We start from the raw sequence: 57,671 nt of genomic DNA on the forward strand, positions 1-57,671 counted from the left end.
CTTAATGCATAGGACAGGGGGCCCTCACCCGGAACCAGCTCCAACCCTTTACGCTCAAGCTTTCTGATAAACCTATAATAAGCTTTATCGAACACATCCAGCTTGGTTACTGGTCGATGAGTTAACAACAGCCAACCGGCAAGGATCAGTATGACACTACCAGCGGTGGTCCCTAGAAGTATTGCAATACGCTGTGGCGTTACCTCACCCAGTAGATCTTTGAAAAGCTGATTTTGGCTGTTCTCATTGAACGACACGACATTCTTAAACCATAAGTAATCAACATAATCCGCCATTAAGCGCATCTTCTCCAATAGCGCGATGTTTCTGACGTTGAGGCCCGAGAAAGGTGAATCCAACAGCGATTCCTCATCAAGACTGTCCTGCAATGACCCCATCTCTATGCGGTGCGGCGCTACCGCAGCGGTAGGATCGACTCTTACCCAGCCACGCCCCTGCACCCAATATTCTGCCCAGGCATGGGCGTCATATTGATGTACCAGCAGATAATTGCCAATTGGGTGCGGCTTTCCACCTTGATAGCCACCCACCATGCGCGCAGGGATGCCAACGGAGCGCATTAAATATACGTACGCTCCGGCATAATGGGCACAGAAGCCGCGCTGTGTCGAAAACAGAAAATCGTCGATAGAGTTTGCGCCCAACCTTGTGGGTTTCAGTGTGTAGACAAAATTCTCTTTAAAAAACCACTGCAGGATTGTCGAGGAGAGTTGGTCAGGGTCACGTCCAAGCTGATGATACACTTGCTTTGCAAATTCCTTGGCTTGCTGATTACCCTGGGGCGGCAGAGCTGTATAGTGAATGTAAGACGAGTGAGTTAGCCCTTGCGCTTCGTAATCGAAATTCTGATAGGTTTCCACCGAATACGAGACAGGGTAATCGATAGACTCGGCAGCATTGTTCATCAAGCTGTTTGCACTGAAATGCTTAATGCCTGTAATTTTGGCCCAGGCAGAAGCAAACAACCAGTGCTGGCCTGTTGGCTCCATGTACACTTTGTAGTGAAGCGGATCGCCTCTAACATTGAGCTTAGTCGGATCAAATGGCCGCTGATAGCTGTCATCAAACGCAAACCAGGTGCGCCCATCGAACCGATCAAACACTACCGCGCGCCAGTAGCGATCCTTGGGCGCAGGTATCTCGCCTTCGAATTCCACTCTGAACGCAAGCTTGGTTGACTGCGACAACTCTGCAACATCACCCGGTGTCATCCTATCACTTAGGCCGGTGCGGTTCGTTGTTGCCTGCATTCCAAGATCCCAAATGGGCCCAATTCGGGGGAACAGAAAGAACAAAACCAACATTAAAGGCATAGCCTGAAGCACGCTGACCAGTGCAGTTTTGACGGGTTTCCAAATGGCGATGGTGCGATCAGTTTGGTTAAGCGCAACCAGCGCGGCAGTAATCAGGATAAGAACCAGAAACACATAAATAGAAGTATACAGAGATTTGGAGAACAAAAACTCAGTGGCCAGCACGAAATATGACAGTATCACGATAAGAAATGCATCCCGCTTGGTGTACATCTCCAGCTGCTTAAACAAGTACGCTGTAATCAGCAAACCGACCCCTGCATCAGGGCCGAAAATAGTACCATGATGAAAAATGACGCTGAGAAATCCAGTGGATACAAGCAGCAGACGAATCCAGCGCGGCGGAAAACGCATGCGCTCGCGGAACACCTGTATACGCCAACCAAGCACTATAATGAATACGCCCAACATCCACGTGGGCACGCGCCCAATATGGGGTAAAACCGAAAACACCACACATGCCAGCAACAGAACGAAGGCCGTTCTGGGCATAGGAAACGTATGTCTGATTTTTTTATCGGCCATGATGATAGCTCGCCAGCAATTCCAGACACTGTTGCTCGTGCTGTTTTCCTGTTGATGGCTCTACCCTGTGGCCCGGCAAATTGACACCGTAAGGTTCATTCCCATTTGCCAAATGCACAACCCAGAAACAGATATACGATAGTTTCAATTCAAAATCGGAAGTAGGTGCATCATGCCAGTCCAGCCAAAGGGTCTTACTTTCATAACCGTGAAACTGCTTGCTATAGAGAGTGTTACGGCGGGCATAGGCCTTCCAGTCCACTGTTTTCAGTGAATCTGAAGTGTTATAGGCCCGCAAGCTGTCAAAATCCTCATGCCCATCAGGCGTTATCACGTTGCCCTGCTCTCGATTAACGGTCGGATTTTTTGGCAGTTCACATTCGATGGGCTTGGGATAAACCAGTGTCGACATATCCAAATCGACCCAGGTCCAAGCTCGACACAAACCAAACGGATACAGGGTATGGAGTTTTAATCGCCCGGGACGGTAACGCCCTCGCTTGCTGGTGCGCAGCAACATCGCCACGGGCGTCTCCTGTTCGGCTATCAAATTATGAGGATCACTTTTGTAACCGTGCCACTCACAGTAGATGGAGTGATGATCTTTGTGTTTTGTTTTCGATAGATGAATAACGAACTTGGCTTCGGCACCTGCGAACGCGGGCTCGGTGTGGCCCGCGCTAATGGCTAATCCTGAAAGATTGGAGAACGTCTGCAGGATACTAACCACAAACAGGCTACCGAGAAAGAAGCTGAAATTCAGTATGAGGGAGTTTTCGTAATTCACGCCAGCCAAGAACAGCAACAGTGTCGTAAACAGATAACCTATCCCCATCCACGAAGGGAGAATAAATATTTTTTTCTGATTCAATACGATCCGGTTTTGCGGCGGCAAGCGTCGATCCAGCCAGGCTTGCCAGCGGCTGCGGATTAGGCGGCGGACAGACAGTATATTACCGGCTCGGGATGACATCGACCTGCTTCAACACGGTATCCACCAGTCGCTGCCCCTCGTGGCCTGTAATATCACGGGATCCAGCCAGACGGTGCTCGGCAACAGAAGGCAGGATAGCCTGAACATCTTCTGGAATCACATGTTCGCGCCCCGCAACGAACGCATAGGCTTGTGCGCTTTTTACCAGTGCCATGCCGGCTCTGGGAGAAAGACCGAAGCTGAACTGATTGGACTGTCGAGTAAACGCTAAAATACGTTGAACGTAATCTAACAGCGCATCAGATACGAAGACCTTCGTCACCTGATCCTGAAGTTCAGCTAGCTTCTCTCCATTGGTTGACGGTGTGAGCTTCTCTAAATCCTGGCGCGGATTAAACCCTTTCAACAGTTTCCGTTCTACGGTTGGATCTGGATACCCTAAGCTTATCCGCATCAGAAAACGATCCAATTGGGATTCAGGTAATGGATAGGTTCCCATCTGCGTGGTTGGATTCTGAGTGGCAATGACAAAGAACGGTTGTGGTAAGGGGTAAGTGGCACCATCAATCGTCACTTGCCTCTCTTCCATGGCTTCCAAAAGTGCACCTTGGGTTTTTGGCGTGGCGCGATTGATCTCATCTGCTAGCAACACTTGTGAAAAGATCGGGCCGCTTCGAAACTCAAACGTTGCACTGGTTTGATTGAAGATGGAGGTGCCGAGGATATCGGCTGGCAGCAAATCGCTAGTAAATTGAATTCTTTGATATTCAAGGCCCAGCACACGTGCCAAAGCGTGAGACAAGGTGGTTTTTCCCATGCCGGGCAAGTCTTCTACTAGCAGATGGCCTTTGGCCAACAGGCAGGCCAGCGCTAACTTGACCTGTTCCTCCTTGCCAAGCAGGATATTTGATAACGCCTTGATCAAGGGTGATGCAGAATTAGACACGGGTTCTCCCTGATAACCATCCAAATAAAAAGGCTACTGAACGTAACCGCTTAGGTTACAGTTTAGCAGCCTTATCGGATCCAGCCTGTGATCAAATCCTAAGACAGCTTAGTCAGCCCCCGGTTCAAATCCGCCTTGATATCGTCTATATGCTCAAGACCCACTGCCACGCGAATCAGGTTCTCGGTAATGCCTGCTTCCGCTTTCGCTTCATCTGACAGCCGACCGTGGGTAGTTGTGGCAGGATGGGTGATCGTGGATTTTGCATCGCCAAGATTGCCAGTGATCGACAGAAAACGAGTTGCATCAATCACACTCCAGGCCTCTTTACGCCCACCTTTAACCCGGAACGACAACACCCCGCCAAATGCGGATTGCTGTGCCCTGGCCAGCAAATGCTGAGGATGAGTGGGAAGTCCGGTATAGAACACTTTCTCTACCGCTGGTTGCTGCTCCAACCAGTCAGCCAAACGCAACGCGCTGGCAGAATGGGCCTGCATACGCAGGCTCAGGGTTTCGAGGCCCTTGAGAAAAACCCAGGCATTGAAGGGGCTCATGGTGGGCCCGGCGCTGCGCAGGAAGCCAAACACCTCTTCCATTAACTCAGAACGACCACAAACCGCTCCACCAATACAGCGACCCTGCCCGTCCAAAAACTTGGTGGCAGAATGCAAGGCGATATCTGCACCCATCTCCAATGGGCGTTGCAATGCTGGCGTACAGAAACAATTGTCCACTACCAGTAAAGCATCATGTTTATGGGCAAGTTCCGCCATTTTAGCGATATCGGCCACTTCACACAGTGGATTGGATGGCGTTTCCAGAAAGAACATACGAGTGTTCGTTGTGATAGCCGCTTGCCACTGGGTGATATCGGTCAGGGATACAAATGTGGTTTTGACCCCAAACTTCTTCAGGTATTTCTCGAACAGAACATTGGTGGTACCGAAGACACTGCGGGAGCAGATCACTTCATCGCCTGATTGGAGCAAAGCCATGGCGGTAGCAAGTATGGCGGCCATTCCAGACGAAGTCGCCACGCAACGTTCTGCGCCCTCCATCGCCGCCAGGCGTTGCTCAAAAGCACGAACGGTAGGGTTGGTGAAACGCGAATAGATATTGCCGGGTTCTTGACCCGAGAAACGTGCGGCCGCCTGCTCAGCGCTCTTAAACACATAGCTGGATGTGGTAAAAATCGGCTCACCATGGGCACCCTCATCCGTACGCAGCTGGCCGGTTCGCAATGCCAGCGTTTCTAAATGCAGGGATGAAAGGTCATCAAGTTGATCCATGGTGAGAAGTTCCTACCTTTACCTAGTTAGTGTTATGAAGATCAATGCTTTCGCTATTAACCATCAGTTTGGCTACTTTCTGGTTCTTGGCATCATCATTACGGCTGGCTTCCAAACGCTCAAGATAACCCGAATTGATATCTCCAGTAATGTACTGGCCATCAAATACAGAGCAGTCGAAATTCACGATATCAGGATTACCCTCACGTGATGCTGCCACCAAATCTTCCAGATCCTGATACACCAGCCAATCGGCACCGATCAGTTCCTGAATTTCCTTAACAGTACGCCCGTGAGCAATCAGCTCCTTGGCAGCAGGCATGTCGATGCCGTAAACATTCGGGAAGCAAACCGGCGGCGCAGCAGAAGCGAAATACACATTTCTGGCACCTGCATCTCTGGCCATTTGTATGATCTGGTTGCAGGTAGTGCCCCGCACGATGGAATCGTCTACCAGCAGCACGTTTTTGCCCTGAAACTCAAGCCCGATTGCATTTAGTTTCTGGCGCACAGACTTCTTGCGCTCGTTCTGACCGGGCATGATAAAGGTGCGCCCGATGTAACGGTTTTTGATAAAACCTTCCCGAAACTTAACACCCAAGTTGTAAGCCAACTGCAACGCAGAGGTACGGCTGGTGTCAGGGATAGGAATGACTACGTCGATGTCGTGATCCGGCCATACGCGCTTGATTTTATCAGCCAGCTTTTCACCCATTCGCAAACGGGACTTGTAAACTGATATCCCGTCCATGATGGAATCAGGGCGAGCCAGATATACATGCTCAAAAATGCAGGGGCGATATTCTGCACCCGGCGCGCACTGGCGAGTGAAGAGTCGACCTTCCATATTAATGTAAACCGCCTCGCCTGGGGCAACATCGCGCACCAGCTCGAAACCCATTGCCTGTAATGCCACACTTTCTGAGGCAATCATGTATTCCATGCCTTCAGGCGTTTCGCGCTCGCCGAAGCAGATTGGGCGAATGCCGTGGGGATCGCGAAATGCAACAATGCCGTAACCGGTGATCATGGCTACAACTGCATAGGCACCCTTGCAACGTTGATGCACTGCTTCTACCGCAGTGAAGATATCTTCTTCGGTAGGCACCAGTTTGCCTAAGCGCTGTAACTCGTGCGCCAGAATGTTCAGCAACACCTCAGAATCAGAATTGGTGTTGATATGGCGAAGATCCGTTTTATATAGATCCTCACCGATTTCAGCAGCGTTAGTCAGGTTACCGTTGTGGGCAAGGGTGATCCCATAGGGGCTGTTTACGTAAAATGGCTGCGCCTCAGCGGAACTGGATGACCCCGCTGTTGGGTAGCGCACATGCCCTATTCCCATGTTGCCCATTAAACGGCGCATATGACGGGAGCGGAACACATCCCTCACCATGCCGTTATCCTTTCTGAGGTAAAGCTTGTCCTGATCACAGGTCACTATACCGGCGGCATCCTGGCCTCTGTGTTGCAAAACAGTCAGAGCATCATAGAGAGTCTGATTAACATTGGAGCGGCCAACAATGCCGACAATTCCGCACATTCGCTTATACCTCGATACGTCGTGTGCTTGGATCTACCTATAATAGCCCAAATAGATTGCTCTATTCAGAGCCGATGTTCATGATCTTTGTCCAGATGAGTTGCCCGGTATCGGTGGTCCACTGCTCCACTTTCATGAAATGTGGAATCATAACCGACTGTTTCCACCAAGGATCGGCGGGCATCTGGGTCATACGAGAAAGAACCGACAGGGCAATCACCACCAGCAGGCAGCCCCGCGCCAAACCAAAACCACTGCCCAGTACTCGATCAGTGCCGGATAAGCCGGTGGCTTTGACGACTTCTTTAACCAGGTGTTTAATCAGCGCGCCTACGATCATGGTGAGGATGAACAGGGCCACGAACGCCAGAGGCTGACGGGCAGACGGAGGATCGACCCAATCGGCCAGCACAATGGCCAACGGCACGCTGAACAGCCTGGCGATAACAAACGCCGCGATCCAGGTCACCAGTGATAGGGCTTCCAGAGAGAATCCGCGGTGCAAACTGAGGGCCATTGAAAGGCCTATGCTGCCGAGAATGACATAATCAGCAATGCTCATTACAGGGGATTACCTGGACAACAGTGAGAGTTCTGGGAAAGGGCGCATTCTAACAGAGCTAATTCCAAAAAACTAATGTCTGTACATCAAGGAATATACTTTAAAATCAGCGTCTTAACCTGATAATCACGCTCCAGGGCAATTTTTTGCTGATCCAATCGGTATTTTCGAATTTCAGGGCCCACATAAACCTTATAGAGCGCACCGACTTTCTTGCTATAGGCCTTGTAATCAGCCGCTATTAACTTGTCGCGAAGGCCATCGGCGTTGGCTTTACTGGAAAAGGCACCGACCTGAATAATCCAGGCATCTGCCAGCTCCAAAGGATCCTGGGGGGCCGCACGAATGGCTTGGTCGGCTGCTTTTTCTTGCTCAATATAGTCTTCTACTGTGGCTTGTGATGAGCTGGCCTGTGCTGCAGCAACTGCATCCTGCTGTACTTCTGCCTCACTGGATTGCGCCGCCTGCTGTGCCTTGGCTTCGCTAACGGCCTCAACAGCGGCAATAACCTCTCTGGCCTCCTCCTCTATCGGAGAGAAGTCCACGGCTTCGATGGTCATGGCCGGTTGCTCGGGGTATTCGTAATCTTTTGAGTTCACACGCTGCTGCTGACCGTCGAACACCAGCGGAAGGAATATTACCGCCAGCGAAATCAATACGATAGCACCGACCAATCGTTGTTTCAGGCTTTGATCCAATGGTTTACCCTTTTGTCATGTTGAGCTTGGGGCCATATTGTATAACGTCTGCCACGGTATAAAACGATCCGAATACCAGTATCAGATCTTTGTTGGAAACCGAATGCAATAACCGGTTGCAGACACCGTGAGCGCTTAAGGCGGGCTTGTCACAGCACGCCCCCATTTCAGTCAGTTGCTCAAATAGCTTAATGGCAGGCAGTGCCCGCTCGCAATCCAGCTCAACCGGATACCAGCGATCTACTATAGCCAGTAGAGCCATTAGGGTATCCGTGATGTCTTTGTCGGCCAGCATACCCACGATGCAATGTATGCGCCTGGTGGAATCGCTAGCCAAATGGGACACCAGCGCGCGGGCTGCGTGGGGGTTATGGCCCACATCCAGCATAATATCGGGCTGATGATGTATAAACTGTTTTCGACCGGCAACCATAACTTGCCGCAATGCAGATTCCATTGCAGTGCGTTCAATGTTAAAGGGCGACAAAGCCAGAGCCTGCAGCGCTGTGGCGGCATTTTGCAAATAAATGTCAGGCAACGGTAAGCGCTTATGGTCTAGGGTGGTTTGATCCCCGCAAGTCAGCGTTATAGACCATGTATTGGTATCAACGTGATCGATTTCATCCACTTGATAAGTGAAGTGCTGGCCCTGCTGATAAAGGGCAGTGTTCATTTCAAGGGATTTTTTAACCACTTCGTGAGGCGGATCGGGTTCGCCCATTACCAACGGCTTATTGCTGCGAGCGATACCAATTTTCTCAAATCCGATGCTGGCACGATCGTTTCCTAACCAAGCCTGATGGTCGATGTCGATACTGGTCACAACAGCAACGCTGGCATCCCAGATGTTCACCGCATCAAGCCGACCACCCAGACCCACTTCAAGCACCCAGGCATCCAGCTTCTGCTGCCGAAACAACCAGATCGCAGCCAGGGTTGTGAATTCAAAGTACGTCAGACTGATCGCACCGCGCCCCGCCTCCACCGCCTCAAAAGCGCTGATCAGCTGTTCGTCGGTGCTTTGAACTCCATTCACGCATACGCGTTCATTAAAATCAATCAAGTGGGGTGATGTGTAGAGCCCGGTGCTGTAGCCAGCCTGCCTTAGCAACTGATCGATCAACGCGACCGTGGAGCCCTTGCCGTTGGTGCCGGCGACGGTAAAAATAAAGGGGGTATTACTGATCAGATCCAGACGCTGTGCCACCGCCTGGATTCGCTCCAATCCCATATCGATTGATTTGAAATGGAGCCGTTCCAGACGGCTAAGCCAGTCTTTAAGCTGCATTCTGTGGAAGCAGCTTGCCCATCAGACGATGCAATGTATTACGCATCTCATGACGATGAATGATCATATCCAGAGCGCCGTGCTCCAGCAGAAACTCACTGCGCTGAAAACCTTCAGGCAATTTCTGGCGCACCGTTTGTTCAATAACCCGGGGGCCGGCAAAGCCTATAAGGGCGTTTGGCTCGGCAATGTTGATATCTCCCAACATGGCCAAACTGGCGGACACACCACCGTAAACAGGATCCGTCATCACTGAGAAGAACGGCAAGCGGTTCTCCTTGAGTTTTTCCAACGCTGCGCTGGTCTTAGCCATTTGCATGAGGGAGAACAACGCCTCTTGCATACGAGCGCCACCACTGGCAGCAAAGCACACCAGAGGGCAGCTGTTTTCGATAGCAGCATTCACCGCTCTGACGAATTTCTCGCCAACGATCGAGCCCATAGACCCGCCCATAAATTCAAATTCAAAGGCGACGGCGATAACGGTCGAGCCTTCGAGGGTACCTTTAAAGGCAACAAGGGCATCGTTCTCCCCGGTGCCTTTCTGCGCGCTCACAAGGCGATCTTTGTAGCGTTTGCTGTCTTTGAATTTTAGACGATCCACCGGTTGCAGGTCGGCAGCCAGCTCTTCCCTGCCGTCCTGATCCAGGAACAAATCAATACGACGCCGGGCGTTGATCCGCATGTGATGATCACACTGAGGACAAACATCGAGGTTTTTTTCCAGCTCCGGGCGATAGAGGAAGGCGCCACATTTTGCGCATTTCTTCCATAAGCCCTCGGGTACTTCGGTTTTTTTGTTGCTCGAAGTTCTGCCCACACTGGGTAGAATCTTTCCTAACCAGCTGTTACTCATAACAACGCCATCCTGATTCTCTTATGGTTATTATTTATTGATCCAGGCCCAGCCGCAGGGATTGGGTGAACTCCGTTACGCGCGCCATCATAACCTCGCGATCGTTCTGGGATTCAGCAATCAACTTAACTAGTGCACTGCCCACTACCACGCCGTCGGCATTCTCACCGATCAGGCGCGCGGTTTCAGCGTCCTTGATACCAAAGCCTACCGCGATGGGCAAATCGGTTGTTTTACGAATTGTTTCCAACTTCTGATTTACACCGTCTATATCCAGGTGTCCGGCACCGGTTACGCCTTTTAATGACACGTAATAGAGGTAGCCGCGCCCTGCTGCGCAGATAGTTGCAATGCGCTTATCGCTGGTCGTGGGTGCGATCAGGAAGATAGTGTCCAAACCTGCTGCATCAAACAGTTTTATAGGTTCAACAGCCGCTTCCGGTGGCAGATCCACAATGATTAAACCATCGACTCCGGCTGCTGCGGCATCGGTGGCAAAACGGTCGTAACCGTAAACTTCTACCGGGTTCAGGTAACCCATCAACACGATAGGCGTCTGCTGATTGGTTTGGCGGAATTCTTTTACCATCTCCAGCGCGTGGACGGTGGTGACGCCATTTGCCAAAGCACGCTCATCGGCAAGCTGAATCACCGGGCCGTCCGCCATTGGATCGGAAAATGGTATGCCCAGCTCGATGATGTCTGCGCCATTTTCTGCCAGGTTGTGCAGCAAGGGCACTGTGGCGTCCAACTGAGGATCACCGGCAGTGATAAATGGGATCAGTGCTTTTCTATTTTGTTGCTTCAGATTTTGAAGACACGCCTTGATACGGCTCATCCAATAAACTCCTTACTGTACCGTACTAGAGAGTGATGCCGTCGATCTCGGCAACGGTAAGAATATCTTTGTCACCACGGCCAGACAGGTTCACTACTATGATCTGGTCTTTATCCATCGTGGGCGCAAGCTTGGCGGCATAAGCCAATGCGTGACTTGATTCCAGAGCCGGCATGATGCCCTCCACTAAAGTGAGGGTTCGGAATGCGCTCAGCGCTTCGTCATCGGTGGCCGCCACATAATCAACTCTGCCACAATCCTTCAACCAGGAATGCTCAGGGCCAACACCAGGGTAATCAAGGCCAGCGGACACGGAATGGGTATGCATGATCTGGCCTGCATCGTCTTCCATAAGATAGGTGCGATTGCCATGCAAAACGCCAGGGCGGCCAGCACACAGTGGCGCGGCGTGTTGCCCGCTTGCCAACCCTAAACCGGCAGCTTCAACACCGTACATCTTGACCGACTCATCAGACAGGAAGGGATGGAACAAGCCAATGGCGTTAGAACCACCACCCACACACGCAACCAGAGCATCCGGCAACTGGCCGGTTTGATCCTGGCACTGGCGGCGGGCTTCGCGGCCTATAACGCACTGGAAATCGCGTACCAGTTTGGGGTAAGGATGAGGTCCGGCAACGGTACCGATGATGTAGAAAGTGTCGTCCACGTTGGTTACCCAATCGCGCAACGCTTCGTTCATGGCGTCCTTAAGGGTTTTGGTGCCAGACGTCACCGGGGTCACTTTCGCACCCAACAGTTTCATTCGGTATACATTCAGGGATTGACGTTTTACGTCTTCAGCCCCCATGAATACCTCGCACTCCAAACCTAAACGGGCTGCTACGGTAGCACTGGCCACGCCATGCTGCCCGGCACCGGTCTCGGCAATGACGCGACGCTTACCGGTGTATTTTGCCAACAGTGCCTGACCGATGGTGTTGTTTACCTTATGGGCGCCAGTGTGATTTAAGTCCTCGCGCTTTAGATATATCTGGGCACCGCCCAGTTGCTTCGACCAGCGCTCGGCGTGATACAGGGGCGAAGGACGCCCCACATAATGGGCAAGATCATAGTCAAAGGCGGCCTGAAATTCAGGGTCTTTGGACAGTTTGTTATAGATCTCTTCCAATTCATCCAACGCAGACATGAGGGTTTCAGAGACAAAGCGGCCACCGTAAGGGCCGAAGTTTCCGAAATCATCCGGCGTAGTCAGAAAATCACGCTCATTTTGAGACACTGTGTACTCCTGTGATAAAAGCTTGCATCAACGCATTGTCTTTCTTGCCTTTGGCGGCTTCTACGCCACCGCTGACATCCACCGCCCAAGGCCGAACCTGGCGAACTGCATCCGCTGCATTTGAGGGATCAAGTCCGCCGGCTAGAACGATAGGTTTACTGAGTCCTTTGGGCACTGCCTGCCAATTAAATGTCTGGCCGGTGCCACCGGGCTGACCCGCCACAAAGGTGTCGAGAAGAATACCACGACTGCTGTGATATGTCTGACATTGTGCGGCCAAATCCGTACCCGCTTTCATCCGAATTGCCTTGATATAAGGCCGCCCCCAGGCGCTGCATTCGGCCTCTGATTCATCACCATGAAATTGCAGCAAATCCAATGGTACCGCCTCCAGCACAGAGCGCAGAAAACCAGGATCAGCATTCACAAACAGCCCTACAGTGGAGACAAATGGCGGCAGTTGTTCCAAAATGGATTTGGCTGTTTGAATGTCGATGTTGCGGGGACTGGGCTCATAGAACACGAAGCCGAGGGCATCCGCACCCGCGCCACAAGCCGCCAGAGCATCTTCAAGATTGGTGATTCCGCAGATTTTTACCCGTGTCACAAGGCTAACTCTTTCATGCTGCTTGTAAAGATCGCAAGTTTAACAGAATCGCTATGGCCTAAGGCAAGGAATTCACTTGCGTCTAACTGAGTGGCATAAACGGGGCATCAGGTTCCGGCTCGGGAATGTTAAACTCCTCGGGATACCCCACCCGCATAAAAAACAGCCCGTACGGTGGTGCGGTGACGCCACCGAGGTTCCTGTTGCGATGACCCAGTACATCCTCGATCCATGTGAGCGGCTCTTTGCCGCTGCCTATGGCCATCAGCACCCCAGCAATATTGCGCACCATGTGCTGCAGGAAAGCATTCGCCTGTATATCCATCACGATCAAATGACCTCGACGATAAAGGCTGATGTGGTGAATTGTACGAACCGGGGACTTGGCCTGGCAGCCTTGCGCCTGGAATGAACTGAAGTCGTGCTCCCCCACCAAAACCTGGGCAGCGTGGTGCATCAAATCGGCATCAAGAGGTCGGAAGTTCCAAGTCATGTGCTGCATACCCAGAGCGGGTCTGACTGGGTGATTATAAATCACGTATCGATATGAGCGTGAAAGCGCCGAAAAGCGCGCGTGAAAAAGATCCGACACCGGTTTGGCCCAACGAACCGAGATGCTATCCGGAAGATTGGTATTGCAGCCGAAAATCCAACCTTTATCTTTGCGCAGGGATTCCGTGTCGAAATGCACTACCTGTCCAACACCGTGCACGCCGGTATCGGTTCGGCCTGCACAGATAACTTGAACCGGGTGATTGGCGACCTTGCTTAAAGCGGCTTCAAGGTTCTGCTGGACGGATTGTGGATCATGCTTTTGTCGCTGCCAGCCACAGTAATGCCTGCCATCGTACTCAACCCCCAAAGCCACCCGCATACTTTTACCCTACAAAGATAAGTCGCAACAAAACGAAAAGAGGGCCATCAAGGCCCCCTTACGAGAATGGTACGAATAAGCTAGAAAGGAATCAAGACTCAAGGCGCGTTAACAGATCCTTGGCCTCTTGCTTCTGGTTGTCATTACCTTCCACCATTACCTCATCCAAAATGTCTTTGGCGCCATCACGATCACCCATGTCGATGTAGGCTCGCGCCAAATCCAGCTTGGTGGAGGCTTCATCCGCATCGGACAGGAAATCCATCTCTTCAGATGAGTCATCGTTGTCATTCGCGGCACCTGCTGCCGGAGCCGCACCCAAACCTGAAGCAATCACAGTTGCATCCAGGTCGTCGTCTAGATTGAGGTCGGCCGGTTCAGACTTGCTTTCAGGGAAGTCTGCTTCAAGGTCAAAATCCAATTCGTCAGCCAGCTGCGCGGCAGACATGGAATCCAGAACAGGTTCGTCATCAGACGATGATTCTGGCTGCAAATCAGGCTGGATCGACTCAGGCTGTGATGGCACCTCAGCCAGTGGAAGCTCAGGCTCGGAGTCTGACGGTGGCTGAATAACGGTTTCGTCTTCGGAGAAATCCAAACTGGGTGTTTCATCCAGCTCTGTCGTCGACGCATCGAAGTCCAAATCGAAATCCATGCTTTCGTCTGTGCTGGCTTCTGGGGTCGGTGCTGATTCAGCATCGAGAGCTTCGAAATCAAGTGACAGATCAGTATCTGGAGTCTCGACATTGCTGACATCATCCAAAGAGAAGTCGGCATCGAAATCAAGGGCACCTTCATCGAGGGTGCTTTCGCCGTCAGTGGGCTCAGGCGTGGTCAGAGGCTCGCTGGGTACATCTTCCCCGAACGCCGTATCCAGGTCGAAATCCATTGCAGCTGGGTCGGATGCAGCCTCAGGCTGATCATCGCTGACAGCAGTACCTTCGTCTGTGGTTTCATCGTCCAAATTCAGATTCAAATCAAAATCCAGACCTGCCACATCGCTGGTTGCTTGTGGTTCACCTGCTGCCTCGGTTTGGTCTGCGCCGAAGCTTGCCCCGGTGTCTTCCAGATCTGCAAGATCGAAATCCAAACCAGTATCTGAATCCAGATCCAGCTCACTTTCCAGTGAGGATGTCTCTTCATCGCTGGCAGCATCGATTTCGTCGAAATCAAAGGATTCCGCCGCACCTTCTGCCAACAGGGTTTCATCACCGTCGAAGTCAGAAGCCGGTGATTCGTCTGCAACCAACGAATCTTCTATGTCACCCAGCTTGCCACGCATTGAATCGGCTCGGCTGATGTCGGCGTCGGTGCCGATATCCTGCAGCACACGATAATGATTCATGAATACTTCGGGCTCGCCCGCCTCTGCACAAACTTCACAGAGTTTAAGGCGGATATCGGCACGCTCAGGCTCATTCTGAGCGGCTTTTTCAAGCATTTCGATGGCCTGAGGGAAACGGCCATAAGCGATATAAATATCCGCTTCGCCGATAACGTCTGTGGTTTGGGGAACCGTTTCTTCCACTGCGCTGGCTTCGACGGCCTCTTCGAAGGCGTCGTCTTCTTCCAGATCAACGGAGTCCAGCTCCATTAAGCTGTCATTGTCCTGGGATTCTGGCAGCTCGAACTCTTCGGGGAAATCCTCATCGGCGGACGCATCAGCTTGTTTGCGACGAGCCGCCACCAAACCAAGCACGATCAACAGCAAAATGGCGCCGCCACCTGCCGCCAGATACATTGGGTTAGCCATTATCTGGCTCAATATATCGTCTTTCGGTTGTTCTGGCTGCGGCGCTACCGCAGGCTCGGCAGGTGTAGAGGCAACTGGTGCAGTATCTTCCACCTGAACCCCGGCAAGCTCCTGCGACATGGCATCTTGCGGCTCTTCAGCCACAGGCTCTGCTGATGTGTCTTGCGGCTCTTCGGCGAAGTTATAGTCCACTTCTTCTGCTGTTTCTTCTGGCGCAATTAACTCGCCAGCTTTGATTTCGTCCGCAGGCTCTTCGGCAACAGTTGGTTCTGAAGTGGTATCTTCAACCGGCTCAGACCCGATGCTCGATTCGGTTTGGGCAGCCTGTTGCTGTGCCGCTTCCAGCTCACGTAATTTGGCTTGCAACGCAGCGATCTGCTCGTCTTTAAGAGTCAGCACTTTCTCGGAAGTATCGAGCTGATCTTCCAGATCGTTCATGCGCAGCTTGAGTTCTTCATTTTCGATTTTGAACTTGTCTACGTTTTCTTCGGCAACCACCAATTGATCACGCAGTTGCCCCTGTTGACCACTGCCACCCTGGCCGGAATCACCGCTGTCGCTACCGCCGGACACCAGCTTCAGGCGATCAGTTGCAGGGCCACTGGAAGGATCTTGCTCACGTGAGACGCTACGGCCGCTCAGATCAACCTGACGAGCTTCGGTAGCACCGGACTTGCTTGCTACCCGCTCACGCCAGCGCCGATTTTGCTCGGCGGCAAGTGCGATGGCATCGCGATTGGTCATTGCCATCACTTCCTCTTCAGAAGGTGCTCGCAGCACGGCCCCTTTCTTGAGAAGGTTGATGTTGTCGTCAATGAATGCATCTGGATTAATTCTTTGGATGGCCATCATCGTCTGCTGGATGCTGACGCGGTCGGATGGCTTCATGTTCTTGGCAATGGCCCACAGGCTATCGTTGCCGCTGATGGTGTGGGTGCCTTCGGCAGCCTCTGCATAACCACCACTGCTGTAGCTGGGTTGAGATTGCGATACACCTTCATAGGTTGAAACCGGTGCAGCTGGCTTCGGGGCAGTGCTGGCAGTCTGCGGCGCTTTGACGGGGCTGGCTGGCTGGGCGCTATAAATAGGAGGGTCAAGCAGCAAGGTGTATTCGCGAAGCAACCTACCGGCGGGCCAGTTTACTTCCACCAGGAAGTTAAGGAAGGGTTCCTTCACAGGTTTTCGCGAACGGATCTTGATGACCGATTTGCCTTGCGCGTTGACGATGACCTCAAATTTGAGATCAGTCAGAAAATGGAAACGCTCGACGTGGGCAGCCTGGAAATCATCTGATCCGGCCAGGGATGGCAGGATCTCTGTAGCGGTGAGTTCCCTGACCTGTACCAATTCAATTTCGGCGTCCAGAGGTTCACTCAATGCTGAATTGAGCTTGATTTCACCCAAACCCAGTGCGTTGGCCAACCCAGGGATAAGCACACCCACACCAAGCATTGCAGCGGCAAGTTTACGAACCATTATCTTTTCCTTCGCTTATGTGACCACTGGACAGCAGAGCCGCCCTTTAATTTTTCTTAAATTTGCTACTTCAGGTCTCGGCATGGCCTGAGGGCAGTCTAGGCATTTCCGTTCAAACTAACCTTCGAACCAGCTGACACACAACCCGTTGCAACAAATACGCATCCAGCAACCTGCTGATTTACTAACTTATTAACTTGCTTAGGAGAGGCTTTCATTTTTGAAAGCTACCCCCTAACAAGGATAGCTTTCAATTTGTGGTTGTCAGGCAAAATCTTGAATAATCGTGACCCAGTTACCCGATTAATCTAGAACCAGCCTGACAATAGTGAGGTAAGTATCAATTATAAATAGTGTTTTATCAACTCTTCGGCGATTTGCACGCTATTGGTGGCTGCACCTTTTCTGACGTTATCAGCCACGACCCACATATCAATGCCGCGGGGATGAGATATGTCATCGCGGATGCGACCAACAAAGGTGTCGTTATTCTCTGCCGCTTCGGTCACAGCTGTAGGGTAACCACCGGGTGAGCGGGTATCCAGCACGGTTACACCAGACGCTTTTTTCAGCAATTCAGTGACCTGTTCTGCGCTGATTTTCTCCTTGGTTTCGATGTGTACTGCTTCCGAATGGCCGTAGAATACGGGCACGCGTACGCAAGTAGGGTTCACCTGGATGCTGTCATCACCGAAAATCTTCTTGGTTTCCCACACCATCTTCATTTCTTCTTTGGTGTAGCCGTTCTCAAGAAACACATCAATTTGGGGCAGTGCGTTGAATGCGATCTGCTTAGGGTATACCTCGGCTTTAATGGGCTGACCATTGAGTAGATCGCGGGTCTGCACCGCCAGTTCTTCGATGGCCTCTTTGCCGGTTCCGGATACTGCCTGGTAGGTGGCAACATTGATGCGCTCGATGCCTACTGCATCGTATATGGGCTTCAGTGCCACCAGCATTTGAATGGTGGAACAGTTGGGGTTGGCGATGATGCCGCGGGTTTTGTATTCTGCAATGGCTTGCGGATTCACCTCGGGTACCACCAGAGGGATGTCATCGTCATAGCGGAAATGAGAGGTGTTATCGATCACGATACAACCTGCCGCCGCTGCTTTCGGGGCGAATTCCTCAGAGATAGACCCACCGGCTGAAAACAGGCCGATCTGAACCTTTGAGAAATCGAACTCTGCCAGGTTCTGGACCCGGATGTTTTTGCCTTTAAATTGGATGATCTTGCCTTCGGAGCGCTCGCTGGCCAGAGGGTAAAGATTACCCACCGGGAAATCGCGTTCTTCCAGAACACGGATCATGGTTTCGCCCACTGCACCGGTTGCACCCACTACTGCTACATCGTAAGTTTTACTCATAATGTCCTTCTTCAACTATCAGTTGCTTGATTTCAATACGTTTAATACGGCTTCGCCCATTTGCGAGGTGCTCACTTTTTGCGTGCCCTCGCTGTAGATGTCCGCTGTGCGATAACCTTGATCCAGAACCTTGCTTACTGCCGCTTCGAGTCTGTCTGCCGTGGCACCATGACCCAGGGAATAACGCAGCATCATGGCTGCCGACAGGATGGTGGCCAGTGGATTGGCAATGCCCTGCCCCGCTATATCGGGCGCCGAGCCGTGACAGGGTTCGTACATGCCCTTGTTGTTCTTATCCAGTGAGGCAGAAGGCAGCATGCCGATTGAACCGGTCAGCATGGCAGCAGCATCAGAGAGAATATCCCCGAACATGTTTCCCGTCACTATCACATCGAACTGTTTGGGAGCCCGGATCAACTGCATGGCGGCGTTATCCACATACATGTGACTCAACTTAACTTCGGGATACTCTTTATTGAGATCAGTCATGATCTCGCGCCACAGCTCGGTGACTTCCAGCACGTTGGCTTTATCCACTGAGCAGAGTTTTTTGCCCCGTTTCATGGCAGCTTCAAACGCAACCCGGCCTATACGAATGATCTCAGATTCGCTGTAAACATAGGTGTTGTAACCCTGACGCTCGCCGTTCTCAAGCGTGCGGATGCCACGAGGCTGGCCGAAATAAATGCCACCGGTCAGCTCCCGTACGATAAGGATATCCAGCCCGGACACCAACTCAGGCTTGAGGCTTGATGCCTCTGCCAGCTGGGGATACAGCATTGCCGGGCGCAGATTACCAAATAACTCCATCTCGGAGCGCAAACGCAACAGGCCCTTTTCGGGGCGGATGGCGATCTCAAGAGATTCCCATTTCGGGCCACCAATGGCACCAAACAAAATGGCATCCGAGGCCTTGGCCAGCTTAAGTGCATCCTCAGTCAGGGGAACCCCGGCGGCGTCGATTGAGGCACCGCCCACCAGCGCGTGATCGAACTCGAGCCCGAGGCTCTCTTGCTCATTAACGAAACGGAGAACGTTTTCCGCCTGCTCCATGATTTCCGGGCCGATGCCATCACCGGCCATGATCAATACATTCTTGGACATTTTGAATTCCGATTAATCTGTTGATTGCTTAAAACTTGTTTACTTTATGGCGTCGAACAACCAAGGGGCTGTCTGGCGGCGCGCGGCCTCGTATTCTTTAATCAGCTGAGCATCCTGCAAGGTCAGGCCAATATCATCAAGCCCCTCTAACAGGCAATGCTTGCGAAACGGATCGACCTCGAATTCGATGACGCTGCCATCAGGCTTACGGATTTGCTGATTGGCTAAATCGATCGTTAACGCATAGCCTTCATGGGCAGCTACCTGCTTGAACAGACCCTCAATAATATCTTCAGCTAAAACAATGGGTAACAATCCATTTTTAAAGCTGTTATTGAAGAATATATCCGCAAAGCTAGGGGCTAAAACGGTTCGAAATCCAAAATCCGTTAACGCCCAGGGCGCGTGCTCACGGCTGGAACCACAGCCAAAGTTGCGACGAGCCAACAATACGCTGGCACCTTTATAACGAGGCTGATTGAGCACAAAATCAGGGTTAATCGGGCGGTTGGTACAATCCTGCCCCGGCTGACCCTCATCCAGGTAGCGCAACTCATCGAACAAGTTCGGGCCAAACCCGGTACGCTTGATGGACTTCAAAAACTGTTTGGGAATGATCAGATCCGTGTCTACGTTGGCACGATCCAATGGAGCCACGATTCCCTCAAACTGGGTATATTTTTCCACGTTAGAATCTCCTTTGGCTTAGTTGCTCAGTTCGCGCACATCGACAAAATGACCGGCGATTGCCGCTGCTGCTGCCATGGCAGGGCTAACCAGATGGGTGCGCCCCCCATAACCCTGACGCCCTTCGAAGTTTCGGTTGGAGGTGGAGGCGCAGTGCTCGCCATCACCCAACCGGTCGGCATTCATGGCCAGGCACATGGAGCATCCTGGTTCACGCCATTCGAAACCGGCCTCTACAAAAATTTTATCCAAGCCTTCATCTTCGGCCTGCTGTTTAACCAAACCAGAGCCGGGCACCACCATGGCCTGCTTGACCTTCGCCGAGACTTTGCGGCCCTTGGCCACTTCCGCCGCCGCCCGCAAATCTTCGATCCGGGAATTGGTGCAGGACCCGATAAACACCCGATCCGGCACCACGTCCGCCATGGTAATGCCGGGCTTTAGGCCCATGTAGTGATAGGCACGGCGCATACCTTCTGCTTTTACTGGATCAGACTCGGCATCTGGATCGGGCAGCTGCTCATCTATCGCTACCACCATTTCAGGTGAAGTGCCCCAGCTAACCTGAGGTTTGATAGCGCCACCATCCAGCTCAACTACTGCATCGAACTCAGCATCGGCATCGCTGTGCAAGGTGTTCCAATACTCCACAGCACGATCCCACTGCTCGCCCTTGGGCGCGTAGGTACGACCTTTGAAGTATTCGATGGTTTTATTGTCCACCGCAACCATACCGGCTCGGGCACCGGCTTCGATGGCCATATTGCAAACGGTCATACGGCCTTCCATGGACAAGCCTTCGATCACCGATCCAGCGAACTCGATGGCGTAGCCTGTTCCACCGGCAGTGCCGATTTTGGCAATGATGGCGAGCACCACATCTTTAGCCGTAACGCCAGCGCCCAATACGCCATTCACCTTGATCTGCAGACTCTTCATCTTCTTCTGAATCAAGCACTGAGTGGCCAGAACGTGTTCGACTTCTGAAGTGCCGATACCATGGGCCAGCGCACCGAAAGCACCGTGGGTAGCAGTATGAGAATCACCACATACAATGGTCATACCCGGCAGAGTAGCGCCCTGCTCCGGCCCCACCACATGCACGATACCCTGGCGAGCATCATGCATTTTGAACTCAACGATGCCAAACTCGTCGCAGTTATCGTCCAGGGTTTGCACCTGAATGCGAGACACTTCATCGGCTATAGGGCCGCTGCGATCAGTCGTTGGCACATTGTGATCCGGCGTGGCGATGTTTGCATCCAGACGCCACGGCTTACGGCCAGCCAGGCGCAAACCCTCAAACGCCTGGGGCGATGTCACTTCGTGTAACAGCTGACGATCAATGTAGATTAACGCCGTGCCGTCCTCCCGCTGTTTGACAACGTGGGCATCCCACAATTTGTCATATAAGGTTTTGCCTGCCATGGTGTGTCCTCTCTGGTGTTCATTAAACTGATATATCTGATTCTGGTAATCCTAAGCCTCGACATCACATAAAACAAATTCATATTTTTTATTCAATGGATTACCATTAGTTATACATATACTTAAAGCTTTAATTTGGGGGACAGGAATGGAGATTGCCGAGCTGAAAGCCTTTGTGGCGGTGGCCGAAGCGGGGTCGTTCTCTCAGGCTGCCCTACAGTTGCACCTGACACAGCCCGCTATCAGCAAGCGCATCAGCCTGCTGGAATCCAACCTGAACTGCCAACTGTTTGACCGTATCGGTCGCCAAACGATCCTGACAGAGGCAGGCCGGGATCTAATGCCGCGCGCCAATCGCATCCTGCAGGAAATGGAGGACATGCGCAGGGCCATGTCCAACCTCAGCGGAGAGGTCAGTGGCACCCTCAAAATTGGTACCTCCCATCACATTGGCCTGCATCGGCTGCCTCCGGTATTGAAATCGTTCTCACGGCAGTATCCTCAAGTCACGCTGGACATCCAGTTTATCGACTCCGAGATGGCGTTTGATTTGGTGATGCAAGGCAAACTGGAACTGGGTATCGTTACCCTGCCCCCCGATGATAACGGCAGCCTGCGCAACATCCCCGTGTGGGAAGACCCGCTGGCCTTTATGGTGGGTAACGATCACCCATTAGCAAAGAAAAAGCAGATCCCGTTGCAAGCGCTGGCCGATTACCCGGCCATTCTACCCAGCATGTCCACCTTCACCCGCCGTATCGTTGAGGGTATGTTTCAGGAGCACAACCTAAGAATTGATGTGCCCATTTCCACCAATTACCTGGAAACCATCAAAATGATGGCATCCATCGGACTGGGTTGGACTGTGCTACCGGCAACCATGCTGGACGATGACATCAAACCGTTACAGGTTGAAGGCGTTGCCTTGAGTCGAAGTTTGGGTGTGGTGTATCACCCTGGACATTCACTGTCTAACGCGGCCAAAGCGATTCTGGATTTGCTGAACTGACATTGGGCCGCTTTCATCTCCGTTCGGTTCAAAACAGCAGGTAACTTACGCGCCCGCTGCACCCCATTCAAAAAGGGGGATTTGTATGGCAGAAATCAGCCCTCAAAAGCGCCCATTCGATGTACGTATAAACAGTAGACAAGGGCTGCACAAAGCAAGACCATTAATTTTGATATACCGGAACTTTCGGTATTTGCTTCCGGGATATACCGAAGGTATCGTGATTTGCTCCTTGGATATCTCGAAGGTTCCTGCATTTGCAGGCCTGGATATCTCGAAACCTTCGGCTTTTGCCAGATGAATTTATAACCTATTCTAATCAATACGTTATTTAAAACAAAGACTTAGGGGAATGAGGCTTGGATATCACTAAAGGTTCGGATCACTAAGTTGTTAGGTGAAAATTAGATCATGCCAGCTATTGTTGTTCTAAAAAATGGAGTTGAGTTGGCAGCGGTTAACACTGATGCATTCAATATCATGACAGTTAACTTGCATGGCGATGTGAGTGGAGAAGAATTTTCTACCTTGGATTTCTTTGGCGGAGTTTATGGTTGTGGCGACAAAGATTGTCATTTGCTGTGGGTAAATGACGTAGATGTTGCTTGCACTGATACGATAGAAATTCGATTCGTAGATGCTGTGACGTTAGAATCGAAAGGTAAAACAATCGAAGAGATATATACAAAAGATGATTCCGGCGACCAAAATACGGAAACAATGGAGCAAACGTTTGAATATCTAGAGGGGCTTCCAAGAGCTCGCGTGAATTTTAAGTACAAAACTGAAACATCGCGCGGGGATGTCAGTATTTTTGAGACTAGCGAATCTGATTGGTCTTATCATTGCCTGGCAATGTGGCAGAATTTTAAGCCCGATAAAATTAGGGTCACTTTGACCTCAAATGAGCTTTCAAGAATCAGGCATCAAGAGGCAGGTAAAAAGCTATTTGAACACACATTACATCAAGGTGATTGGGTCAAAGTCAGCTTCATCACCTAACAATTTGCTGTACTCGGACCCAACTACGCGCCGCAAGCTTGTGATTTGCTGCGCAAACTCTGCCACAAGCTTACTCTGCTACGTTGGGCCGGTAAGCAAGGCGTTATACAACCGTGTTACCCACAATTAGTAGACATCCTTTATAGTTAGAAAATACCCCTATGGAGGTGTCCGAGATGGCACGTAAGAAGACCCAAGCATATACCGAAGAATTCCGCCGAGAGGCTGTAAACAGAGCACAGAAAGAAGGCGTAACCACAGCCCAAGTTGCGAAAGAACTGGGTGTGAGCGCCCAGCAAATCTATAATTGGCGTCGTCAGTTTACTAGGCTTTCTGATAAGCAATTCAACTCCGTAGAAGGGGTTGATTACTCCAAGCAGGAGAGCGAAGAAACGCGGAAACTGCGTAGGGAGAACAAGAAGCTCAAAGAGGAGCTTGAATTCTTAAAAAAGGCAGCTGCGTACTTTGCGAACCACCAAGAGTGAAGTACGCGCTCATTTATGAGCATATTGGCCTATATTCAATTACGTTGATGTGTCGTGTTTTGGGTGTATCACGGTCTGGTTACTATCGTTGGCTTGAACGTCCCATTAGTACCAGAGAAGCGAGACGCACGGAGATGGAGGGCCTAATCAAAGATACCTATGAGACCTTTGAAGCCATGTATGGAGCGCCTCGATTGGCCAAGGAGCTGACAGATCTGGGTCACCCTTGCTCAGTCAACTATGTAGCTAAGATCATGTCTGATCACGGAATAAAGGCCTTAAACGGCAAAGGGTTCAACTATTCCCACCATAGTCTGACCATGCATAATGTCTCGGATAACCTGTTGTGGCGTAATTTTGCTGCCAGCCGGCCTAACGAGAAATGGACGACTGATATCACCTATATTTGGGTTAAAGACCGGTGGTTGTATTTGGCGACGGTAATGGATCTGTTCTCGCGTCGAATCGTGGGCTGGAGCCTGGATACCTCGATGAAGGAGGCCTTGATTTCCAAGGCAATGGGGATGGCATTGAGCCAGCGAACCACCGCACCAGGCTTGATAGTTCATTCAGATCGAGGGACACAGTATCGTTCACAGGCATATATTGACTACCTGACGGCTAACGAGATCCGAATCAGCATGAGTCGCAAGGGTAATTGCTGGGACAACGCACCAATGGAATCTTTCTTCAGTCGGCTTAAGGTTGAGTTGATATATCCTAAGAATTACCGGACGATTGAGGAAGCTAGATCGGGCATATTTGCCTATATTGAAATCTTTTATAACCGCAAGAGAAGACATTCTGCGAATGATGGTATGAACCCTGTCGCATTCGAAGAGCAAGCAGCGATGGCTGCATAGTTAGGGTGTCTACTTTTTGTGGGGAACACCACTTAAAAGATAGTTATGAGCATTCAAGCTGATAAATACCGACATCATGGTGGCAAAGGTTGGGTGTCAGATAACACCCATTTTTCGATATTGGCAGTTACTTGGCAGCAATGGCTGGGAAGTGCAGGAGCCCACCTATACACAGCCCAGCTTATTCTTCCGGTTATTAGCGAACAGCAAAAGAAGATTGATGAGCTAATGTCTAATGGTGGGTCTGCAGTGTTTCCGCCGATGGTTACAAGCGTCTTTTTCTTTCATTGTGCTATTAGTATCGAGAATTCACTTAAAGCAGTAATCTCAGCACTAAATAGAGATTCGATAAAAAGTCATGTCTTGGTAAATGAAAGGGTTCCAAATACGATATTAGGGCATGATTTAGTGGATTTGGCACATAGGGCTAAATTTGTCATGGACATAAATTCCGAATTTATATTGGCTTTTCTAACTAGATATTCAATATGGAGCGGCAAGTATCCTTTTGCGATAAAAAATTCAGATAATTCGCTAACAGTCCAGCTCTCAGATGGAGAGCACTACTTGGTTGGGGGATATAACCCCAAAGAAGTTTCGCAGTTCTTGGATTTTTCCGAACAAATCTATACATGGTCGAGAAGCGAAGTAAATAGTTTAGATCAAAACAATGAGAAAGCAGGCAAAAGTTAACAAGTTGCAGCAAGGGACCCAGCAACAACGAAATCAAGCGAGGAAAGATTCTTTAAGTGAGTTAACCAAAGGTGTTCTATTAGGGTCCCACGACACAGCAATAGGCGGATTTGTTTATCTTAGGCGTGTTTTCGAAAAGCTTATCAAGCAGGCAGCAGATCATGCGATTTCGGATGGAGTAATATCCGAAGATGAATTTACTCCACTTAGAATGAATGAAAAAATCAGCGCAATAAGGGAGTATCTGCCTAGTTTTATCGTTGAACATCCTAAGCTTTATTCTCTATTAAGTAAGGGCGTGCACGAGCTGACAGAAGATGAATGTAGCAGAGTGTTTGATGTCATTAAGATGTCAATCGAAATGATTTTAGAGCAAAAACTTGAAGATAGAAATCGAGAGAAACGACTCGCCGAAGCTAAAAAGCAGCCTCAAAAAACGCTCCAGAAACATTAGGGATTAATGCAAATATGTCTAACAAATTGCTGCAAGGGACAAAGCGTTATGTGACCGTGCATCACAGGAAGCCAACTACACGCCACCAATTGTCTCCTGTGATGCAGGCGTTATATGCGGGTGTGCAATTTACCCACACTATACAAATGGAATAATTGAAGTAAGATTGGATTTCAATTTACAAGGAGATCACGAAAGTGAGTGAAGTATCAGAATATGAAGGAATATCGGCTGAAGACGTCGAAATGATCAAAGCCATTGTAGACGCATTCTATGGGCCAAGCATAGCTGCTCGTTTCACATCAAGCACAATAAGCGACGACACGGTCAAGCAAATTGCGTATCTTTTGGCCGAAACGGTAGATTGTAGTCAGTGGACGGACGCCGTCCCAAACCCTAGCGACATCTTAATGCCGACCAAAAACCTAAAAAAGTGGGCGCTTCGTTTAATCAGAAACGCTGGAAAGCCATTCATAAATGGTAGCGCGAAGGTCACGGTTGCATGCAAGAATTTTCGAGCAGCACAACTAAGAACGGAAGTTGTAATGTCGCTTAAATACTAAGGTTTAAAAAAATGATTCGAAATCTATTTACTATTTTTGCTATCTCATTGTTGTGTGGCTGTTCTACGCATGAGCCCATTAGCTTTAAACCGGTTCTTGGCGTAGACATTGAACTTGGGTCATCGTTCGACACTCTAGACTTTGCAGACAATGAAGTTCTAGTTTATAAGAAAAATGAACTCTTGGGCAGTATCAAAAGGGTTCAGAATACAGATGGGTCACTCACATCTATTCAAGCCCTGAGAAATGGATTCAAAGAAGCAGAAAAAGGGACGAATAAACCAGAGCCACTAAATGTTAAAGATGACTGCTTTGGTTTTGTCGTTCATACGGATAACTTCAGCACTATTTTCATAGCATCAGAAAAAGAACCATCTTCGTGGTCCGAAATCAGCGTGCGAAAATCAGATTATTCATCAGTTGTCAGCTCGCTAAAGTAGCAGGCAATAACAATCCAAGGCACGCGGAGCCAGCTACGTTGCGCAATTATTTGTGGTGTCGCTACGCTCCTTTATACCACAAAACTCGCTCCACTCCGCTGGCCCGGTGTTTGAGGCGTTAGATGCCAGAGATAATAAAGTCCATCGCGGCGATAATTTCTGATCGATACTGAGAAAGATCGAAAGCTTTTTTGCCAAGTGATTTTCGATCAATACCCGCAATCTGCTGGGTTAGCGCAACGAAATTTTTTCCATCAATTTCGAGCACGGGACAAAGCTTGGTAATGGCAGCTTTACCTGCGAAGTTAGCTGGACATAGTGGAATAACGACTGTGGTCCTCAGGTCGTCTAATAGGTTGGACTGAATGTCCAAAAGATAGGGGTAGGTTTTCTTAGTTGTTTTATTTGGGTTCTCGTAAGCGACAAACTGAGCCATTAAAAGCTCCTCAGTTCATCGCTGAAAGTGCCATGTTCTTCAACTAGCTGATTGTATGCTTCGATGGCATTCTTGTTTTGGTTCCGCCAAAGTTCTCTTTGCTTGGCGTTCACTAATTCAACTAGGGCCGCCTCGAACGTTGATGATAAATTGATCTTCAAGTCCTTGGCTTTAGCGAGTAAGTCACTGTTTATACTGACGTTTGTTGGCTTTTTGGGGGCTTGGGTATCAAAAACAGGGTTCATAGTCGGGCCTTGTGCGTGGTTTATGCGCATATAATATGTGCATACAGGCTGTGCCGCAAGGCATATAACAATTTGCTGTACTCGAATCCAACTACGCGCCTTCGGTTAGCTTAGCTTGGCGCGAAGGGCGTTCAATTTGGCCTCATGCTCCTCCAGCAAGCGCAGGCCGGCACGGATCACCTCGCTTGCAGAGCCATATCGTCCGCAGCTAAGCTGTTGTTTTATAAAGTCATCAAAGTGGTTGCCAAGGTTGACGCTAGTATTTCGTGCCATAGGGATGTACCAATGATTTTAGCGAATACCAATAAACAAGGCTGGGTTTAACAAATGGATAGCTCTACGGGGCTCAACATAAGCGGGTCGCTCGCAAACTTTAGTTGCGGTAGGTAAGGCGCCCCTTGATACCTTGCTGGCGATACCAGTCCAACGTCCAGGGTTTGGCGGTAACTCTATCCTGCGCCCAGTAGGCAATAAGATACGCCCAGCATTTCGTTGCAACTGGCTGCGCACCACAACTCATTTGATCCAATAAAACCTGCACCCTGACTCGGCGATAAAGCTCGCCCTCGTATTGATCGAGTTTCACCAGTTCCTGCTGAGTAATGCCGGAGATCAGCATACCCGGTACAGAGGCGGTGGCCTCAGGTACGATTCCTGGAAAGTTGGCCCGCGCTACCAAGCCCACCCGATAACCAGTCAAGGTTGCAGGCTCACCCTGCAGCGCTCTACCCATTACCCGTTCTGTGATTTCAGGAAGCTGTAAGGTGCCATAGGCAAACAGATTGTGCAGCATCATGCTTTAACGCAGGGCAGCAAGATCGATCTGATTAAAATCAGTAACGTGTGGATGAGCACCAAAGCCTTCACCAATGCACTCTCGATCCAGTGCCAGGGTTAACACACCCGCCTCTGCTGCGGCATCCAACTCCGCCACCACGTCCGACAGGAACAAAATCTCATGTCCGGGCAGGCCAAGGGTTTGTTTGATCTGCTCGTAAGAAGCGGATTCGCGCTTGCCACCAATCCGTGTATCAAAGAAGTGGTCAAACAGTGGGGTGAGATCCCCTGCCTCGCTGTAGCCAAACAATAATTTCTGGGCAGCCTCGGAGCCTGAAGAATAAATACTGAGTTGAATGCCTTGCTGCTTCCAGCCCTTCAACTTGGTGGCCACTTCAGGATATAAGTGCCCTTTCAGGCTGCCATCTTCATAACCGGATCGCCAGATCATACCTTGCAGGGTTTTTAATGGCGTGATTTTCAGATCCTGCTCGATCCAATTAACGAGGATCTCGCCCACCCGCTCCACGCTGGCGTCTGGCTCCCCTGCTTCTGCCCGAACGGCGCTGATTTCGGCTGCCACTGTCGGCACTGCTGCATTATCAACGACATAATCCTGGATTCTGGCTTTGGCGTATGGAAACAGCACGTCTGCCACAAAGGAAATACTGGTGGTGGTGCCTTCAATATCGGTCACGATGGCTTTAACGGGTGAGGATTCGGTCACTTGGCTAATGCCTCATAACGGGGAAACTCATCAGCGATTTTCTCACCGGTAAAATTGGCCACCCAGCCATCAGGGTTGGTGAACAGTCGCACCGCAGTAAAATTAGGGCTGTCACCCATGTCAAACCAATGCCGGGTATTGGCCGGAACGCTGATCAGATCGTTCTTGCAGCAGCGCACGGCATATACTCCATCATCCAAATGCAGATAGAACACACCATCGCCTTTGACGAAAAAACGCACCTCGTCTTCGGAGTGAGTGTGTTCATTCAGAAACTTATTGCGCAGGGCGATTTTGTCAGGGTGATTGGGCGTCATGTTGATCACGTCAGCCGTTTGGTAACCGCCCTCCTGCTGTAATTTTTCGATGGAATCGGCATAGGCGTTAAGAATATCGTCGGCTGTGGAATCCGCTGTGATAGGGAAGTTAGCCTCCCACTGCTCGAACTGAATGCCTTTGCGGCCCAGGATTCGGGCTATTTCATTCTGATCTTCGGTGGTCAGATCCGCTTGCCCTGCGTCTTTATCGTTATACACATACAGAGTGCTCATGGGTTTCTCCTGTTATTTAAGCAGCAAGCAACTTTTGTATTCGCATTCCATCAGGAACTCCATCGCCTCGCTGTGGCGTTTGGCTTCGGCAACGGTGCTGCCCCAGCTGTATATGCCATGGCCTGCAAGAATGAATGCAGGGCAACTGGGGTTAGATGCCAGATAGGTATCTATCTCGCGCCCAAGCGCCATCATGTCCTGGTTATTGCCGTAAACCGGAACTGAGATTTCCTGCTCATGGGAGGTAACCCCCCGGAACGCCTTCTGCATCTCGTAGTTGTTGAAGCGAATTTCGCCGTTCCAGATAGCACGACTGAACACCGTGCCGTATACGGAATGAGTATGAATAATGTAACGCGCATCTTGTGCATGACCGTAAATAAGCGCATGCAGTAGTGTTTCTGCAGAGGGCTTTTTATCGCTGTTATAAGGGTTACCTTTGGAATCCACTTCCATCAGATCGTTTTCAGTCAGCTCACCTTTTGCGTTACCGGAAACGGTGATCAGGATGCGCTGCTGGTCGATGCGAGCGGACAGGTTGCCACTGGTGGCCGGGCACCAGTTATGGGCATCAACCCACTTTCCGATATTGATAACATCCTGCTTAAGCTGATTCAGTTCCGTCATGAGATATCCTGTTGGTTGAATGAGAGGACAGCGCCATGGCCAGTATGCCAGCCGCCAGCGCCACTCCTGCTGCCATAAAGTAAGCCATGGAACCACCCCAGTTTTCAACAATGAATCCTGAAAGATAGGCACCCACTGCTCCACCGGCACCAAAACTGAGGGCGCTGTACATGGCTTGGCCCTGCCCGGATGCCTGGGTGCTGAAATATCGGTGAATCAAGTGCATGGCGATGGCGTGAAACACTCCGAAGCTTGCGGCGTGACTGATTTGCGCTAAAAAGATAATCCAGCCTTGATCCGGGAACAGCCCGGTTACCAGCCAGCGCAGCGCAGTAATCAATAGGCAATAAAACGCCAGACTGCGCACGCTATAGCGATCAAAAAGTTTGTGGGCGATCAGAAATACACCAATTTCAGCGATAACCCCCAATGCCCATAGCCAGCCAATGGCGGTTTTGCTGTAGGCGTAATCCTCAAGATAGATCGAAAAGAAGGTGTAATAAGGGCCATGCGATATTTGCAGCAAGAAACAGATACTGAAAAACAAAATGGGTTGAGGTGATTTGAGTTGCTGCAGGAACGCTGACAGACTGCCCCGCTGCCGGGCCCCTTGCCCTGAGCCGCTGACCGTGAAGCTGGAAATCGCAATCAACGCCAACAGCCCGGTGAGTATGGCTGGCAGCAATTGCAACGAATGGCGCTCGAAAAACCACCCAAGCCCCACAACCGCCAACACGAATCCAACCGACCCCCACAACCGAATACGGCTGTACTGTTCGGTGGCGCGATCAAGATGGCGCAGAGTCACCACTTCAAATTGCGGCAGAATGGCATTCCAGAAGAAACTGAAACCTGCCATCACCAAGGCTACACCCCAAAACCCTGGCTCAAGGAAAATAAAACAGAATATGAATAACGCCAGCATTGACCCAAGCCTGATCACCCAAAGGCGTTTACCGGTATGGTCTGCCAGCCAGCCCCACATGTTGGGTGCAATCAGTTTAGTGCCCACCAGAATGGCCATTAACTGGCCTATCTGCGCCAAGCTGAAACCCTGTTCACGCAGAAACAGACCCCAGAACGGGAGCATGGCGCCCAGCAATCCAAAGTAATTAAAGTAGAACGCGGATAGACGCCAATAGGGTACCTGGTTCGACACCACTTACCCCTGGACAGCTCCAGGAACCACCGGGGTACCGGAAGCCACATCCGCGTTTTGGCCGCGATGACGCAGTACATGATCCAACAACACCATGGCCATCATGGCCTCGGCGATGGGGGTAGCGCGCACACCCACACAAGGGTCGTGTCTGCCTGTGGTGACCACTTCGATAGGGTTGCCAGCCTTGTCGATGCTGCGCCCGGGTATACGTAAGCTGGAGGTGGGTTTTAGCGCGATGTGCGCAATAATGTCCTGCCCGGATGAGATGCCGCCGAGGATGCCGCCCGCGTTATTGGAAAGGAAGCCAGCCGGGGTGATTTCATCCCGATGCTGCTCTCCACGCTGCGTAACACACTCAAAACCTGCGCCAATCTCAACACCTTTTACCGCATTAATGCTCATCAAGGCGTGGGCCAGCTCCGCATCCAATCGATCAAAAATGGGCTCACCTAAGCCAGGCATCACGCCGCTTGCCACTACGGTCACCCTGGCACCGATGGAGCTGCCGTCGCGGCGCAACTGGTCGATCAGGGCTTCCATTTCTGGCACTACGGCAGGGTCAGGGCAAAAGAACGGATTTTGTTCAACTGCATCCCAATCAAACGCCTTGGGTTTGATGTCGCCAATCTGTGACACATAGCCTCGGACTTCAATACCGAACTTTTCCTTCAGGTACTTTTTGGCAATGGCCCCAGCGGCGACACGCATGGCCGTTTCGCGGGCAGAAGAACGACCGCCACCGCGATAATCTCTCACGCCGTATTTCTGGTGGTAGGTGTAATCTGCATGAGCCGGTCGGAAAGTATCTTTAATATCGGAGTAATCTTTGGATTTCTGATCTTTGTTCATGATCAGCAGGCCGATGGACGTGCCAGTGGTTTGACCCTCAAATACACCGGACAGGATCTGAACTTCATCATCCTCTCGCCGTTGGGTGGTGTATTTGGATGTGCCGGGCTTACGGCGATCCAGATCCCGTTGCAGGTCAGCCTCGGTCAATTCCAGCCCAGGCGGGCAGCCATCAACGATACAGCCCAGAGCAATACCATGACTTTCTCCAAAGGTAGTAACGGTGAACAGCTTTCCGAATGTGTTTCCTGACATGATACGCTCTGAGATTGGTGAGTTTGATGCGCCGGTCATTATACCGGTCACCCCTGCAACATGCTAAAGCAATTTAGACTGTGTCTAGTATTTGAAATTCAATAACTTATTGGGCTTTATTAAAGTACAAAATCAGCTTGATGATGGTCGATCTGCTCTTTGGTGAGGACAAATACACCCATGCCACCCCGCTCGAATTCCAGCCAGGTGAACCCCACGTTCGGATAGGCCAGCTCCAGCGCCTCCCAGGAGTTACCCACCTCGATCACGGCAATACCGCCAGGGTTGAGATGGCGCGACAGCTCGGGCAACATTCGACGCACGATATCCAGTCCGTCAGCACCGGCTTCCAGCCCCATGCGGGGCTCATGATGGAACTCGTCCGCCAGCGCGTCCATATCCTGCTTGTCTACATAAGGAGGGTTGGAGACGATGATGTCGTAGGTGCGCCCATCCAGTGCTTCGAACAAGTCAGAATAAATGACATTAACTTGGTGTTCTGCACCCAGGGACTGCACATTCTGCTCCGCCACATCCAGTGCATCCTCGCTGAGATCCACACAATCCACCAAGGCATCGGGAAAATACTGGGCGCAGGCAATGCCAATGCAACCACTGCCAGTGCACATATCCAGAATGCTTTCGACCTGATCGGGATCCACCCAAGGGGAGAACTGGTTTTCAATCAGCTCCCCAATGGGCGAGCGAGGAATAAGCACCCGCTGATCGACTTTAAACGGAATCCCGGCAAACCATCCGGTGCCGGTTAAATAGGAGGTGGGCACCCGCTCTACCACTCTTCGCGTCAACAGACGACAAATGGCGCTGCGCTCTGAGGCCAGCACGCGGGCATCCTGAATGCGAACATCAATGTCCCAGGGAAGGTGCAGAGCATGCAATACCAGCGCAACGGCCTCATCCCAAGGATCATCAAAACCGTGTCCAAGCACCACTTGATGCTCGTTAAACAAGCTGACCGACCAACGCAAAAAATCACGAATGGTCACCAGCTCGGCGATAGCCTCATCGGTGTTTATGATGTCCTGACTGATATCTGTGTGGGCAACCATGATGTCTCGTCCGCTGCAAAAAGCGGGATTTTACATGGTTAAGGCGAAATGCTCTAACGCCTTGTGCGCATTCGGGAACGAATAAGAGCTCGAGTACGCTGACGGCGTTGACGGGAAACAGGATTGGTCTTGATATTGCGCGGCATAGGGGTGGCTGGCTTCATGGGTAGCACACTCTGGGTCGGCTTTTGATTCAATAAAAAATAGACCAATTTGATCAAAATACAACCAGAGCGACCCGTTACGGATTCCAGACAGGATCAACCCACTCTATCCAGGCATCACCAGGGGCCTCGGAGCGAGGGGCGCTGTTGCCGACATCCACCACTTCGATGCTGAACCCGGCGGCCTGCAGCGCTGCCTTTAACGGGCTGGCAATATCAACGTTCAGCGCCGGGCCGTGCCGATGTACAACCAACTGTTTGCCGCCTTTTAACCCAATGTATGGGCTGAGTTTGTCTACCAGAGGCTTAATATCCGGTTTACCCCCATCAATCACCGCCTCCCCTATGATCACAAATCCCTGATGACCCAACATATCTTTGAAACGGGCTTCGTCGAGCATCAGGTCGGGCACCGATAAGGATTCTTCGTAAAAGTAGATGCGGCGGTTGGGGCGCTCCACCAAATAGTAAACATGATAGCGCTGGGCGCCTTTGTCTCTGACAACCCATAAATTCTGGTTGCGGTCATTGCCGTACAGATTGGGCTGCCGGAACACCGAATTGGCCCAGGCAAAGCTTTCGCCGCAATCGCGGCCCTTACAGGAATACAGCTGCTCGAACTGCGGCTCTTGAGTAAGGTTGTCTACCCGGGTCTGCGCTTCATTAAGAGACTCAGCCCCGGACAACTCCCATAAAACCGATTTAAATTCACCTTTCAGACGCTTTACCCGCGCGGGCACATCGCGCCCAATGGAGCGATCAAATCGCACTTTACCAAGGGGCAAACTGTATTGCCGATCCTGATCCAGCGCCTCAGAGACATTGCGCGGCTGTTGAAACAGTCCCTCGGCAACGTTAGCCTGGGCCCAGCCCGCAACCCCGAAAAATGCAGTAACAAATATTAGTTTGCTCAGAATACTCATAATTTTCCTGTCCACTCAACGGTTTAGAAACTAGCAGAGCGCAGTATTCGATTCAAGCAGTGTTCAACTACGGTGCAAATTACTCTACCATCAATCGCCATTCCAGACTTCAATTACCTTAAGGACACAGCAATGGATCGCTCAGGTGCAAAGCGCGTATTAATTACCGGGGGTGCCAGCGGACTTGGCAAAGCAATGGCGATGACGTTCGCTAAACACGGCCATCATGTCGCCATCGTGGATCTAAATGATGAGCGCGGCCAAGCCGCTCTGACCGAGCTGAATGCCTATAAAGTAGACGCGTTATACCAACGTTGTGACGTACGCAATATCGAGGACATTAAATCTGCGGTGGACACGGTGCAGAAGCGTTGGGGCGGACTGGATGTCATGATCAATAACGCCGGTGTTGCTGCCGGTGGCCCATTTGACTGGATCAGCAGCGAGGACTGGGAATGGGTCATGGACATTAACTTTTTTGGTGTATTGCGGGGCTGCCAGGCGGCCATTCCACTGATGAAAAATCAATCTGCTGGGCATATTGTCAATATTGCATCCATGGCCGGCCTGCTGAACCCTCCCGGCATGAGCAACTACAACGTATCCAAAGCAGCTGTTGTTTCGTTATCGGAAACCCTGGCATGCGAGCTGCAACCCCATGGGATCGGGGTAACCTGTGTGTGCCCTTCTTTCTTCAAAACCAACCTGGGTGAATCCATGCGCTCGCCCGACCAAACCACCTCCGCCAAACTCGAGAAACTGGTGGAAGGGGCAAGCGAACTCAGTGCCGATGACATTGCGGCGGCGGTTTATGAAGCAGTTGAATCAAGCCAGTTTCTGGTAATGCCCCACGACAAAGCCCGCAAGGCCTGGGATTACAAGTGTCGCGACCTGGATAAGCACCTACAGGCGCAGTTGCCACTGGCTCAGCAGGTGAAAGATCAAGCGCAGCGCTCAGATTAGAGCCTGCGCCCCCCTTTAACCATCGCCTCCCGATATTCGACAAGTCAGAAGTTACCGACCAGGCTGGATTTTGTGATATGCATCACATTTCTAGCGTCTCAATATCCATATCAAAGGGAGCAGTGCCAGATGGTTCTAAGGCAAATTCAAAACATAGTCCAGCCAGCGTTTACATCTCTATGCTTGTGTTCACTTTTGCTGTTCTCTGGGCAAGCACAGGCATTCGACGTGCGTTTCAACGGCTACGGCTCAATCGTAGCGGGAACGTTACTGGGCGAAGGGGATGAACCCTATACTGCCGATGCAGTGTCCGGCGGTACTTACGATGATGAAATCCGTTTTGAACCAGAAACCCTTGTCGCGTTGCGGGCAGTTGCTGACATCAACGATGAAATGACTGCGACGGTACAAATCACTGGAAAGGGAGCCGAGGGCAGCGATGCCTTTATTGAGTGGGCCTATGTGTCGTATCAGCTCACGCCGGAAACCGTGGTAAATGCCGGGCGTTTCCGGTTGCCGTTGTTCTACTATTCTGACTTTCTTGATGCTGCTTACGCCTATCACTGGGTACGCCCCCCGGCGGACACCTACGGTATCCCCGTATCCACCCTCACCGGTGTGAATCTGGTAAACACCCACTACTTCAATAATGTCGGGCTCACCACTCAGATCTGGTATGGCGCAGAAACCGATGAAACTGAAGACGTGGTGGCGGATATCACCAAAAGCCAGGGCATCAACTTGATGGTGGAGTATGAGTGGATGCGACTGCGAGGCGTTTATCACACCCTGAAGCTGGGAATAGACCCCAAACCTCTACTGGTTAATACGCCCGGTGGTCTAATCCAGGTAGATCCAGAGGCGTCCAATACCGATATCACCTATAAAGCAGCGGCTTTCATGATTGACTATGAATCCATCCTTTGGCGCAGTGAATACACTGAGGTCGATAACGGTGAAAAGGAGAAAAGCGGCTACGTTTCATTGGGTTACCAGTTTGGAACCCTAACCCCTCATTACACCTACTCCCAATACGAAGCGGTTGAAGAGAAACAAACTCACACCATTGGTTTGCGTTGGGATTTCAAACCCGCTGCGGCGCTCAAAGTTGAATATTCAAACTTCCATTATGAGACTGAGGGTGGCTATACAGTAGTAGGGCCTGTTGAGGCTGACGAATATCGCTCAGAGCTTCTTTCTGTCGCATTAGACTTCATATTTTAAGGAGGGGTGGATCATGATTAGGGAACTTAAAACGCTGCTTTTACTGTCAGTTATGCTCTCCTCTTTTAGCCCACTCGCTATGGCGGAAGGCTATTCGGTTATTGTACACCCCAGCAACAGTGCCGAGTTTGATAAAGGTACAGTGGAACGGATATTCCTATCCAAGGAAAAAACCTTCACTAATGGCCAACCGGCCGTGCCAATTGAAATACAGCAACCCTCCACTCATCGCGATTATTTTCAGGAAACGATTATTCGAAAAACGGATAGCCAAGTACGTTCGTACTGGGCCATGCTGATGTTTTCAGGTAAAGGCACCCCTCCGAAAGAAGTGGCTTCCGAGGCAGAGGTACTGGAACTCATTTCCAAAAATCCAAATACGCTCGGTTACATACCGTCTGATATGGTGACCGCAAACGTCAAGGTTGTACTGTCCTTCTGACCGTTACTGCAACGGAGGGTATAGAGTCAGCACCACCCTACTGACTCTATACCCATTATGTTTCCTCATTAATCAATAGTAGGCACCACCACTGCCCTGCTCCCTGCGAAAATCACAGTCAAGGCTGAAATCGGTGTTACTTGGTTCTCTGATTATGCGATCAGGTTCAGCACCGATCGCCCGCTGCAGAAAATCCAACCCCGACTTTTGAGCCCCATACCAACTATGCCCTCCAGGCAACTGGATAAAGAGGCCAACCCCGCCACCGGGAAGATTGCCCTCCATCACTGGATACATCACATGATCGTCTTCGGTCAGCCCCAACACAAAATCGGGGTCGAAATAATCATATTGCCAACTGATTCGCTGTGCCAGCTCCATGAATCCAGCCCGGGCAAACGCCAAGCCAAGCGCCGCTGATGCCTCTCTGGGAACGCAGGCGTCGTCAAAACCCGCCACCTGCATCAGATAATCAGGCTTCATAAAGGGCACGTAATTTACTGAATCCGCAGGTCCATGCATCATCTGCAGTATCTGCATTAACGGGTGGTGGTAATCCACTTCATTGTCTACCAACCCTGCCAGTATCAATGGCAGAAGCTGCCGGATCGAGCCTCGGTGCACAGCCTGAAAATACGCATGAGAAGGCGCACCACTCAAAAACCCGATATTAAAGGTGTTATCCATGGCCATAGCCATCGGTATCACACTGGCGCCCTGGCTGTGGCCTGCCAGCACTGCGATATCATCACGTACGCTAAAAGTAGAGAAATCGAAATTCAGAGGCTCTGTGATCGGGCCATGACGCTCCAATATTTGCGGCAGCAGCGTCGCCACCCGCCGCAAGTACAGCTGATCCGCGGCACTCTGAATATGGTTGCCGATATTCGCAGCTGGATTCACAAGATTGTAAAACGTTATCCCCTGTAGATCTGAGGAATCCACCTGAACACCAAACTCACCCAGGAAAGAGGCAAAATCGCTTAACACAGGAGAGGAGCGATCCCCGGAGTAATGAGGTGCAACGGCCAGAGCAACATGATCGAAAGGATCCTGTTCGTAGAAACCGCCAGAGATGTTAGTGGCAGAATAATGCGTACCGCCGGTTCCCTCTGCAAAAATCATCGGAATTTTGGGGGTAGCGCCCCCGGTACAACCAATATCAATCGACATATCAACCGACTCAACGCCTTGCTGCACCGCTAGGCCTGTGGATTCATCTATCTGCACCATTCCACCACCCAACGAGTAAGGGTGAGTGCCCTGTTGCCACACCGGCAGAGCCACCTGCGCCACCATAGGAATATGATTGTAATAACCGCACATTAAACCCTCATGCACAATTTCCACGGAGTTGATAATGGTTTCATCGTCTATAGCAGCAACGGCCTGCGCCACCGGGAAGGTATACTCGGTTGGATTCATGGTGCGATACACCGTAAACCCTGCCAGCTGACCAACGTCCCATTCGGTATGCCCGGATACATAACCCGATACCCTGCCCCACTGTTGCTGCAGCACATCCCAAGTGTCTGCGTTGATGCTGGCTGGGCGTTCATTTTCAGTAAGCGCGCTGATCAACGGCGCCGGCAGTATCGGCTTGGATGAGTCATCGAGAATTCCGGAAAATAGGATCGCGCCATACAGGGTATCTGGCTCTAACGCGTAACCAGGAACCGGTAAGAGGGTCAGGAGGTGGCCAGGTTGATACAGGGTGCTGAGTGGATCGAAATGAACACGAAGTGGAATGCGCTGCAGATATAGCGGCGAATTCTGATCAAGGTTAACCAACATCGCAACGGCGTCATCTTCCAGTGAATCCAGCGCGCTGGGTAGCGAATCGGTATCCAAAGGGCCATTAAACTGAAATATCACACCGGAGTTCGTGCCAAAACCATGCATGTACGGAACGCCTTTATCCAGTATGGCCTTGAGCAACGGATTCCCCGTTCCGGGAAAGCCCTCGATATCTACGGTGCCATCAGGGTTACGGCGCAAGTCATTAGGCCATGGAAACCCCAGAAACTCTGATCCACCCCACTCCATTTTTGGCGCGGTTCCACCGCCGCACCCGGTCAATCCTAAACACACACATATAGCCCACACCAAACAGCAGGTACGCCCCAACGCTCCCATTTAAAAGTCCTTTTTTATAATTTGATGATGATTTTTTTGCCAAAATTACGTCTAGTTAGAATAACAACAAGCTGGCTAAATGAACTATCACCCGTTTGGGTGAGTTTCAATTATGCGCTAATCTATATAGTCGTGACTGTTGGTCCACTATATAATCTACCCTTCTTAAGTGGGGGCCGGTAAAATGTGTGGCTTCTTCTATTCTGTCTTTTCACCTCAACACTGCAAAAAATCGTCTAACATCAGATATTTGCAGAGGCTTGAGTTGAAATTAAAACGCTTGTTTAAAGGACCTTTTAAGGGCACGGGTAACGCATGAAACTGACACTGACCGATTCTGACACCCAATCCATTCTGGCCAGACTGGCTGAATCCAACCAGAAACACAGCACCCTTTACCCGGGCGATTCATCTGACCGACAACAGGTGCACACCGTGTATGGTGGAGCCAACCTGTACAAAGCCGGCGCAGCACAAAAGCTGGGCAGCCTGGCTCTGCGGGCACTGGACACCTACGCCCCTGATTTTTGTACACTTGCCCGGGTTTTGGGCATGACCGGCTCAGACTCCCTGCCCACCACAGCCGCAGAGGCCAAAGTGCTGGGCGAAGCCGTGGCAGCCGAACCTGAAAAAATGAAAGAAGCCAACCCCGCAGCCTGGTTGGCTTATACCGTATACGATCGAGTGGTGAAAAAGCTCAGCAGCGAGCCCATTGAAGACAGCCGCATCGACTTTGAAGATGGCTACGGCAACCGCCCTGATGCAGAAGAAGACGCCGACGCCGTGCGCACTGCAGAAGAAGTCGCCAAAGGCATGGAAGCAGGCACCCTGCCCCCCTTCATCGGTATTCGCATCAAAACCTTTACCGAGGAATGTCGTGAGCGCTCCGTGCGTACCCTGGATCTGTTCCTGACCCGCTTGGCTGAAGTAACCGGTGGCAAACTGCCAGCGAACTTTATCATCACCCTGCCCAAGGTAACCCATCCAGAGCAAGTGGCCGCCCTGGCAGACCTGCTGGACATAATTGAAGCAAAATGCGGCTACGAAGCAGGCTCTCTTAAACTCGAGATCATGATTGAAACCACTCAGGCCATCATTGATGCCGATGGTTCCAACCAGGTTCGTGTACTCGCCGCTGCCGCCCGTGGCCGCTGCCGATCTGCCATTTTCGGCACTTACGACTACACAGCCACCTGCAACATCACTGCAGCGCATCAGACTCATACCCATCCGGCTTCTGATTTCGCCCGTCATGTCCTGCAAGTAGCGTGTGCCGGTACCGGTCTCACCATCAGTGATGGTGCTACCACTGTAATGCCCATCGGCCCCCACAAAGGCGAATTGACTACGCAGCAAGTTCTGGAAAACACCGCTGTGACCCACTCAGCCTGGAAACTGCACTACGACAATATCCAGCATTCCCTGCGCCACGCCTATTACCAAGGCTGGGATCTGAACCCAGGCCAATTGCCCATCCGCTATGCGGCTGTATACGCCTTCTTCCTCGAAGGCTTGCCGGATGCCTCCAAGCGCTTGGAAGCCTTCATCGGTAAAGCTGCACAAGCCACTCTGGTAGGCAATACATTCGATGACGCTGCAACTGGCCAAGGTCTGCTGAACTTTTTCCTGCGTGGTATCGCTTGTGGAGCCATCACAGAGCAAGAAGCCGCCTCCACCGGTATCACCATGGCAGAACTGAAGTCACGTTCCTTTGTGCATATCGTTGCCAATCGCGCCCACGCATAGTGGGCCAACGTCTGAAAACTGGACGTAAAATAGACGATATAACACTGATATTGATCTGATATTAAGGGTGCGCAATAGTCGTACCCTGTACTACCCATTCAACGGAGATCCACATGTCTTCTATCGAACAAGCACGTACCCTGATCGACCAAGCTCAGACCTCATTAAACGCTGCTCTCAGCCACCTGAAAGCCTGCAGCAGCGTCGATGGCCGTGTGTCTGGCTCCAAACTGGATGAGAAGCAACTGGCTTGTTACGAAGTCGCATACTGTGAAGCTGAGATCACCGCTGCCAAAGTCATGCTGGGTTACAGCGATCAGGTTTCAGCCGCAAAAGGTGGCGAAACAGATCGCATCGAAGAACGCCTGGCGCTGCAGTACGCAGCAGAAGCATTGCAAAATGTGCGTGGTCGCTTCAATGCACGTCGGGCTGACTACGGCTTTACCCGTGAGCAACTGGCCGCCACCCTGGATTCCGATGAAGTCGACGCATTCATCAACCAATACCTGTCCACCGAAAGCCTAGAGGCCGTTGGTAAGGCCATCCTGCAAAACGAAGGCTTCACCGGCGAATATATGCTGGATCATGAGAAGGAAATGATGCGGGATCAGTTCCGTGCCTTCGCCACCGATGTGGTTATGCCATTGGCGGAGCACATTCACACCAAAGATCTCGACATCCCCGACGAGATACTGAAACCGTTGGTTGAACTGGGCTGTTTTGGTCTGTCTATTCCTATGCAATACGGTGGCATCCAGCCAGACGACAGCGAAGACAACCTGGGCATGATCGTCGTTACCGAAGAACTCTCCCGTGGCTCGCTGGGCGCAGCAGGCAGCTTGATCACCCGTCCCGAGATCATGGCCCGAGCGCTGCTTAAAGGTGGCACCGAAGAACAGAAACAACATTGGTTGCCCAAACTGGCGCAGGCCGAGCCGTTGAACGCGGTTGCAGTAACCGAACCCAACTTCGGTTCTGATGTGGCATCCATGAAACTGAAGGCGACCCAGGTAGACGGTGGCTGGGTGTTGGACGGCGAAAAAACCTGGTGTACCTTCGCCGGTCGTGCTGGCGTGTTACTAACACTGGCCCGCACCAACCCAGACATGAGTTCCGGCCATAAAGGCCTCACCATGTTCCTGGTAGAAAAACCGACATCCCCCGGGCATGCTTTTGCCTACGAACAACCCAATGGGGGCACCATTACCGGCAAGGCTATATCGACCATTGGCTATCGGGGCATGCACTCTTTCACCGTATTCTTCGATAACTACTTTGTGCCTGATTCTCACGTGTTGGGTGGCGCAGAAGGCATCGGCAAAGGCTTCTATTACACCATGGCCGGTTTTGCAGGTGGCCGCATCCAAACCGCTGCACGCGCCACAGGTGTAATGCAGGCTGCGTTTGAGCGCGCGCTGGATTACTCAAGGGAGCGCGTAGTATTCGGCAAGGCCATTGGCGAATATCAACTGACCCTGGTGAAAATCGCACGCATGGCCATGATGCTGCAAGTGTCGCGACAGTTCACCTATCATGTTGCCCGCCTGATGGACGAAGGCAAAGGCCAGATGGAAGCCAGCCTCGTTAAGCTCTATTCCTGCAAATCATCTGAATGGTTGTGCCGCGAAGCCATGCAAATTCACGGCGGCATGGGCTACGCAGAAGAATCCTCAGTAAGTCGTTACTTCATCGACTCCCGAGTGCTGTCAATTTTCGAGGGCGCCGAAGAAACCCTGGCTCTGAAAGTGATCGCAAAGGCACTGGTGGATAACGCGGCATAAGCATCGCAGTTCAATCGATAAGGAACACAGTATGGCAATCAAATTTTCTGCACAAACTGAACTTGCGCCGGGCGCCGACGTTAACCTCGATAGCGTACGCCACCCGCAATATGGCCGCTACCTCGAAGAGTACGTGCCAGGGCAATTATTTGTGCATCCGCGGGGCTTTTCATTCACCCAGTCCAACATCGATTCGTTCTCGCGAACCTATATGCAGTGCAACCCACTGTATTTGGATTTGGAATACGCTAAGGCACACGGTTTTAACCAGATGCCAGCATCCCCGCAGATGGTATTCAACGTGGTACTGTCGCTGGGCGTTCAGAATGATTCCGAGAAAGTGATTGCTAATTTGGGCTACTACAACGCCCAGTTCCTGAACCCAGTGTATTCGGGCGATACTGTCCGAGCCATGACCATGGTTGTGGATCGCAAGGAACGCGGTGCCGACAAACCCGGCATCGTTACCATTCGTACCTTGGGCCTTAATCAACGCGACGAAGTTGTACTGCAGTACGAACGGAAATTGATGGTGGCCTATCGTGGCGAACGTCTGCCCACTGTACCTGTCGCAGAAGGCCAAGTACCTGCTTTCCCTTGGCAGGAAGATGCATCGGTCAACCTGCCAGAAGCACTACCCACCGCTCTGCGCCACGCTACCAAATCGGTTACCGGCTGGAATACCTACGCCGAGGACTTCAGCCCCGGCGATATCATCGTACACAACAACGGCCGTACCATCAGCGATGAACATTTCGCCCTGACCTACCAGGTTGGCAACACACATCCCCTACATTACGACAAGGTTTTCAGCCAGAGCCTCAGCGGCCCAATGAGCGGCAACCCCATTGTGTACGGCGGCTTGGTGTACGCATGGTTAGAAGGTCTGGCCAGCCGCGATCTATCGGAGAACGCAGTTTGGGAGCTAGGCTTTACAGAGGGCTACCATACGCAACCCGCCTTTGCCGGAGACACCGTATTTGCGTTGACCCGAATATTGGCAGTTGAGGATGCCCCCGCAGAACTGCAAGATCACGCCAGCGTGGTGACCCTGCAATTTATTGGCGTTAAAAACATCACGTCGGCTGCGGCATTAGAAAAGCACGGAGCCGATCTGTTTATCAAAGAGAACGATAAAAAAGCACTGGGCAAAGATAAAATCACAGACAAAATCTTTGAAATCGAACGCCGTCTAGTGATTAAAAAACGCGGTTAAGCCAAGTACAGTTATCTGGATACCCCTATGAGCGATAAAAAAGAGCACATCATTTACGATCAGGACGGCAAACCCGGCAAAGACCGCCCTTGGATTTTCCGCACCTACGCTGGGCACACTAATGTCCGCGCATCCAACGAACTTTATCGCAGCAATTTGGCGAAAGGCCAAACCGGTCTATCCATCGCCTTTGACTTGGCCACCCAGTGCGGCTACAGCTCAGATGAGGATATCGCCCGCCCCGAAATCGGTAAGGTCGGCGTACCCATCAATACCCTGGACGATTTCGCCATTCTCTTTGATCAAATGGCCATGGATGAAATCAACACCTCCATGACCATTAACGGCACGTCCATGTGGCTACTGTCGCTTTACATTGCCCTGGCCGAAGAGCGCGGCATTGATCTGGCTAAGTTGCAGGGCACGACCCAAAACGATCTGATCAAAGAGTTCCTGGCACGGGGCACCTACGTGTTTCCGCCGGATCAGTCCATCAAGCTCATCGTGGACATGTACGAATACTGTTTGAACAACATTCCAAAATGGAACCCATCCAACGTCTGTTCATATCACTTGCAAGAGGCAGGCGCAACGCCGGTTCAGGAACTGGCGTATTCTCTGGTGACCGCAATCACGGTATTGGATGCCATTAAAGAACGGAATTGTTTCAGCGACGAGGACTTCGAACGTTGCGTAGGGCGGGTATCGTTCTTTGTGAACGCTGGCATGCGGTTCGTCGAAGAAATGTGCAAAATGCGCGCCTTCACTGAACTTTGGGATGAGATTTGCCAGCAACGGTATGGCGTAAAAAACGCTAAGTATCGACGCTTCCGCTACGGTGTGCAGGTGAACTCGCTGGGCCTCACAGAAGAGCAGCCCGAGAATAATGCGTGGCGCATCTTAATAGAAGCATTGGGTGTCACGCTTTCTCGCAATGCACGATGCCGGGCACTGCAGCTACCGGCATGGAATGAGGCGCTCTCCCTGCCCCGCCCCTGGGATCAGCAATGGTCCCTGCGTCTGCAGCAGATTCTGGCCTACGAAACCGATTTGCTGGAATACCCAGACCTGTTCGACGGATCTCTGGTGGTGGAATCCAAAGTAAATGACCTTAAAACCAAGGCCAAAGCTGAAATTCAAAAAATTCTCGATGCCGGCGGTGGTGTAGAAGCCATCAAGACCGGATACATGAAGTCTCAACTGGTGATTTCACAATCCGAGCGCATGGCAAAAATCAACACCGGCGAACAAATTGTTGTTGGCAAAAATCGTTGGGCCGATGGCATCGCCTCACCCCTGCTGGATGCCGCCGACGGTGGTGTGTTCAAAGTAGACCCAGACTCAGCCGCTGAAACGATTAACGCATTGCTGGAAACCAAAGCCAAACGTGACAACAGCAAAGTGGAAGCCTGCCTGAAACAGCTGATGGACGACGCCAAAGCTGGCAAGAACCTGATGGCAGCGTCAATCGCGTGCGCCCATGCCCGCGTATCCACTGGCGAATGGTCAGCCACTCTGCGTGAGGTGTACGGCGAGTATCGACCACCTACTGGCGTAGAAGGTCAAACCCTCTCACTGGAAAACGACAAGCTGCAAACGGTGCGCGAAAAAGTAGCGAAGTTTATGGAAGAGTTTGGTCATCGACCCCGCATTGTTGTTGGCAAGCCAGGCCTGGATGGGCACTCCAACGGTGCAGAAATGATTTCTGTAGCCGCCCGTCACGCCGGTTTTGATGTGATTTACTTTGGCATCCGCTTGAGTGCGGTGGATATTGTGCAGTCCGCCATTGAAGAGGATGTCGACGTTATTGGCATCTCCTTATTGTCAGGCTCTCACAACGAAATCATCGAACAGTTGATGCAGGAGTTGGACAAAGAAGGTGCCAAAGATGCAATACCGGTCATATTGGGAGGCATCATCCCCCAGGCAGACATACCCGAACTGCACAAAAAAGGCATCCGACAAGTGTTCACACCCAAGGATTACGACCTGATGGACATCATGAATACCATCATGGACATCGTTATGGAAAACAAACAGCGTAACGCCTAACCGCAACGCTATTTTCCTATGGGTGATCAAGCGCAAACCAAACCACTGGAGCAAGCCTGGGTAGAAAAACTGACCCAGGCTCGCTCTCTAAAAAAATGGCCATTAGCCAAGCTCATCAGCCTGTTCGAGAGCAAACTGCCCGAAAGCGCAGCCAAGCGACAGGCGATCCACCACTACATCAGAAACAACCCAGATCAGTTCTTACGCAAAGCGACAATCCTTGGATTCACCGGTACACCCGGTGCTGGCAAGTCTTCTTTAATCGCTGAGCTGTGTCGCAAACTAATGACCATGGACACCAACATCACTATCGCAGTGTTGGCGATCGATCCATCCAGCCAGGTTTCCGGGGGCTCCATTCTGGGTGACCGCACCCGTATGCATTACGGTAAAAAAGAAGAGCGTTTGTTCTTTCGATCCCAGGCATCCAACCTCGAATTAGGCGGAGTAACAGAAGCGACGTTTCAGGCCTGTCGCGTTTTACGACACCTTTTTGATTACATCATCATTGAAACCGTGGGCATTGGGCAGAACGAAATCGACATTCAATACATGACGGATCACACGTTTCTGGTCATGCAGCCACTGGCTGGCGACCAAATCCAATTTATGAAATGTGGCATTATGGAGATTCCCGACAGTTTTATAGTGAATAAATGTGATGAGGAAAAGCTGGCCAGAAGCAGCTATCACATGCTGAGGAGTTCACTGAAACAAGCAAAACTGGTGGATTTGCATGCTGACGATGACTATCAACAGTCTGCAAAGGATCACATATTCTTAACCAGTGCCCTGAAAGGGAAAGGCATCGACGAGTTGGCCAATCACATCCTGGCCACCAAACCCATCCGGCCGTGGCAACAGGCAGAAACCTTTTACCTTAAGAAAAGCATTCAACGCAGGTATGGTGAATTCGGGCTCGAGTTAATCACTAATCGTGAAAGTATGCAGCGTGAACAAGATGATGTTTACAGCTACGAAGAACAAGAGCAGATGGCACTTCGGCTAATCCAATCTCATCTGAAATAGAACTTACTTTTCCAGAAACTGCCTGACAACTGAAACCACGGGTTTGTAGGTGGTTGGCTCCAAATGCAGATGGTGATTACCATCAAGATCCACATGCTCCAGCCCAGGTATCAGACTGGCTCGTTTCGCCAGAATATCATTGGCCGCAAAAAAGCTGTGTCTACCCGTTACCAGCAAAGCAGGCATGCATAATTTCTTAAGATACGCCCGAACCATATCCTCAGTGAGCCGAATCGCAGAAGACATCTTCAGCCTCGGGTCTGAACGCCAGGTAAACCCACCGGCCACCTCCTGCAGCCCGCGACCACACAAACTCATGGAGGCCTCGTAACTGATACCTCCAATCCCCTTCATGCGGGCTTGCACCGCCTCTTCTCTGGTTTCGTAAACAGGTTTACGTTTGGCTCCGGCCTTGCGCATATCCGCGACTGCCGTTCTTAATATACTAGGGGCATCCGCCGGAGCGCTGGTATTGGTGCCAATGCCCTCGATTAAGATCAGTTTCTGAACTCGTTCAGGAAAGGCACCGGCCAGCATAGTGGATACACCAGCGCCCATGGAATGGCCCATTAGAATAAAGCGCTCCAGCTCCAAACCGTCAGCCAAACCGATAACATCATCGATGTTATCAAGCATGTGATAACGTATACCTTCAGGGCGGTGAGAACTGAAGCCGTGGCCGACAAAATCCAATGCAATTATTCTGTAATCCGACAGCATCGGTGCCAGTCGATCGTAGGTCGCAGCGTTATCCAGCCAGCCATGCAACGCGATGATGGCAGGCTTGTCTGCGTCACCCCACTGCTTTGCTGCCAACTCATGCCCAGCAACGTCGATTCGTATTTCTTCAGTCAGCATGGTTAAGACCGCCTATAAATTCATGGATCAATGACACCGTGAGGTCTGGTTGCTGTAGTGGATACATATGCTGTCCATCAATGGTTTGACGCTCGATACCAAAGTATTGGCAGAATGGCTCGATACAACGGGCAAACGACGCATCACTCTGTTTAGCGTAAATCACCTTGATGGGCACCGTGGGGCGTGTACAGGATTTCAGGTTATCAGGAGTGGTGCGAAATATAGCTACTTCGGTATCAACACCAATGGACAGTTTAACAGATCCTTTATCAGCTGGCTCAATTACCGAGTCACAAAATGCTTCGAAGCAGCGAGGCTCAAACTGAAACAGCTTTTTAGAGGCAAAGTATTCTATAGCCGCATCCCGATCAGGCCAGCTGGATCGACGGTGCTTGGATTTTCCGGCCGGTGTAATATCATCGATTTTACCAATCAATTTAGCCAGTTTAACGCCCCAACCCAATCGCCCCCATATCAAAGGCGGATCCAGCATCAACACTCCCCGAAACAGATCCGGGCGCTTAGATGCTGCAATAAAAGTGAGAATCGCCCCTAATGAATGGCCTATTCCGAGCACCGGCTCATTCGCATTTTGCGCAACAAAATGAATCATCTCATCAGCAAGATGAACCCAATTATTGGTAACAGGGAACGCAGGATCAAGCCCATAACTGGCGTTATACATTACATGATGTGGTGCAAGCTGTTCAAACAAAGGCTTGTAACTGGCGGCAGGAATGCCGTTGGCATGAGCAAAATTGATTAACATACTGCGCCTTACGTAACTATCACAACACCGAATACGACACCAAAAGCAACGAGGGGCGACACAGATAACTGAGCCGCCCCGGCACCGCTTTAGTCAGAAGGATCACTCCCACTGAACTTTATCTTTTGAATCGTACCAGTTCTCGATACGATCTTCATAACGCGATTCCAATACGTTACGTTTGATCTTGAGCGTTGGCGTCATGATGCCATTCTCAATGGACCACTCGCCATTTGCCACCACGATGGTTTTTAACTTCTCGTGTGGATCCAACTGGGCATTCACTCGATCATAGAGTTGCAGTAAATCCTGATGTATTTGCTCGCGGCTCGCCCCATTCTTCAGTGCTGCCAAATCTGCCTCCGCCAAAGCCACCAACGCAATGGGCTGCGGCATAGCATTGCCTACCACGCAGCATTGTTCAACGTGCGCATCGGCCAGTAATTTGGATTCAATAGGAAACGGGGCAACATACTTGCCTTTACTGGTTTTGAATATCTCTTTGATACGGCCTGTGATTTTCAAGCTACCATCGGGCTCGACAACCCCCACGTCACCAGTACGAAGAAATCCTTCTTCGTTCAATGATTCACGCGTTTTTTCAGGTTCTTTGTAGTATCCGACCATAGTGGTTGGCGAGCGCACCAGGATTTCACCACCATCCCCTATTTTTACTTCAACTGTAGGGTTAGCCTGCCCCACATACCCTACCCGGCCCATTCCCTGACGCGAACTATGGGAGTACCCCATGTTCTCGGTCATTCCGTAAACCTCAAGAATCTCAATGCCCAATTTCTTGTACCAGTCCAATAACGAACCTGATATGGGCGCTGCACCGCTAAAGGCAAGACGTGCGTCATCCAGGCCAATCGCCTCACGCAACTTTTTCTTGATAGCGCCCGAGACCAAAGGCACTTTCAACAAAAAATTCAGTTTACGCTCATCCATTTTGGCAAAAATACCCGCTTGGAACTTGGCCCAAATACGTGGTACGGCGAAAAAAATAGTCGGGCGGGCGCGCTGTAAGTCCGAAGCAAAGGTATCCAGTGATTCGGCGAAGAACACATGCATGCCTTGGTATAATTGCATCATCTCAACCACCATACGCTCCGCCACGTGTGACAAAGGCAAATACGAGAGCACACGATCATCAGAATCCGCCTCGTAAATATTGGCTGCCTGGCTGGCGCCTGACGCAATGCTGTTAAATGTATGCATCACCCCTTTTGGCATGCCGGTGGTTCCGGAGGTATAAATTATTGTGGCAAGCTCAGTATGGTTTCTGGATGGACTTTCCTGCATCGGCTCGGTGGATGCAACAATTTCGTCCCAAGTGGGAAATTCGTTGTCCGGGCTGAGAGGAAAACTAATACAAGACACATGCTCTGGCACACCCGCTGCCATGTCGGGCCAGTCATCGAGCTTACCAACGAACAGATACTTTGACTCGCTGTGTTCCATGATTTGACGGACGCTGTCCGCTGTCAGTGTTGGATACAGAGGCACCGAGACGCCGCCTGCCATCCAGATCGCAAGATCCGCCATTATCCAATGGGCACAGTTCTTGGAAATAAGTGCCACATTATCCCCTGGCTGCACACCAATCTTTTTTAGGTAGGCGGCCATAGAACGGATCTGCTGACCAGCCTCTTGCCAGGTTATATCTGAAATCACCCCATCGCCCAGGGGCTGGGTATAACAAATTTTCGTGGGGGTGTGCTTTTCCCAGTGATAGAAACGCTCCAGCGGCAGAGGTATGCCTGTGTTGATCTTGACGTCTCTGGCGGGCTTAACTTTGGCGGTAGCACTCATAGGTCATCTACTCTTTCTTATTTTCCAATTACGATTCAGGGGGGTACAAATAGGCTGTAATTGTTGACTATGAAGGAATGGAGCGTAAAACTCAACTTGTCAGAATGGCCTAAATAGAGGGGGTATTGTACCAATGCAGATCGGCAGCCCCTAATTCCCAAACATCGGCAGTTACACAAGCGATCGAAGCGGTCGCCATGGCCATCCCAACCTGCGTATGCCCCTGTGTTAATAAGCTAACCAACAGGCTAACAAACGGATTGTGACTGACTATCATGAGTGGGCCATCAGACATGTCCGATAACTTTGCGATGATTTCCCGTGGATTGTCATCCGGGGTAATGTTGGGAGTTGTCTGCACATCCGGCTTAAAACCGTTTTTTTCCAGACCCGATAGCACAATAGCGGCAGTCTGTTGAGCGCGCAAATAAGGGCTAACTAGCAGATTGACGGGTGGCTCGGCTATCAGATATTGAACCATCGATGCGGCTTCGGCTTTGCCCTGCTCCGAGAGAGGGCGCTCTGAGTCGGTGCGTGCTGAACTTTCGGCGTCGCCGTGACGCATAACGTATAACCGGGTCACCGCTTTTTATCATCCTGTGCAGGCCATTCGTTGAACGGATAAGGCTTCACATCGGATTTCATCGAAATATAATCAACAATCTGAGACATGTAGAGCCCAAAGCTTGCGCCAAAGCGCTTCAATTCATCCTGCGCTTGCCCGGAAAGCAGGCGTACGGCAACCTGAATCACACCCAGCCCGATCAACACATAGCCAGCCAAAACAAAAATCAAATAAAACAGGATCATATACAGCGCAGTTAGGAATAGAGGATCTTTTTCCTGTGGTGATTCATTCATGGATTAACCCCTTTTTAGGTTCGCCAGCTTGTCCGGACCGGGCAGCACGAATTCTACATCGCTGTTTTGCTCACCCAGCATTAGCTTTTTGATGACATCCTTCAGCTCTTTGCCTTCAAACAAAATATCATATAGCCCATGCACTAATGGCATATAAACTTCTAACTCTTCGGACTGTTTTTTTACAAGCCGAATGGTATTCACACCCTCAGCAGTGCCACCCAATGTGGCCAGAATATCTTCCAACTGCCTGCCTTGTGCTAATGCGTAACCTACCTGATAATTGCGGCTAAGGGGGGATGTACAGGTAACAAACAGATCCCCTACTCCAGCCAACCCCAGAAAGGTCATAGGGTTACCCCCCAAGCGGGCAGCAAAACGACTCATTTCTGCCAAGCTACGCGTGATGAGCATGCTCTTGGTGTTTTCACCCATACCCAAGGCGGCCGCCATGCCCGACGCAATAGCGTAAATGTTTTTCAGTGCGCCGCCCAGTTCCACCCCAAAGCGATCACTGTTTGCGTAGACACGAAAATAACCGCAAGAGAGGGTCTGCTGCACCGCCAGACGCACCTCTTCATGCTCACTGGCAATAACCGACCCTGTCAGAGTGCGCTCAGCAACCTCTTTTGCCAAATTTGGGCCGCTCAACACCCCAATATATTTGCAAGGCGTGTTTTCTTCCAGAATCTGACTCATTAGTTTGAAGCCATCCTCACCAATACCTTTTGTGGTACTGACCAGAATTTGATCCTCATTCAGCCATTGCGCAGCATCACGCACCACGCTCTGAAAGGCTTTACTGGGGATAGCAACAAACAATAGGTCGGCACTGACAACTGCGGTTTCAAGGCATGTTGTGGGTATTATTGAGGGGTTGAGCTTTTTACCCGGCAAATAGCGGGTGTTCTCGTGAATTGTAGCGATATCATGGACAGTGTCTTGATTACGCATCCACAGTCGCACTTGGTGTCCATTGTCGGCAAGAATGTTGGCGATCGACGTGCCGAAGCTGCCTCCGCCCAACACGGCAACCTTTTTAGCATCGGAGTTCATGCAAGCATCCAGTTAAGATAAAATCCAACGTTTCAAACCAAATTCAGAGTACAAAAATTCTTTGGTACCCGACGGGCCTGACAACTCCAGTTTGACTGGGCCTTCATTAGATTCAACAACCAAGGACATGCGCATGAACGGATTCATTACACGCTCCACCTGCATCAGTTGAGCTGCAGGTTGCACTGCCTGAGGCTCTCTGCCAAAGACCAGTGTGTAACCCTCATCCATTTCCTGAACCGATTTGATCAGATCCAGAACAACAGACAGCAGCGGCTCCCGCAGTTCCTCGGCAGCTTCTCTTGTAAGCGGGTAAGTTATTGAATAATCGACCACATTGCCTCCCCTTCTTTGCTAATTACTCAAAACATCATAACAGGGTTACGCAAAGATGGAACGGAGAGAAACAAGAAATAGCGCCGGTTATCCACCGGCGCCAGTTCATATTTTAGCCAAGTGTTTCCATCAACAATTTATTGATGCGCTTGACATACTCAGCAGGATCATCCAGCGCACGACCTTCAGACAACGCCGCCTGATCAAACACGATGGAGGCTAGATCTTCGAATCGATCTTCCTGTACTTCTCCATTCAAACGCTCCATCAAAGGATGACTTGGATTGATTTCCATTGTCGGTTTGCTATCAGGCATTTTCTGCCCGGCTGCTTCCATGATCTGACGCATCTGCGCCCCCATGTCATAAGCACCCGCCACCAAACAGGCCGGGGAATCCGTCAGTCGATGTGAAACTTTGACCTCCGACACCTTTTGCTCCAGCGCCGCTTTCAAACGCTTGACCAGATCTTCAGAAGTCTTTTCAACCTCCTCCTGCTGCTTTTTATCTTCTTCCGTCTCTATTTCACCAAGATCCAAATCGCCTTTGGTTACGTTGATAAAATGTTTGCCTTTGAAGTCAAACAGGTAGCCCATCATCCATTCGTCGATACGATCATGCATCAACAGGACTTCGATTCCTTTTTTACGGAAGATTTCCAGATGCGGGCTGTTGGCTGCAGCGGTGTAGTTTTCGGCCGTGATATAGTAGATCTTGTCCTGGCCTTCTTTCATTCGCTCGATGTAATCATCCAGGGAAACCACCTGTTCGGAGGTACCCGTATGAGTACTGGCAAAGCGGAACAGCCCAGCGATTTTTTCCTTATTGCCATGATCTTCAGCAGGGCCTTCTTTCAACACTTGACCAAACTGCTTCCAGAACACTTTAAAATCTTCAGGCTCCAGCTTACTGATCATGTCCAGGGAACGTTTCGTCAATGCGTTTCTGATGTTTTCAACCGTGCGGTTCGACTGCAGAATTTCGCGGGAAACGTTCAACGGTAAATCGTTGGAATCCAACACGCCTTTCATAAAGCGCAGATACATAGGCATAAACTGGTCGGCGTCATCCATGATGAACACGCGTTGAACATACAGTTTCAAACCGCGGGATGCTTCGCGCTGATACAAATCGAAAGGCGCTTTCTTTGGCACATAAAGCAAAGAGGTATACTCCTGCTTACCTTCTACCCTGTTATGAGTCCAGGCAATTGGATCTTCAAAATCATGGGAGATGTGCTTGTAGAATTCCTTGTACTCATCGTCACTGACTTCTGAGCGGGATCGCGTCCACAGCGCGGTGGCTTTGTTCACCACTTCGAACTCTGGTGCTGCGTCTTCTTTCTTTTCTTCCTGCTCATCATCAGCAGATGGAGCTTCTTCCTTCAGCATTTCGATGGGCAGTGAAATATGATCGGAATACTTGGTGATGATGCTGCGCAGCTTCCAGCTACTGGCGAATTCTTCCTCACCCTCACGCAGATGCAGTACGATGGTGGTGCCGCGCTTGGGCCGGTCAACCGCCTCAACACTAAACTCGCCCTCACCTTCGGAAATCCAGTGCACGCCGTTTTCAGCAGGCTCACCCGCCTTACGGGAGAATACTTCCACTTTATCGGCTACAACAAAGGCAGAATAGAAGCCCACACCAAACTGGCCGATCAGTTGGGAATCTTTCTTCTGATCGCCGGTTAAATTCTTGAGGAAATCACTGGTACCGGATTTAGCGATGGTACCGAGATGACTGATCACGTCTTCACGATTCATGCCGATGCCATTATCAGACAACGAAATAGTTTTGTTGTCGGCATCGAATTCCAAACGGATCTTCAGCTCTCCATCGCCTTCCATAATATCGGGATGAGAAAGGCTCAGAAAACGGAGTTTGTCAGCAGCATCAGAAGCATTGGAAATCAACTCACGCAGGAAGATCTCCTTGTTGCTGTACAAAGAATGGATCATTAGATGCAACAGCTGCTTAACTTCGGCCTGGAAGCCAAGGGTTTCTTTATTGGCATCGACAGTCATGGTGATAACACGCTCCTCACGTCAACAGATTGATGAAGTAACTTTACGCAACTTCAATGATGTTCGAATTAAAATACACAGCCTAGATGGGGACATGGGCTTCAATATCAAGCCCTCACATTGAATTTTTTTGCTATGATCCTGGAGGATACCTTCACAAAAACAACAACATGCCTAATTATTCTGATACAGAGCCCAAACCAAATAAGGTAATCAAGCAGCTCGCCACGCCCCTCGTTAAGGCTAAAGTGGCACTGTATGTCAGCTGCCTGGTGAACAGTCTGCGCCCTAATGTGGGCTTCGACTGCATCAAGCTCCTTGAATCATTAGATTTAGAGGTCTTTATTCCTCCAGACCAGACCTGCTGCGGACAACCGGCCTACAACGGAGGGCACCGGGCACAAGCCATAGCCGTTGCCAAACATCAAATCGCTGCGCTTTCGAACTATGACTACCTTGTTGTGCCCTCTGGCTCCTGCGCGGGGATGTTTATCAACCACTACCCTCGCTTGTTGGCTGACGACCCCGTTTGGTTAAAAAAAGCCCAAGCGTTGGCCGGTAAGACAAAGGAGCTTTGCCAGTTCCTGATAGAACAAAACTGGCAAGCGACTTCAACGCCCAGCAATCATCATATGACGCTGGCATACCACACCAGTTGCTCGTGCCGCCGAGAAACACAGAGCCATCAGCACGGTGAGGCGCTTCTTAAGCAGGCAGGGTTTACTCTATCTGCAATGCAGGATCAGGAGGTGTGCTGTGGCTTTGGCGGTAGCTTTGCGGCCAAGTTTGACTCGCTATCCGGTCGTATGGGAGACAATAAGCTTAAATGTGCTGAAGATTCAGGGGCCTCTGCCCTTGTGTCGGCTGATCTGGGGTGTTTGTTGCATTTGGATACTCTGAAGAATAACGCAACAACCAATATGAAGTTCTTTCATATCGCAGAACTGTTGGCCGACGCCTGTAATGATCGAGGTCGAAGGGAATGACCGCATGCTCTGCAAATCGCTTTAAGCGCAATGCTGAAAGTGCATTGTCCGACGCGCAACTGCAAAGCGCCCTGAGTCATGCACAAAATGGTTTTGTGTCAAAGCGTGCCCAGGCCATCGAAATGGTGGACGATTTTGAACAACTGAAGCATCAGGCGCAGGCGGCTAAACGCTACGCGTTAAACAATATTCACGATCTGCTGCTGGCATTTGAGCGCAACGTCGAAACCAGTGGCGGCCATGTTCATTGGGCCTCAACGGCGCAAGAGCTGAACCAAACGGTCATAAATCTATGCCGCAAAGCGGATGCCCGAAATATTATCAAGGGCAAATCCATGATCGGTGAAGAAACCGGCCTGAATAGCGCCCTGGAGCAACAAGGATTTGATCTGATAGAAAGCGACTTGGGGGAATACATTATTCAACTGGCCCAAGAGCCACCCAGTCACATTATCGCACCAGCAATCCATAAAACGCGCAGCCAAGTAGCAGATCTCTTTAAGCAGCATCACGATCTGCCAAATAGGGACTTGAGCGCTATATCTGAATTGGTAAATGAGGCAAGGCAGATATTGCGCCAACGCTTTCTGTCTGCCGATGTGGGTATCACCGGTGCTAATTTACTGGTGGCAGAAAACGGATCTGTGGCCATCGTAACTAATGAAGGCAACGGCGATTTAAGTGCAACACTGCCCCGCACTCACATCGTGATTGCCAGCATCGAGAAGGTTGTCGCCTCCATGGAAGACGCCTCCCACATTCTGGAAGTATTGGCTCGCAGCGCAACAGGCCAACACATGAGCGCTTACACCACGTTTTTCAACGGCACCAAGCGCGATGGCGATACCGATGGCCCTGAAGAGTTCCACGTTGTGTTGCTGGATAATGGTCGCACCGAGTTGCTCGGTGGCCCTTTTGAGGCAATGCTCAATTGCATAAAGTGTGGTTCATGCCTCAACCATTGCCCGGTTTACAGCAACGTCGGCGGCCACGCTTACGGCTGGGTTTATCCCGGCCCGATGGGGTCAGTCCTGACACCGCTGCTAATGGGCCTTGACCAATCAACGCCTCTTCCCAATGCATCAACCTTTTGTGGCCGCTGCGAGGAAGTATGCCCCATGGGTATACCCCTTCCCCAACTCTTGAGGCAATTAAGGGAGCAGCAACATACCGAACAGCTGGAGCCTGCATCCTGGCGCTGGGGATTAAGCATATACGGCTGGCTATCAACCCATCCGCGAACGTTTCAGGTTGCACTGAGTTGGCTACATCGAGTGCTGAAGCATGCACCGAGATGGCTTGAACGGTGGAGCAAACATAGGCGAATCATTCGCCCTACAGGCAGCAACACCTTTATATCTCAGTGGAATAGACACGAAAATAAACGTAAAGAGAATACCCATCGGTGAGTACTGAAGATCCACGTACAGCCATCCTGGCTCTGTTAAATCACAGGCAGGATCAAGCGGCCACACAGACGCGACAAGATAACTCCGCAGTCAATTTCGGTGATAATGGTATATTTTTAACTGCCGCCACCCGCAACGGAGCAGCTGTACTAAAGGCCGAAAACATCGATAGAGCGATGGCGCTTATCAGGGAGTTGAGCGTTGAAAACAATTGGCTACAACCTCCGGTTTTCGCTCCTTCCATCGAAGATGCCTCAAGCAAATCTTCGTTGTGGCCAACGCTGGGGCTGGACTGCGCAGCAGAAGGCTGTGTCGGCGT

General features: G+C 50.9%; 57 protein-coding genes (2 of these 57 cut by a window edge). 19 read left to right on the forward strand and 38 right to left on the reverse strand.

Going from position 1 to position 57,671, the window contains the following annotated elements; translation table 11 throughout:
- The 18 genes from Kalk_RS01565 to leuC all read right to left on the reverse strand — a co-directional run.
- Positions 1-1,859 carry the 5' portion of a transglutaminase TgpA family protein gene (locus Kalk_RS01565; protein WP_101892535.1) on the reverse strand. The gene continues 184 nt to the left of window position 1, outside the view, so 1,859 of the gene's 2,043 nt are visible here — the first part of the coding sequence; the start codon lies at positions 1,857-1,859; its stop codon lies off the left edge, out of view.
- Positions 1,849-2,832 carry a DUF58 domain-containing protein gene (locus Kalk_RS01570; RefSeq protein ID WP_101892536.1) on the reverse strand — a complete coding sequence of 328 codons (984 nt, stop codon included), beginning with the start codon at positions 2,830-2,832 and terminating at the stop codon, positions 1,849-1,851. The genes Kalk_RS01565 and Kalk_RS01570 overlap by 11 nt, the downstream gene beginning before the upstream one ends.
- Entirely contained in the window at positions 2,813-3,739 is a 927-nt protein-coding gene (locus Kalk_RS01575; protein WP_101892537.1) for an AAA family ATPase, read from the reverse strand. Before Kalk_RS01575 ends, Kalk_RS01570 begins: the two co-directional genes overlap by 20 nt.
- A gap of 98 nt (positions 3,740-3,837) precedes the next feature.
- Positions 3,838-5,031, reverse strand: coding sequence for an O-succinylhomoserine sulfhydrylase (locus Kalk_RS01580; protein ID WP_101892538.1), 1,194 nt, complete (start codon positions 5,029-5,031; stop codon positions 3,838-3,840).
- A gap of 22 nt (positions 5,032-5,053) precedes the next feature.
- Positions 5,054-6,574 carry an amidophosphoribosyltransferase gene (gene purF / locus Kalk_RS01585; RefSeq protein WP_101892539.1) on the reverse strand — a complete coding sequence of 507 codons (1,521 nt, stop codon included), beginning with the start codon at positions 6,572-6,574 and terminating at the stop codon, positions 5,054-5,056.
- A 61-nt stretch (positions 6,575-6,635) separates the two neighbouring features.
- On the reverse strand, positions 6,636-7,136 hold the full coding sequence (locus Kalk_RS01590) for a CvpA family protein (RefSeq protein ID WP_101892540.1): 501 nt from the start codon (positions 7,134-7,136) through the stop codon (positions 6,636-6,638).
- 86 nt (positions 7,137-7,222) lie between these two features.
- Positions 7,223-7,834 (reverse strand): SPOR domain-containing protein, encoded by a 612-nt coding sequence (locus tag Kalk_RS01595; RefSeq protein ID WP_101892541.1) that lies wholly within the window; start codon positions 7,832-7,834, stop codon positions 7,223-7,225.
- 4 nt (positions 7,835-7,838) lie between these two features.
- Positions 7,839-9,122, reverse strand: coding sequence for a bifunctional tetrahydrofolate synthase/dihydrofolate synthase (folC, locus tag Kalk_RS01600; protein WP_101892542.1), 1,284 nt, complete (start codon positions 9,120-9,122; stop codon positions 7,839-7,841).
- A complete protein-coding gene (accD, locus tag Kalk_RS01605) occupies positions 9,112-9,978 on the reverse strand; it encodes an acetyl-CoA carboxylase, carboxyltransferase subunit beta (RefSeq protein WP_101892543.1) in 867 nt (288 codons plus the stop codon). Before accD ends, folC begins: the two co-directional genes overlap by 11 nt.
- 34 nt (positions 9,979-10,012) lie before the next feature.
- Positions 10,013-10,816 carry a tryptophan synthase subunit alpha gene (gene trpA, locus Kalk_RS01610; RefSeq protein ID WP_101892544.1) on the reverse strand — a complete coding sequence of 268 codons (804 nt, stop codon included), beginning with the start codon at positions 10,814-10,816 and terminating at the stop codon, positions 10,013-10,015.
- Positions 10,817-10,841: 25 nt separating this feature from the next.
- Positions 10,842-12,056, reverse strand: a complete 1,215-nt coding sequence (trpB, locus tag Kalk_RS01615) for a tryptophan synthase subunit beta (RefSeq protein ID WP_101892545.1) — start codon at positions 12,054-12,056, stop codon at positions 10,842-10,844.
- On the reverse strand, positions 12,043-12,663 hold the full coding sequence (locus tag Kalk_RS01620) for a phosphoribosylanthranilate isomerase (RefSeq protein WP_101892546.1): 621 nt from the start codon (positions 12,661-12,663) through the stop codon (positions 12,043-12,045). Before Kalk_RS01620 ends, trpB begins: the two co-directional genes overlap by 14 nt.
- An 82-nt stretch (positions 12,664-12,745) precedes the next feature.
- Positions 12,746-13,537 (reverse strand): tRNA pseudouridine(38-40) synthase TruA, encoded by a 792-nt coding sequence (gene truA, locus Kalk_RS01625; RefSeq protein ID WP_101892547.1) that lies wholly within the window; start codon positions 13,535-13,537, stop codon positions 12,746-12,748.
- 91 nt (positions 13,538-13,628) lie between these two features.
- Positions 13,629-16,766, reverse strand: coding sequence for a FimV/HubP family polar landmark protein (locus Kalk_RS01630; RefSeq protein WP_101892548.1), 3,138 nt, complete (start codon positions 16,764-16,766; stop codon positions 13,629-13,631).
- A 344-nt stretch (positions 16,767-17,110) separates the two neighbouring features.
- The gene (locus Kalk_RS01635; RefSeq protein WP_101892549.1) at positions 17,111-18,133 is read right to left on the reverse strand and encodes an aspartate-semialdehyde dehydrogenase; all 1,023 of its coding nucleotides are present in this window, start codon (positions 18,131-18,133) and stop codon (positions 17,111-17,113) included.
- An 18-nt stretch (positions 18,134-18,151) separates the two neighbouring features.
- Positions 18,152-19,237 carry a 3-isopropylmalate dehydrogenase gene (gene leuB, locus Kalk_RS01640; RefSeq protein WP_101892550.1) on the reverse strand — a complete coding sequence of 362 codons (1,086 nt, stop codon included), beginning with the start codon at positions 19,235-19,237 and terminating at the stop codon, positions 18,152-18,154.
- A gap of 39 nt (positions 19,238-19,276) precedes the next feature.
- Complete coding sequence (gene leuD, locus Kalk_RS01645) at positions 19,277-19,924, reverse strand: 3-isopropylmalate dehydratase small subunit (protein ID WP_101892551.1); 648 nt, start codon at positions 19,922-19,924, stop codon at positions 19,277-19,279.
- An 18-nt stretch (positions 19,925-19,942) separates the two neighbouring features.
- Positions 19,943-21,352, reverse strand: coding sequence for a 3-isopropylmalate dehydratase large subunit (leuC, locus tag Kalk_RS01650; protein ID WP_101892552.1), 1,410 nt, complete (start codon positions 21,350-21,352; stop codon positions 19,943-19,945).
- A 148-nt stretch (positions 21,353-21,500) separates the two neighbouring features.
- Here leuC and Kalk_RS01655 point away from each other — a divergent pair, with 148 nt between their 5' ends.
- The 8 genes from Kalk_RS01655 to Kalk_RS01690 all read left to right on the forward strand — a co-directional run bounded on the left by Kalk_RS01655 (position 21,501) and on the right by Kalk_RS01690 (position 26,861).
- Positions 21,501-22,361: a LysR family transcriptional regulator gene (locus Kalk_RS01655; RefSeq protein WP_101892553.1), complete on the forward strand. Its 861-nt coding sequence runs from the start codon at positions 21,501-21,503 to the stop codon at positions 22,359-22,361.
- A 411-nt stretch (positions 22,362-22,772) separates the two neighbouring features.
- On the forward strand, positions 22,773-23,363 hold the full coding sequence (locus tag Kalk_RS01660; RefSeq protein WP_101892554.1) for a hypothetical protein: 591 nt from the start codon (positions 22,773-22,775) through the stop codon (positions 23,361-23,363).
- Between the two features lie 176 nt (positions 23,364-23,539).
- Positions 23,540-23,848: a transposase gene (locus tag Kalk_RS01665; RefSeq protein ID WP_199767990.1), complete on the forward strand. Its 309-nt coding sequence runs from the start codon at positions 23,540-23,542 to the stop codon at positions 23,846-23,848.
- Entirely contained in the window at positions 23,845-24,711 is an 867-nt protein-coding gene (locus tag Kalk_RS01670) for an IS3 family transposase (protein WP_101892555.1), read from the forward strand. The genes Kalk_RS01665 and Kalk_RS01670 overlap by 4 nt, the downstream gene beginning before the upstream one ends.
- A gap of 45 nt (positions 24,712-24,756) precedes the next feature.
- Complete coding sequence (locus tag Kalk_RS01675; RefSeq protein WP_101892556.1) at positions 24,757-25,404, forward strand: HEPN domain-containing protein; 648 nt, start codon at positions 24,757-24,759, stop codon at positions 25,402-25,404.
- Entirely contained in the window at positions 25,382-25,858 is a 477-nt protein-coding gene (locus tag Kalk_RS01680) for a hypothetical protein (protein ID WP_101892557.1), read from the forward strand. The genes Kalk_RS01675 and Kalk_RS01680 overlap by 23 nt, the downstream gene beginning before the upstream one ends.
- 197 nt (positions 25,859-26,055) lie before the next feature.
- A complete protein-coding gene (locus tag Kalk_RS01685; RefSeq protein ID WP_101892558.1) occupies positions 26,056-26,421 on the forward strand; it encodes a hypothetical protein in 366 nt (121 codons plus the stop codon).
- 11 nt (positions 26,422-26,432) lie between these two features.
- A complete protein-coding gene (locus Kalk_RS01690) occupies positions 26,433-26,861 on the forward strand; it encodes a hypothetical protein (RefSeq protein ID WP_101892559.1) in 429 nt (142 codons plus the stop codon).
- 118 nt (positions 26,862-26,979) lie between these two features.
- On the opposite strand, the gene Kalk_RS01695 is transcribed toward Kalk_RS01690, so the two are convergent.
- The 11 genes from Kalk_RS01695 to Kalk_RS01745 all read right to left on the reverse strand — a co-directional run bounded on the left by Kalk_RS01695 (position 26,980) and on the right by Kalk_RS01745 (position 34,647).
- Positions 26,980-27,297, reverse strand: a complete 318-nt coding sequence (locus Kalk_RS01695; protein ID WP_101892560.1) for a CcdB family protein — start codon at positions 27,295-27,297, stop codon at positions 26,980-26,982.
- The gene (locus tag Kalk_RS01700; RefSeq protein WP_101896169.1) at positions 27,297-27,542 is read right to left on the reverse strand and encodes a type II toxin-antitoxin system CcdA family antitoxin; all 246 of its coding nucleotides are present in this window, start codon (positions 27,540-27,542) and stop codon (positions 27,297-27,299) included. Before Kalk_RS01700 ends, Kalk_RS01695 begins: the two co-directional genes overlap by 1 nt.
- Positions 27,543-27,647: 105 nt before the next feature.
- Positions 27,648-27,815: a type II toxin-antitoxin system ParD family antitoxin gene (locus Kalk_RS01705; RefSeq protein ID WP_101892561.1), complete on the reverse strand. Its 168-nt coding sequence runs from the start codon at positions 27,813-27,815 to the stop codon at positions 27,648-27,650.
- Between the two features lie 100 nt (positions 27,816-27,915).
- Positions 27,916-28,338, reverse strand: coding sequence for a gamma-glutamylcyclotransferase family protein (locus tag Kalk_RS01710; protein WP_101892562.1), 423 nt, complete (start codon positions 28,336-28,338; stop codon positions 27,916-27,918).
- A gap of 3 nt (positions 28,339-28,341) precedes the next feature.
- On the reverse strand, positions 28,342-29,046 hold the full coding sequence (gene mtnC / locus Kalk_RS01715; protein ID WP_101892563.1) for an acireductone synthase: 705 nt from the start codon (positions 29,044-29,046) through the stop codon (positions 28,342-28,344).
- A complete protein-coding gene (locus tag Kalk_RS01720) occupies positions 29,043-29,597 on the reverse strand; it encodes a 1,2-dihydroxy-3-keto-5-methylthiopentene dioxygenase (protein WP_101892564.1) in 555 nt (184 codons plus the stop codon). The genes mtnC and Kalk_RS01720 overlap by 4 nt, the downstream gene beginning before the upstream one ends.
- A 12-nt stretch (positions 29,598-29,609) precedes the next feature.
- Positions 29,610-30,224 carry a methylthioribulose 1-phosphate dehydratase gene (locus tag Kalk_RS01725; protein WP_101892565.1) on the reverse strand — a complete coding sequence of 205 codons (615 nt, stop codon included), beginning with the start codon at positions 30,222-30,224 and terminating at the stop codon, positions 29,610-29,612.
- Entirely contained in the window at positions 30,202-31,383 is a 1,182-nt protein-coding gene (locus tag Kalk_RS01730) for an MFS transporter (protein WP_101896170.1), read from the reverse strand. The genes Kalk_RS01725 and Kalk_RS01730 overlap by 23 nt, the downstream gene beginning before the upstream one ends.
- A 3-nt stretch (positions 31,384-31,386) precedes the next feature.
- Positions 31,387-32,490 carry a chorismate synthase gene (aroC, locus tag Kalk_RS01735; protein ID WP_101896171.1) on the reverse strand — a complete coding sequence of 368 codons (1,104 nt, stop codon included), beginning with the start codon at positions 32,488-32,490 and terminating at the stop codon, positions 31,387-31,389.
- A gap of 119 nt (positions 32,491-32,609) precedes the next feature.
- Positions 32,610-33,560 carry a 50S ribosomal protein L3 N(5)-glutamine methyltransferase gene (gene prmB / locus Kalk_RS01740; protein WP_101892566.1) on the reverse strand — a complete coding sequence of 317 codons (951 nt, stop codon included), beginning with the start codon at positions 33,558-33,560 and terminating at the stop codon, positions 32,610-32,612.
- Positions 33,561-33,801: 241 nt separating this feature from the next.
- A complete protein-coding gene (locus Kalk_RS01745; protein ID WP_101892567.1) occupies positions 33,802-34,647 on the reverse strand; it encodes a DUF4892 domain-containing protein in 846 nt (281 codons plus the stop codon).
- Between the two features lie 132 nt (positions 34,648-34,779).
- On the opposite strand from Kalk_RS01745, the gene Kalk_RS01750 reads away from it, so the two are divergent.
- The 3 genes from Kalk_RS01750 to Kalk_RS01760 all read left to right on the forward strand — a co-directional run bounded on the left by Kalk_RS01750 (position 34,780) and on the right by Kalk_RS01760 (position 37,276).
- A complete protein-coding gene (locus Kalk_RS01750) occupies positions 34,780-35,610 on the forward strand; it encodes an SDR family oxidoreductase (RefSeq protein WP_101892568.1) in 831 nt (276 codons plus the stop codon).
- Between the two features lie 228 nt (positions 35,611-35,838).
- The gene (locus Kalk_RS01755; protein WP_101892569.1) at positions 35,839-36,834 is read left to right on the forward strand and encodes a hypothetical protein; all 996 of its coding nucleotides are present in this window, start codon (positions 35,839-35,841) and stop codon (positions 36,832-36,834) included.
- A 13-nt stretch (positions 36,835-36,847) separates the two neighbouring features.
- Positions 36,848-37,276, forward strand: a complete 429-nt coding sequence (locus Kalk_RS01760) for a type 2 periplasmic-binding domain-containing protein (RefSeq protein ID WP_101892570.1) — start codon at positions 36,848-36,850, stop codon at positions 37,274-37,276.
- 72 nt (positions 37,277-37,348) lie between these two features.
- Here the strand turns inward: Kalk_RS01760 and Kalk_RS01765 are convergent, their stop codons facing one another.
- A complete protein-coding gene (locus tag Kalk_RS01765; RefSeq protein WP_158643259.1) occupies positions 37,349-39,412 on the reverse strand; it encodes a hypothetical protein in 2,064 nt (687 codons plus the stop codon).
- 315 nt (positions 39,413-39,727) lie between these two features.
- Here Kalk_RS01765 and Kalk_RS01770 point away from each other — a divergent pair, with 315 nt between their 5' ends.
- The 5 genes from Kalk_RS01770 to Kalk_RS01790 all read left to right on the forward strand — a co-directional run bounded on the left by Kalk_RS01770 (position 39,728) and on the right by Kalk_RS01790 (position 47,236).
- Entirely contained in the window at positions 39,728-41,158 is a 1,431-nt protein-coding gene (locus Kalk_RS01770; protein WP_101892572.1) for a DUF6986 family protein, read from the forward strand.
- Between the two features lie 113 nt (positions 41,159-41,271).
- Positions 41,272-42,939, forward strand: a complete 1,668-nt coding sequence (locus Kalk_RS01775; RefSeq protein WP_101892573.1) for an acyl-CoA dehydrogenase family protein — start codon at positions 41,272-41,274, stop codon at positions 42,937-42,939.
- A gap of 31 nt (positions 42,940-42,970) precedes the next feature.
- Complete coding sequence (locus tag Kalk_RS01780) at positions 42,971-44,155, forward strand: MaoC family dehydratase (RefSeq protein WP_101892574.1); 1,185 nt, start codon at positions 42,971-42,973, stop codon at positions 44,153-44,155.
- 27 nt (positions 44,156-44,182) lie between these two features.
- The gene (locus Kalk_RS01785) at positions 44,183-46,207 is read left to right on the forward strand and encodes a protein meaA (protein WP_101892575.1); all 2,025 of its coding nucleotides are present in this window, start codon (positions 44,183-44,185) and stop codon (positions 46,205-46,207) included.
- A gap of 18 nt (positions 46,208-46,225) precedes the next feature.
- Positions 46,226-47,236: an ArgK/MeaB family GTPase gene (locus tag Kalk_RS01790; RefSeq protein WP_101892576.1), complete on the forward strand. Its 1,011-nt coding sequence runs from the start codon at positions 46,226-46,228 to the stop codon at positions 47,234-47,236.
- Between the two features lie 3 nt (positions 47,237-47,239).
- Here the strand turns inward: Kalk_RS01790 and Kalk_RS01795 are convergent, their stop codons facing one another.
- From Kalk_RS01795 to htpG, 8 genes are all read right to left on the reverse strand, one after another.
- The gene (locus Kalk_RS01795; RefSeq protein ID WP_101892577.1) at positions 47,240-48,094 is read right to left on the reverse strand and encodes an alpha/beta fold hydrolase; all 855 of its coding nucleotides are present in this window, start codon (positions 48,092-48,094) and stop codon (positions 47,240-47,242) included.
- Complete coding sequence (locus Kalk_RS01800) at positions 48,084-48,866, reverse strand: alpha/beta fold hydrolase (RefSeq protein ID WP_101892578.1); 783 nt, start codon at positions 48,864-48,866, stop codon at positions 48,084-48,086. The genes Kalk_RS01795 and Kalk_RS01800 overlap by 11 nt, the downstream gene beginning before the upstream one ends.
- A gap of 102 nt (positions 48,867-48,968) precedes the next feature.
- A complete protein-coding gene (locus Kalk_RS01805; protein WP_199767991.1) occupies positions 48,969-50,678 on the reverse strand; it encodes an AMP-binding protein in 1,710 nt (569 codons plus the stop codon).
- 109 nt (positions 50,679-50,787) lie between these two features.
- Positions 50,788-51,261 (reverse strand): phosphohistidine phosphatase SixA, encoded by a 474-nt coding sequence (sixA, locus tag Kalk_RS01810; protein WP_158643260.1) that lies wholly within the window; start codon positions 51,259-51,261, stop codon positions 50,788-50,790.
- Positions 51,258-51,539: a DUF4389 domain-containing protein gene (locus Kalk_RS01815; protein WP_101892580.1), complete on the reverse strand. Its 282-nt coding sequence runs from the start codon at positions 51,537-51,539 to the stop codon at positions 51,258-51,260. The genes sixA and Kalk_RS01815 overlap by 4 nt, the downstream gene beginning before the upstream one ends.
- A 3-nt stretch (positions 51,540-51,542) precedes the next feature.
- Complete coding sequence (locus tag Kalk_RS01820; protein ID WP_101892581.1) at positions 51,543-52,595, reverse strand: NAD(P)H-dependent glycerol-3-phosphate dehydrogenase; 1,053 nt, start codon at positions 52,593-52,595, stop codon at positions 51,543-51,545.
- Positions 52,596-52,607: 12 nt separating this feature from the next.
- Positions 52,608-52,931, reverse strand: coding sequence for a hypothetical protein (locus Kalk_RS01825; RefSeq protein WP_101892582.1), 324 nt, complete (start codon positions 52,929-52,931; stop codon positions 52,608-52,610).
- A gap of 112 nt (positions 52,932-53,043) precedes the next feature.
- Positions 53,044-54,957, reverse strand: coding sequence for a molecular chaperone HtpG (gene htpG / locus Kalk_RS01830; RefSeq protein WP_101892583.1), 1,914 nt, complete (start codon positions 54,955-54,957; stop codon positions 53,044-53,046).
- 170 nt (positions 54,958-55,127) lie between these two features.
- Between htpG and Kalk_RS01835 the strand changes: the two genes are divergently transcribed.
- The 3 genes in view from Kalk_RS01835 to Kalk_RS01845 are tightly spaced (each overlapping or abutting the next) and all read left to right on the forward strand, a layout consistent with a single transcriptional unit that may run on beyond the window.
- Positions 55,128-55,943 carry a (Fe-S)-binding protein gene (locus Kalk_RS01835; protein ID WP_158643261.1) on the forward strand — a complete coding sequence of 272 codons (816 nt, stop codon included), beginning with the start codon at positions 55,128-55,130 and terminating at the stop codon, positions 55,941-55,943.
- On the forward strand, positions 55,940-57,352 hold the full coding sequence (locus Kalk_RS01840) for a lactate utilization protein B (protein ID WP_101892585.1): 1,413 nt from the start codon (positions 55,940-55,942) through the stop codon (positions 57,350-57,352). The genes Kalk_RS01835 and Kalk_RS01840 overlap by 4 nt, the downstream gene beginning before the upstream one ends.
- On the forward strand, positions 57,349-57,671 hold the 5' portion of the coding sequence (locus Kalk_RS01845) for a LutC/YkgG family protein (RefSeq protein ID WP_101892586.1). It continues 301 nt past the right edge of the window; the window shows 323 of its 624 coding nt (coding positions 1-323); the start codon lies at positions 57,349-57,351; the stop codon falls past the right edge of the window. The genes Kalk_RS01840 and Kalk_RS01845 overlap by 4 nt, the downstream gene beginning before the upstream one ends.

Origin of the sequence: Ketobacter alkanivorans, assembly GCF_002863865.1 — a bacterium.
GTDB classification, from domain to species: Bacteria; Pseudomonadota; Gammaproteobacteria; order Pseudomonadales; family Ketobacteraceae; genus Ketobacter; species Ketobacter alkanivorans.

Bases quoted from the DNA above. Each gene is read 5' to 3' on its own strand.
- Kalk_RS01570 (WP_101892536.1), bottom strand. From the start codon at position 2,832: ATGTCATCCCGAGCCGGTAATATACTGTCTGTCCGCCGCCTAATCCGC.
- Kalk_RS01580 (WP_101892538.1), bottom strand. From the start codon at position 5,031: ATGGATCAACTTGATGACCTTTCATCCCTGCATTTAGAAACGCTGGCA.
- purF (WP_101892539.1), bottom strand. From the start codon at position 6,574: ATGTGCGGAATTGTCGGCATTGTTGGCCGCTCCAATGTTAATCAGACT.
- Kalk_RS01590 (WP_101892540.1), bottom strand. From the start codon at position 7,136: ATGAGCATTGCTGATTATGTCATTCTCGGCAGCATAGGCCTTTCAATG.
- folC (WP_101892542.1), bottom strand. From the start codon at position 9,122: ATGCAGCTTAAAGACTGGCTTAGCCGTCTGGAACGGCTCCATTTCAAA.
- accD (WP_101892543.1), bottom strand. From the start codon at position 9,978: ATGAGTAACAGCTGGTTAGGAAAGATTCTACCCAGTGTGGGCAGAACT.
- trpA (WP_101892544.1), bottom strand. From the start codon at position 10,816: ATGAGCCGTATCAAGGCGTGTCTTCAAAATCTGAAGCAACAAAATAGA.
- truA (WP_101892547.1), bottom strand. From the start codon at position 13,537: ATGCGGGTGGCTTTGGGGGTTGAGTACGATGGCAGGCATTACTGTGGC.
- Kalk_RS01630 (WP_101892548.1), bottom strand. From the start codon at position 16,766: ATGGTTCGTAAACTTGCCGCTGCAATGCTTGGTGTGGGTGTGCTTATC.
- Kalk_RS01635 (WP_101892549.1), bottom strand. From the start codon at position 18,133: ATGAGTAAAACTTACGATGTAGCAGTAGTGGGTGCAACCGGTGCAGTG.
- leuB (WP_101892550.1), bottom strand. From the start codon at position 19,237: ATGTCCAAGAATGTATTGATCATGGCCGGTGATGGCATCGGCCCGGAA.
- leuC (WP_101892552.1), bottom strand. From the start codon at position 21,352: ATGGCAGGCAAAACCTTATATGACAAATTGTGGGATGCCCACGTTGTC.
- Kalk_RS01655 (WP_101892553.1), top strand. From the start codon at position 21,501: ATGGAGATTGCCGAGCTGAAAGCCTTTGTGGCGGTGGCCGAAGCGGGG.
- Kalk_RS01660 (WP_101892554.1), top strand. From the start codon at position 22,773: ATGCCAGCTATTGTTGTTCTAAAAAATGGAGTTGAGTTGGCAGCGGTT.
- Kalk_RS01665 (WP_199767990.1), top strand. From the start codon at position 23,540: ATGGCACGTAAGAAGACCCAAGCATATACCGAAGAATTCCGCCGAGAG.
- Kalk_RS01675 (WP_101892556.1), top strand. From the start codon at position 24,757: ATGAGCATTCAAGCTGATAAATACCGACATCATGGTGGCAAAGGTTGG.
- Kalk_RS01680 (WP_101892557.1), top strand. From the start codon at position 25,382: ATGAGAAAGCAGGCAAAAGTTAACAAGTTGCAGCAAGGGACCCAGCAA.
- Kalk_RS01690 (WP_101892559.1), top strand. From the start codon at position 26,433: ATGATTCGAAATCTATTTACTATTTTTGCTATCTCATTGTTGTGTGGC.
- Kalk_RS01695 (WP_101892560.1), bottom strand. From the start codon at position 27,297: ATGGCTCAGTTTGTCGCTTACGAGAACCCAAATAAAACAACTAAGAAA.
- Kalk_RS01700 (WP_101896169.1), bottom strand. From the start codon at position 27,542: ATGAACCCTGTTTTTGATACCCAAGCCCCCAAAAAGCCAACAAACGTC.
- Kalk_RS01705 (WP_101892561.1), bottom strand. From the start codon at position 27,815: ATGGCACGAAATACTAGCGTCAACCTTGGCAACCACTTTGATGACTTT.
- Kalk_RS01710 (WP_101892562.1), bottom strand. From the start codon at position 28,338: ATGATGCTGCACAATCTGTTTGCCTATGGCACCTTACAGCTTCCTGAA.
- Kalk_RS01720 (WP_101892564.1), bottom strand. From the start codon at position 29,597: ATGAGCACTCTGTATGTGTATAACGATAAAGACGCAGGGCAAGCGGAT.
- Kalk_RS01725 (WP_101892565.1), bottom strand. From the start codon at position 30,224: ATGACGGAACTGAATCAGCTTAAGCAGGATGTTATCAATATCGGAAAG.
- aroC (WP_101896171.1), bottom strand. From the start codon at position 32,490: ATGTCAGGAAACACATTCGGAAAGCTGTTCACCGTTACTACCTTTGGA.
- prmB (WP_101892566.1), bottom strand. From the start codon at position 33,560: ATGGTTGCCCACACAGATATCAGTCAGGACATCATAAACACCGATGAG.
- Kalk_RS01745 (WP_101892567.1), bottom strand. From the start codon at position 34,647: ATGAGTATTCTGAGCAAACTAATATTTGTTACTGCATTTTTCGGGGTT.
- Kalk_RS01750 (WP_101892568.1), top strand. From the start codon at position 34,780: ATGGATCGCTCAGGTGCAAAGCGCGTATTAATTACCGGGGGTGCCAGC.
- Kalk_RS01760 (WP_101892570.1), top strand. From the start codon at position 36,848: ATGATTAGGGAACTTAAAACGCTGCTTTTACTGTCAGTTATGCTCTCC.
- Kalk_RS01765 (WP_158643259.1), bottom strand. From the start codon at position 39,412: ATGGGAGCGTTGGGGCGTACCTGCTGTTTGGTGTGGGCTATATGTGTG.
- Kalk_RS01770 (WP_101892572.1), top strand. From the start codon at position 39,728: ATGAAACTGACACTGACCGATTCTGACACCCAATCCATTCTGGCCAGA.
- Kalk_RS01775 (WP_101892573.1), top strand. From the start codon at position 41,272: ATGTCTTCTATCGAACAAGCACGTACCCTGATCGACCAAGCTCAGACC.
- Kalk_RS01780 (WP_101892574.1), top strand. From the start codon at position 42,971: ATGGCAATCAAATTTTCTGCACAAACTGAACTTGCGCCGGGCGCCGAC.
- Kalk_RS01785 (WP_101892575.1), top strand. From the start codon at position 44,183: ATGAGCGATAAAAAAGAGCACATCATTTACGATCAGGACGGCAAACCC.
- Kalk_RS01790 (WP_101892576.1), top strand. From the start codon at position 46,226: ATGGGTGATCAAGCGCAAACCAAACCACTGGAGCAAGCCTGGGTAGAA.
- Kalk_RS01795 (WP_101892577.1), bottom strand. From the start codon at position 48,094: ATGCTGACTGAAGAAATACGAATCGACGTTGCTGGGCATGAGTTGGCA.
- Kalk_RS01800 (WP_101892578.1), bottom strand. From the start codon at position 48,866: ATGTTAATCAATTTTGCTCATGCCAACGGCATTCCTGCCGCCAGTTAC.
- Kalk_RS01805 (WP_199767991.1), bottom strand. From the start codon at position 50,678: ATGAGTGCTACCGCCAAAGTTAAGCCCGCCAGAGACGTCAAGATCAAC.
- Kalk_RS01815 (WP_101892580.1), bottom strand. From the start codon at position 51,539: ATGAATGAATCACCACAGGAAAAAGATCCTCTATTCCTAACTGCGCTG.
- Kalk_RS01820 (WP_101892581.1), bottom strand. From the start codon at position 52,595: ATGAACTCCGATGCTAAAAAGGTTGCCGTGTTGGGCGGAGGCAGCTTC.
- htpG (WP_101892583.1), bottom strand. From the start codon at position 54,957: ATGACTGTCGATGCCAATAAAGAAACCCTTGGCTTCCAGGCCGAAGTT.
- Kalk_RS01835 (WP_158643261.1), top strand. From the start codon at position 55,128: ATGCCTAATTATTCTGATACAGAGCCCAAACCAAATAAGGTAATCAAG.
- Kalk_RS01840 (WP_101892585.1), top strand. From the start codon at position 55,940: ATGACCGCATGCTCTGCAAATCGCTTTAAGCGCAATGCTGAAAGTGCA.